Annotated in this window: 58 protein-coding genes and 1 CRISPR repeat array (1 of these 59 running past the window's edge); of the genes, 21 read left to right on the plus strand and 37 right to left on the minus strand. The window is 35.3% G+C overall.

Going from position 1 to position 57671, the window contains the following annotated elements; all coding sequences use genetic code 11:
• Window positions 1-16 precede the first annotated feature (16 nt).
• A CRISPR array of direct repeats spans window positions 17-3724; the repeat unit is 30 nt; unit sequence CTTGAACCGATACATGTAATGTATTGAAAC.
• A 295-nt stretch (window positions 3725-4019) separates the two neighbouring features.
• The 3 genes from A2530_RS00415 to A2530_RS00425 form a co-directional block, all read right to left on the minus strand.
• The gene (locus tag A2530_RS00415) at window positions 4020-4196 is read right to left on the minus strand and encodes a hypothetical protein (protein ID WP_294883865.1); all 177 of its coding nucleotides are present in this window, start codon (window positions 4194-4196) and stop codon (window positions 4020-4022) included.
• A gap of 55 nt (window positions 4197-4251) precedes the next feature.
• Complete coding sequence (locus A2530_RS00420; RefSeq protein WP_294883867.1) at window positions 4252-4461, minus strand: hypothetical protein; 210 nt, start codon at window positions 4459-4461, stop codon at window positions 4252-4254.
• A gap of 83 nt (window positions 4462-4544) precedes the next feature.
• Window positions 4545-4916, minus strand: a complete 372-nt coding sequence (locus A2530_RS00425) for a Fur family transcriptional regulator (protein WP_294883869.1) — start codon at window positions 4914-4916, stop codon at window positions 4545-4547.
• Window positions 4917-5019: 103 nt separating this feature from the next.
• On the opposite strand from A2530_RS00425, the gene A2530_RS00430 reads away from it, so the two are divergent.
• Genes A2530_RS00430 through A2530_RS00445 form a run of 4 tightly spaced genes read left to right on the plus strand, consistent with a single transcriptional unit; the run spans window position 5020 to window position 8795 of the window.
• The gene (locus A2530_RS00430; RefSeq protein ID WP_294883871.1) at window positions 5020-5874 is read left to right on the plus strand and encodes a zinc ABC transporter substrate-binding protein; all 855 of its coding nucleotides are present in this window, start codon (window positions 5020-5022) and stop codon (window positions 5872-5874) included.
• Window positions 5861-6613, plus strand: coding sequence for an ABC transporter ATP-binding protein (locus A2530_RS00435; protein WP_294883872.1), 753 nt, complete (start codon window positions 5861-5863; stop codon window positions 6611-6613). The genes A2530_RS00430 and A2530_RS00435 overlap by 14 nt, the downstream gene beginning before the upstream one ends.
• Window positions 6607-7407, plus strand: coding sequence for a metal ABC transporter permease (locus A2530_RS00440; protein WP_294883873.1), 801 nt, complete (start codon window positions 6607-6609; stop codon window positions 7405-7407). The genes A2530_RS00435 and A2530_RS00440 overlap by 7 nt, the downstream gene beginning before the upstream one ends.
• Entirely contained in the window at window positions 7404-8795 is a 1392-nt protein-coding gene (locus A2530_RS00445) for a DUF1007 family protein (RefSeq protein ID WP_294883875.1), read from the plus strand. Before A2530_RS00440 ends, A2530_RS00445 begins: the two co-directional genes overlap by 4 nt.
• 102 nt (window positions 8796-8897) lie before the next feature.
• On the opposite strand, the gene A2530_RS00450 is transcribed toward A2530_RS00445, so the two are convergent.
• Entirely contained in the window at window positions 8898-10898 is a 2001-nt protein-coding gene (locus tag A2530_RS00450; protein WP_294883876.1) for a TonB-dependent receptor, read from the minus strand.
• 204 nt (window positions 10899-11102) lie between these two features.
• The gene (locus tag A2530_RS00455) at window positions 11103-12101 is read right to left on the minus strand and encodes an agmatine deiminase family protein (RefSeq protein WP_294883878.1); all 999 of its coding nucleotides are present in this window, start codon (window positions 12099-12101) and stop codon (window positions 11103-11105) included.
• A gap of 16 nt (window positions 12102-12117) precedes the next feature.
• Between A2530_RS00455 and A2530_RS00460 the strand changes: the two genes are divergently transcribed.
• Entirely contained in the window at window positions 12118-13140 is a 1023-nt protein-coding gene (locus tag A2530_RS00460; RefSeq protein WP_294883879.1) for an alanine racemase, read from the plus strand.
• 4 nt (window positions 13141-13144) lie between these two features.
• Here A2530_RS00460 and A2530_RS00465 read toward each other — a convergent pair whose 3' ends face one another.
• The 6 genes from A2530_RS00465 to ribA all read right to left on the minus strand — a co-directional run bounded on the left by A2530_RS00465 (window position 13145) and on the right by ribA (window position 18447).
• A complete protein-coding gene (locus tag A2530_RS00465; RefSeq protein ID WP_294883880.1) occupies window positions 13145-14587 on the minus strand; it encodes a methyl-accepting chemotaxis protein in 1443 nt (480 codons plus the stop codon).
• 75 nt (window positions 14588-14662) lie between these two features.
• Window positions 14663-16627, minus strand: a complete 1965-nt coding sequence (locus tag A2530_RS00470) for an EAL domain-containing protein (protein ID WP_294883881.1) — start codon at window positions 16625-16627, stop codon at window positions 14663-14665.
• A gap of 59 nt (window positions 16628-16686) precedes the next feature.
• Window positions 16687-17079: a hypothetical protein gene (locus A2530_RS00475; protein ID WP_294883882.1), complete on the minus strand. Its 393-nt coding sequence runs from the start codon at window positions 17077-17079 to the stop codon at window positions 16687-16689.
• Complete coding sequence (locus tag A2530_RS00480; protein WP_294883883.1) at window positions 17076-17291, minus strand: PP0621 family protein; 216 nt, start codon at window positions 17289-17291, stop codon at window positions 17076-17078. The genes A2530_RS00475 and A2530_RS00480 overlap by 4 nt, the downstream gene beginning before the upstream one ends.
• Complete coding sequence (gene rsmG / locus A2530_RS00485) at window positions 17288-17869, minus strand: 16S rRNA (guanine(527)-N(7))-methyltransferase RsmG (RefSeq protein WP_294883884.1); 582 nt, start codon at window positions 17867-17869, stop codon at window positions 17288-17290. Before rsmG ends, A2530_RS00480 begins: the two co-directional genes overlap by 4 nt.
• Window positions 17870-17883: 14 nt before the next feature.
• Window positions 17884-18447, minus strand: a complete 564-nt coding sequence (ribA, locus tag A2530_RS00490) for a GTP cyclohydrolase II (protein ID WP_294883885.1) — start codon at window positions 18445-18447, stop codon at window positions 17884-17886.
• A 71-nt stretch (window positions 18448-18518) separates the two neighbouring features.
• Here ribA and hemB point away from each other — a divergent pair, with 71 nt between their 5' ends.
• The gene (hemB, locus tag A2530_RS00495; RefSeq protein WP_294883887.1) at window positions 18519-19490 is read left to right on the plus strand and encodes a porphobilinogen synthase; all 972 of its coding nucleotides are present in this window, start codon (window positions 18519-18521) and stop codon (window positions 19488-19490) included.
• Between the two features lie 54 nt (window positions 19491-19544).
• Complete coding sequence (argF, locus tag A2530_RS00500) at window positions 19545-20465, plus strand: ornithine carbamoyltransferase (RefSeq protein WP_294883888.1); 921 nt, start codon at window positions 19545-19547, stop codon at window positions 20463-20465.
• Between the two features lie 4 nt (window positions 20466-20469).
• On the opposite strand, the gene A2530_RS00505 is transcribed toward argF, so the two are convergent.
• The 9 genes from A2530_RS00505 to trpS all read right to left on the minus strand — a co-directional run bounded on the left by A2530_RS00505 (window position 20470) and on the right by trpS (window position 26442).
• The gene (locus tag A2530_RS00505) at window positions 20470-20907 is read right to left on the minus strand and encodes a hemerythrin domain-containing protein (RefSeq protein WP_294883889.1); all 438 of its coding nucleotides are present in this window, start codon (window positions 20905-20907) and stop codon (window positions 20470-20472) included.
• 66 nt (window positions 20908-20973) lie between these two features.
• Window positions 20974-21189, minus strand: a complete 216-nt coding sequence (locus A2530_RS00510; protein WP_294883891.1) for a hypothetical protein — start codon at window positions 21187-21189, stop codon at window positions 20974-20976.
• Between the two features lie 89 nt (window positions 21190-21278).
• Window positions 21279-21638 (minus strand): DUF86 domain-containing protein, encoded by a 360-nt coding sequence (locus tag A2530_RS00515; protein ID WP_294883892.1) that lies wholly within the window; start codon window positions 21636-21638, stop codon window positions 21279-21281.
• Window positions 21631-21927: a nucleotidyltransferase domain-containing protein gene (locus A2530_RS00520; protein WP_294883894.1), complete on the minus strand. Its 297-nt coding sequence runs from the start codon at window positions 21925-21927 to the stop codon at window positions 21631-21633. The genes A2530_RS00515 and A2530_RS00520 overlap by 8 nt, the downstream gene beginning before the upstream one ends.
• Window positions 21928-22319: 392 nt before the next feature.
• Window positions 22320-23207: a hypothetical protein gene (locus tag A2530_RS00525; RefSeq protein WP_294883896.1), complete on the minus strand. Its 888-nt coding sequence runs from the start codon at window positions 23205-23207 to the stop codon at window positions 22320-22322.
• A gap of 287 nt (window positions 23208-23494) precedes the next feature.
• A complete protein-coding gene (locus A2530_RS00530) occupies window positions 23495-23728 on the minus strand; it encodes a hypothetical protein (RefSeq protein WP_294883898.1) in 234 nt (77 codons plus the stop codon).
• Window positions 23729-23821: 93 nt separating this feature from the next.
• Window positions 23822-24625, minus strand: coding sequence for a DUF6602 domain-containing protein (locus A2530_RS00535; RefSeq protein WP_294883900.1), 804 nt, complete (start codon window positions 24623-24625; stop codon window positions 23822-23824).
• 134 nt (window positions 24626-24759) lie between these two features.
• Window positions 24760-25098, minus strand: coding sequence for a hypothetical protein (locus tag A2530_RS00540; RefSeq protein ID WP_294883901.1), 339 nt, complete (start codon window positions 25096-25098; stop codon window positions 24760-24762).
• A 384-nt stretch (window positions 25099-25482) separates the two neighbouring features.
• Window positions 25483-26442, minus strand: a complete 960-nt coding sequence (gene trpS, locus A2530_RS00545) for a tryptophan--tRNA ligase (protein ID WP_294883903.1) — start codon at window positions 26440-26442, stop codon at window positions 25483-25485.
• Between the two features lie 115 nt (window positions 26443-26557).
• Between trpS and raiA (A2530_RS00550) the strand changes: the two genes are divergently transcribed.
• Together raiA (A2530_RS00550) and hemJ are read left to right on the plus strand one after the other, a co-directional pair.
• A complete protein-coding gene (gene raiA / locus A2530_RS00550; RefSeq protein WP_294883904.1) occupies window positions 26558-26887 on the plus strand; it encodes a ribosome-associated translation inhibitor RaiA in 330 nt (109 codons plus the stop codon).
• Between the two features lies 1 nt (window position 26888).
• Window positions 26889-27311 (plus strand): protoporphyrinogen oxidase HemJ, encoded by a 423-nt coding sequence (gene hemJ, locus A2530_RS00555; RefSeq protein WP_294883905.1) that lies wholly within the window; start codon window positions 26889-26891, stop codon window positions 27309-27311.
• A gap of 31 nt (window positions 27312-27342) precedes the next feature.
• Here the strand turns inward: hemJ and der are convergent, their stop codons facing one another.
• The 3 genes from der to A2530_RS00570 form a co-directional block, all read right to left on the minus strand.
• A complete protein-coding gene (gene der / locus A2530_RS00560) occupies window positions 27343-28839 on the minus strand; it encodes a ribosome biogenesis GTPase Der (RefSeq protein WP_294883906.1) in 1497 nt (498 codons plus the stop codon).
• Window positions 28840-29032: 193 nt separating this feature from the next.
• Window positions 29033-29611, minus strand: a complete 579-nt coding sequence (locus A2530_RS00565; RefSeq protein WP_294883907.1) for an LPP20 family lipoprotein — start codon at window positions 29609-29611, stop codon at window positions 29033-29035.
• A 63-nt stretch (window positions 29612-29674) separates the two neighbouring features.
• Entirely contained in the window at window positions 29675-30364 is a 690-nt protein-coding gene (locus A2530_RS00570; protein WP_294883908.1) for a hypothetical protein, read from the minus strand.
• Between the two features lie 117 nt (window positions 30365-30481).
• Here A2530_RS00570 and A2530_RS00575 point away from each other — a divergent pair, with 117 nt between their 5' ends.
• The gene (locus tag A2530_RS00575; RefSeq protein ID WP_294883910.1) at window positions 30482-30928 is read left to right on the plus strand and encodes a phosphoribosyltransferase; all 447 of its coding nucleotides are present in this window, start codon (window positions 30482-30484) and stop codon (window positions 30926-30928) included.
• Window positions 30929-30939: 11 nt separating this feature from the next.
• Here A2530_RS00575 and A2530_RS00580 read toward each other — a convergent pair whose 3' ends face one another.
• The 4 genes from A2530_RS00580 to A2530_RS00595 form a co-directional block, all read right to left on the minus strand.
• Window positions 30940-31308, minus strand: coding sequence for a cytochrome C (locus A2530_RS00580; protein WP_294883911.1), 369 nt, complete (start codon window positions 31306-31308; stop codon window positions 30940-30942).
• Window positions 31309-31312: 4 nt separating this feature from the next.
• Window positions 31313-32065 (minus strand): TerB family tellurite resistance protein, encoded by a 753-nt coding sequence (locus tag A2530_RS00585; RefSeq protein WP_294883912.1) that lies wholly within the window; start codon window positions 32063-32065, stop codon window positions 31313-31315.
• 61 nt (window positions 32066-32126) lie between these two features.
• On the minus strand, window positions 32127-32912 hold the full coding sequence (locus A2530_RS00590; RefSeq protein WP_294884125.1) for a DUF3108 domain-containing protein: 786 nt from the start codon (window positions 32910-32912) through the stop codon (window positions 32127-32129).
• A 22-nt stretch (window positions 32913-32934) separates the two neighbouring features.
• A complete protein-coding gene (locus tag A2530_RS00595) occupies window positions 32935-33975 on the minus strand; it encodes a hypothetical protein (RefSeq protein ID WP_294883914.1) in 1041 nt (346 codons plus the stop codon).
• A gap of 70 nt (window positions 33976-34045) precedes the next feature.
• Between A2530_RS00595 and A2530_RS00600 the strand changes: the two genes are divergently transcribed.
• The 4 genes from A2530_RS00600 to nusB all read left to right on the plus strand — a co-directional run bounded on the left by A2530_RS00600 (window position 34046) and on the right by nusB (window position 36770).
• A complete protein-coding gene (locus tag A2530_RS00600; protein ID WP_294883915.1) occupies window positions 34046-34933 on the plus strand; it encodes a DMT family transporter in 888 nt (295 codons plus the stop codon).
• A 62-nt stretch (window positions 34934-34995) separates the two neighbouring features.
• A complete protein-coding gene (gene kdsA / locus A2530_RS00605; protein WP_294883917.1) occupies window positions 34996-35787 on the plus strand; it encodes a 3-deoxy-8-phosphooctulonate synthase in 792 nt (263 codons plus the stop codon).
• Between the two features lie 120 nt (window positions 35788-35907).
• The gene (gene ribH, locus A2530_RS00610; RefSeq protein WP_294883919.1) at window positions 35908-36372 is read left to right on the plus strand and encodes a 6,7-dimethyl-8-ribityllumazine synthase; all 465 of its coding nucleotides are present in this window, start codon (window positions 35908-35910) and stop codon (window positions 36370-36372) included.
• Window positions 36372-36770, plus strand: coding sequence for a transcription antitermination factor NusB (nusB, locus tag A2530_RS00615; RefSeq protein WP_294883921.1), 399 nt, complete (start codon window positions 36372-36374; stop codon window positions 36768-36770). Before ribH ends, nusB begins: the two co-directional genes overlap by 1 nt.
• Window positions 36771-36832: 62 nt before the next feature.
• Here the strand turns inward: nusB and A2530_RS00620 are convergent, their stop codons facing one another.
• Window positions 36833-37186 (minus strand): hypothetical protein, encoded by a 354-nt coding sequence (locus tag A2530_RS00620; RefSeq protein ID WP_294883923.1) that lies wholly within the window; start codon window positions 37184-37186, stop codon window positions 36833-36835.
• Between the two features lie 175 nt (window positions 37187-37361).
• Between A2530_RS00620 and A2530_RS00625 the strand changes: the two genes are divergently transcribed.
• The 5 genes from A2530_RS00625 to recG all read left to right on the plus strand — a co-directional run bounded on the left by A2530_RS00625 (window position 37362) and on the right by recG (window position 42270).
• Window positions 37362-37622, plus strand: coding sequence for an AbrB/MazE/SpoVT family DNA-binding domain-containing protein (locus A2530_RS00625; RefSeq protein ID WP_294883924.1), 261 nt, complete (start codon window positions 37362-37364; stop codon window positions 37620-37622).
• The gene (locus A2530_RS00630) at window positions 37616-37939 is read left to right on the plus strand and encodes a type II toxin-antitoxin system PemK/MazF family toxin (RefSeq protein ID WP_294883926.1); all 324 of its coding nucleotides are present in this window, start codon (window positions 37616-37618) and stop codon (window positions 37937-37939) included. Before A2530_RS00625 ends, A2530_RS00630 begins: the two co-directional genes overlap by 7 nt.
• A gap of 73 nt (window positions 37940-38012) precedes the next feature.
• On the plus strand, window positions 38013-39062 hold the full coding sequence (locus A2530_RS00635; protein WP_294883928.1) for a dehypoxanthine futalosine cyclase: 1050 nt from the start codon (window positions 38013-38015) through the stop codon (window positions 39060-39062).
• A gap of 45 nt (window positions 39063-39107) precedes the next feature.
• Window positions 39108-40349: a pitrilysin family protein gene (locus tag A2530_RS00640; protein WP_294884127.1), complete on the plus strand. Its 1242-nt coding sequence runs from the start codon at window positions 39108-39110 to the stop codon at window positions 40347-40349.
• A 121-nt stretch (window positions 40350-40470) separates the two neighbouring features.
• On the plus strand, window positions 40471-42270 hold the full coding sequence (gene recG / locus A2530_RS00645) for an ATP-dependent DNA helicase RecG (protein WP_294883930.1): 1800 nt from the start codon (window positions 40471-40473) through the stop codon (window positions 42268-42270).
• 17 nt (window positions 42271-42287) lie between these two features.
• Here recG and raiA (A2530_RS00650) read toward each other — a convergent pair whose 3' ends face one another.
• The 6 genes from raiA (A2530_RS00650) to fliW all read right to left on the minus strand — a co-directional run bounded on the left by raiA (A2530_RS00650) (window position 42288) and on the right by fliW (window position 50088).
• Window positions 42288-42830, minus strand: coding sequence for a ribosome-associated translation inhibitor RaiA (gene raiA / locus A2530_RS00650; protein ID WP_294883932.1), 543 nt, complete (start codon window positions 42828-42830; stop codon window positions 42288-42290).
• A 64-nt stretch (window positions 42831-42894) separates the two neighbouring features.
• Window positions 42895-43347 carry a hypothetical protein gene (locus A2530_RS00655; protein ID WP_294883934.1) on the minus strand — a complete coding sequence of 151 codons (453 nt, stop codon included), beginning with the start codon at window positions 43345-43347 and terminating at the stop codon, window positions 42895-42897.
• Window positions 43323-44180: a type II secretion system protein gene (locus A2530_RS00660; protein WP_294883935.1), complete on the minus strand. Its 858-nt coding sequence runs from the start codon at window positions 44178-44180 to the stop codon at window positions 43323-43325. Before A2530_RS00660 ends, A2530_RS00655 begins: the two co-directional genes overlap by 25 nt.
• Window positions 44180-44803, minus strand: a complete 624-nt coding sequence (locus A2530_RS00665; protein WP_294883937.1) for a prepilin-type N-terminal cleavage/methylation domain-containing protein — start codon at window positions 44801-44803, stop codon at window positions 44180-44182. Before A2530_RS00665 ends, A2530_RS00660 begins: the two co-directional genes overlap by 1 nt.
• Window positions 44797-49626, minus strand: coding sequence for a putative Ig domain-containing protein (locus A2530_RS00670; RefSeq protein WP_294883938.1), 4830 nt, complete (start codon window positions 49624-49626; stop codon window positions 44797-44799). Before A2530_RS00670 ends, A2530_RS00665 begins: the two co-directional genes overlap by 7 nt.
• A gap of 81 nt (window positions 49627-49707) precedes the next feature.
• Complete coding sequence (fliW, locus tag A2530_RS00675) at window positions 49708-50088, minus strand: flagellar assembly protein FliW (RefSeq protein ID WP_294883939.1); 381 nt, start codon at window positions 50086-50088, stop codon at window positions 49708-49710.
• 121 nt (window positions 50089-50209) lie between these two features.
• On the opposite strand from fliW, the gene bamD reads away from it, so the two are divergent.
• Together bamD and lon are read left to right on the plus strand one after the other, a co-directional pair.
• Window positions 50210-50968 carry an outer membrane protein assembly factor BamD gene (gene bamD, locus A2530_RS00680; protein WP_294883940.1) on the plus strand — a complete coding sequence of 253 codons (759 nt, stop codon included), beginning with the start codon at window positions 50210-50212 and terminating at the stop codon, window positions 50966-50968.
• On the plus strand, window positions 50955-53366 hold the full coding sequence (gene lon, locus A2530_RS00685; protein ID WP_294883941.1) for an endopeptidase La: 2412 nt from the start codon (window positions 50955-50957) through the stop codon (window positions 53364-53366). Before bamD ends, lon begins: the two co-directional genes overlap by 14 nt.
• 6 nt (window positions 53367-53372) lie before the next feature.
• On the opposite strand, the gene A2530_RS00690 is transcribed toward lon, so the two are convergent.
• The 3 genes in view from A2530_RS00690 to A2530_RS00700 are tightly spaced (at most 12 nt apart) and all read right to left on the minus strand, a layout consistent with a single transcriptional unit that may run on beyond the window.
• Window positions 53373-53747: a response regulator gene (locus tag A2530_RS00690; protein ID WP_294883943.1), complete on the minus strand. Its 375-nt coding sequence runs from the start codon at window positions 53745-53747 to the stop codon at window positions 53373-53375.
• A 12-nt stretch (window positions 53748-53759) separates the two neighbouring features.
• Window positions 53760-56876 carry an ATP-binding protein gene (locus tag A2530_RS00695; protein WP_294883944.1) on the minus strand — a complete coding sequence of 1039 codons (3117 nt, stop codon included), beginning with the start codon at window positions 56874-56876 and terminating at the stop codon, window positions 53760-53762.
• On the minus strand, window positions 56876-57671 hold the 3' portion of the coding sequence (locus A2530_RS00700) for a hypothetical protein (protein ID WP_294883945.1). Its footprint extends 509 nt past the window's final position; only the last 796 of its 1305 coding nucleotides appear in the window; its start codon lies beyond the right edge, outside the window; it ends in the stop codon at window positions 56876-56878. The genes A2530_RS00695 and A2530_RS00700 overlap by 1 nt, the downstream gene beginning before the upstream one ends.

A 57671-nucleotide genomic window follows, 5' to 3' on the forward strand; every position in this document is an offset into this window, starting at 1 on the left:
CGACAAATCAGCTCTGCTTGAACCGATACATGTAATGTATTGAAACAACAATTTAGCAAGCACCCCATCTTTTTGAATATTTCTTGAACCGATACATGTAATGTATTGAAACCATCTTCTTTGATAGAGTCTGAAACATTTATATCTTCTTGAACCGATACATGTAATGTATTGAAACTCTATAGGCTTTAGAGTGTCTTTTATTCCAAAAAACTTGAACCGATACATGTAATGTATTGAAACAACAAAACCAATAAACAGACCCCGCCACAAATGAACCTTGAACCGATACATGTAATGTATTGAAACCTGAGGAGTGACAATGCAAGTAATTAAACACGGTTTTCTTGAACCGATACATGTAATGTATTGAAACGGGGGTTGTTAATGGCTATCCCTCTGGCTGCTATTGCTTGAACCGATACATGTAATGTATTGAAACACTGCTAGGAAGCATACTGATGAAAATAACTTTGACCCTTGAACCGATACATGTAATGTATTGAAACTTAGCTCAAACGAGCTTTTGAGATACAAAAAAAGCCTTGAACCGATACATGTAATGTATTGAAACTAATTAGAATTAGGGTCACGGAAACCATTAGCAGGAACTTGAACCGATACATGTAATGTATTGAAACTTGCGTTAACGTCCATTCTTGAAATTTCTTCATCCTTGAACCGATACATGTAATGTATTGAAACATTGTTAATTTTGTGAGAGGGGGAAAAAGTAGCGTACTTGAACCGATACATGTAATGTATTGAAACTGTATTACTTTATATCCTCTATAAGCCGCAAAGCCACTTGAACCGATACATGTAATGTATTGAAACATTCCAATTAAACTAAAAAAAACTTGCATCACATCCTTGAACCGATACATGTAATGTATTGAAACAGATTTATCAATCCAGCAAATGTATGATATTGCTTTCTTGAACCGATACATGTAATGTATTGAAACTCAGGTATATGCAAAATATATCAATGATGGTAAGTTTCTTGAACCGATACATGTAATGTATTGAAACGACCTTAATCGGGGGCTTTGCCCCCCTTAATGGTCTGCTTGAACCGATACATGTAATGTATTGAAACAAACAGAGGGATTAGTTACCCCTCTGACTACTATCTTGAACCGATACATGTAATGTATTGAAACCGCGTAGGATAAGAAAGATACTCAGTTAAGTCGCCCTTGAACCGATACATGTAATGTATTGAAACGCATGAATAAAATCTTTATATACTCCGATACGATTCTTGAACCGATACATGTAATGTATTGAAACTAAAACTGTTTTTGGGCAGATTTTTACGCTTAAGGTTCTTGAACCGATACATGTAATGTATTGAAACCATCATCTCTTAGCTCTTTAGATTTTAGCTTATTAGACTTGAACCGATACATGTAATGTATTGAAACCTGCTTTATTTCAAGCCCAGCAGCAACAGCATAATACCTTGAACCGATACATGTAATGTATTGAAACTTGGAGAGTTTGTAGATAAAGGTAATCCGAAGATAGCTTGAACCGATACATGTAATGTATTGAAACCAGAATCAAACACAGAACTAGGCAAAAAGTATGAGCTTGAACCGATACATGTAATGTATTGAAACCATAATCTCCAAACTCCTCTTTTAAGCTCATTTCAGCTTGAACCGATACATGTAATGTATTGAAACTTTTAAATCCTCTTCAAAACTTCGGGTAAGGTCAACTTGAACCGATACATGTAATGTATTGAAACGGAAGTGTTGATTAAAAGCCCTTAGTTGCTGAAGCTTGAACCGATACATGTAATGTATTGAAACCAAAAATTTAAAGTGTTTACAGATGTGGATGGGAATCTTGAACCGATACATGTAATGTATTGAAACAGGTTCCCTACGAGTTTTGCAGTGACATTCGCTACTTGAACCGATACATGTAATGTATTGAAACTTGTAAAAGAATTATAGATGAATGTGAAGACCTTAAACTTGAACCGATACATGTAATGTATTGAAACTATTCTCTTAGAGATTTAACAAAAAGCTATAACAACTTGAACCGATACATGTAATGTATTGAAACCTGGGTGGTGGTAAACTCTATGTAGAGGACGTGTTCTTGAACCGATACATGTAATGTATTGAAACCATATAGTAATGATAGCACTACACTTAGCAGCACTCTTGAACCGATACATGTAATGTATTGAAACTGACAACTACGGTAACTATATACATACAAACAGTTCTATCTTGAACCGATACATGTAATGTATTGAAACTCGACAACAGACCTAAGTTGCTGGTTATTACTATTCTTGAACCGATACATGTAATGTATTGAAACGAGGGGGTTCGTCAGCAAGAACAAGAGGAAGTAAACTTGAACCGATACATGTAATGTATTGAAACCAAGTTACAAGCATATACTCATCCTCTTGTATGCCTTGAACCGATACATGTAATGTATTGAAACCAGTGCAGAACATCATAGAGATAAATAAAAGGACAAACTTGAACCGATACATGTAATGTATTGAAACTGAAATAAGTGTCTATGATACGAGAGCCACCAAGCTTGAACCGATACATGTAATGTATTGAAACCCTAACACAGAACAAATAGCAGCGTTTAAAGAGTTCTTGAACCGATACATGTAATGTATTGAAACTCTGCGACCGCCTACGTTAGTAAATGCTTGAATTGCTTGAACCGATACATGTAATGTATTGAAACCTTCTCGCTCTCTAGTTCCTCAGTGGGTCTATCAAACTTGAACCGATACATGTAATGTATTGAAACCGCTGATGATGATTATTCAAAAGTTAAAAATGTAATCTTGAACCGATACATGTAATGTATTGAAACATATGATTTTTCAAAGCAACAAATAACACAAGCTTCTCGAACCGATACATGTAATGTATTGAAACAAACTACTTCTAGTTTTTTGAGAAATCGCAAATACTCGAACCGATACATGTAATGTATTGAAACCCGTTGATAAGGTCATCTATTCGTTCCATCTCTTTACTCGAACCGATACATGTAATGTATTGAAACATAGTTGCATTGTAAAGAACCGCTGCATCTTTTTGTCTCGAACCGATACATGTAATGTATTGAAACAGTTAAAAAAGATGGATATGGCTATGCTCTTGACATACTTGAACCGATACATGTAATGTATTGAAACACATAAGGTGCAATTTCTACAAGCTCATCCGATAGCTTGAACCGATACATGTAATGTATTGAAACTAGGAAACAAAACCATACTTATGGCATTTGACATAGCTTGAACCGATACATGTAATGTATTGAAACCATGTTATATTTGCGTTAAAAGTCTTGTTTCCATCTTGAACCGATACATGTAATGTATTGAAACCAGAAACACTCTTTAGCGAGGAACGCATAATCATTATCTTGAACCGATACATGTAATGTATTGAAACCCCGCTCTAACTTTGGCTTGATATGCAGGGGATTGTTCTTGAACCGATACATGTAATGTATTGAAACTTTACTAAAAGTATTTCATCTAAATTAGGTACTATCTTGAACCGATACATGTAATGTATTGAAACCGGTAAACACAAGACCGAAATATCAATTAGTACAACCTTGAACCGATACATGTAATGTATTGAAACAATCTTTTTTTAAAGAGAGTGTTTAATGTTTCATTCTTGAACCGATACATGTAATGTATTGAAACTTAGTTACCAGTTCCCCTATATTCACTTTTACAAGTAGTATTATGTTTTTATTAGAGTATCGCTTATGTAATTCCCAAAAAATATTTTTTTGTTCTTTGCTTAATATCGTTTGCCGTCTGTTAAAGCCGTTAATAGCTAAAGTTGCGGAATTTGATATCGGAGAGTATTACCAGAGTTGTTTTGAGAACCGTAACCACTGTTAAAATTGCTGTAATGGTTTGGTTGTGCAAGATGCGAACTGCAACCACAAAATACAAATAATATAAAAAGTGGTGTGTAGTATTTCATTTGTTTTTAGAGTATTTCGAGAACGATTTTATCCGTAGTAGTCATAAACTCTTTATTTGCTGTTTTTCTAGTTTTCATTTCTTCTTTTGTCAATGGTCTTGCATTGCGAATAAAAAGAAAATACACTATTGAAGAAAAACCTGCAAAACAACCCGCTAAAAATAAGATAAGTTCAAAGTTCATAATAAAGCCTTTTTTAAATATATAAAATATTGTAACGAAATCAATATAAAAAACTCTATATTCCTTGAACCCATACATGTAATGTATTAAAATATGAGATTCCACGAAGTAAAACTATTTCCCTCGTTCCTGCCACAGTTTCTAAAAGGTAATATCTTCGCCCATATTTGATGCGGTTTATTTCGCTGATAAGCAAGTCAGGCTTTGCATCCACAAATATCGTACTCAGAGCAAGATATACACAGTCACTCTGGATTTCCGCCATCTAGCTAAAAAAGTTGTCCTCAACGCCAACTACCGTATTTTTTATGATGTAATTCTGTCATTCAAGCTTAAATGTTTGCTTTTTCATGACTCTTTATTGCAGAGTTTGCAGATGCCTTTATAAATCGTATCGACGATGGTATATCCGTTTAATTTTTTAGAACGGACTTCATCCAAACACTCTATGTTGTTGCATACATTACATATAAAGTGAGAGTGTGCAGAACTTTGGATTTCATAGTATCTTTTTTTATCATTGGATTCAAAACCTCTTACTATGGATTCTTTCTCAAACATCAATACATTCCTATAAAATGTAGCCTTATCCATGTTGATTTTATCTTTTATATCTTCAAAAGAGAGAGGTCTCTTCTTAAGGTTAAATATTTCTAAAAGCTCTTTTCTTGCAGCCGTCAATTTAAGATTTTTTTCTTCAATGATATTTTTTATTTGCATGACGCAATGATAACATTTTCTCTCTTTACAAAATCTTAGATTTATGCGACTAAGTTGCAATTAAGTACGCTAAAAGTAAAATACCGCCTTTAAAGGATTTCATGTGAAAAAAAGACTATTTTTACTACTTCTACTATTTAGTTCTGCGGCTTTTGCCAAACCTGCCGTTATAGTAAGCATCCTTCCGCAAAAAACATTCGTACAAAAGATTGCAAAAGATATGGTCGATTTGACGCTGATGGTTGAACCTGGAAATTCTCCGCACTCTTATGAACCGAAATCTTCACAAATGATAGCAATTTCAAAAGCAGATATATACTTTAGCATCGGCGTTGAGTTTGAGGGCGTATGGCTGCCAAAGTTCAAATCACAAAATGAGAAATTACACTTTGTAGATATTGGTCAAAATGTTACAAAGCTTGAGACAGAAGAGGAGACTCACAACCATGCGGGAGAACATGAACATAAACATGAAGGAGCGGATCCTCATATATGGACCTCTCCGAAAAATGTAGAGATTATGGCAGAGACTATCTATAAAACCCTTGCAGAACTTGACCCAAAAAACAAAACTGCCTATAAAACAAATCTGGATTTATTTCTTCAAGAGATAAAGGGTACGGATGCAAAGATAAAAGAGATACTAAAAGGTCTGAGTCCAAAAAGCAAATTTATGGTCTTTCATCCTTCATGGGGTTACTTTGCAAAAGAGTACAATCTCACGCAGATTGCAGTTGAAGTGGGCGGTAAAGAGCCTAAACCAAAAGAGATGATTCACATCATAAACGAAGCGAAAGAGGAGAGTGTAAGAGTAATCTTTACACAACCCGAATTTTCAGACAAAAGTGCTAAAATCATCGCAAAAGAGGTCGGCATAGAGGTAAAAAAAGTCTCTCCGCTTAATCCTGAGTGGTCACAAAATCTAATAGAACTGGCAAAATCCATTGCACAAAAATAAAACAAGAGCCGTTATCGAGGTAAAAAACCTCTCTTTTGCCTACGATAAAGATTTAGTCCTAGAAGATATAAACCTTGAGATATTTGAAAAAGATTTCATGGTTCTTATAGGCCCAAACGGGGGCGGTAAAAGTACGCTTGTCAAACTAATACTCGGCATCAACCCCTTACAAAAAGGAAGCATCGCTATTTTAGACAAATCGATTAGCAAAAGCATCTCGCAAATCGGCTACGTTCCGCAAAACACAAATATAAATCTTAATTTTCCCATCAAAGCCGTAGAGGTCGTTATGATGGGAAAAAACTCCCGCAGAAACTCTCTTTTTGGATATAAAAAAGAGGAAGTGCATTATGCTATGCAACTTTTAGAAAAGGTTGGCATACAGGAGTTTGCAAACACTAAGATAGGCTTGCTCTCAGGCGGTCAACGTCAAAGAGTGATGATAGCAAGAGCACTCTATATAGACCCGAAAATTCTGCTGCTCGATGAGCCGACTTCAAGCATAGATACAGACGGGCAAAAACAGATATATGAACTTTTAAAAGAGCTTAACAAAGAGATAACCGTGATTGTTATCAGCCATGACATCTCCATTCTTTTGGAGTACGCTTCAAAAGTCGCTCACATAAACAAAAAACTCTCGTTTCATGACTTAGGTTCTATAAAAAACATCGAAACAAAGAGTGAGCATATCTGCGAAGTTGAACTTCTTCAAATGTTAGGAAAATGCAAATGTTAGAAGCCCTCTCTTATGAATTTATGCAAAACGCTCTTATTGCAGGAGTACTTGTTAGTCTTATCTCCGGAATTATAGGCTCTTTAATTGTTGCAAACAGAATGGTTTTTTTAGCCGGAGGCATTGCTCATGCGGCATACGGCGGTATCGGCATAGCTATATTTACGGGCATACCGATTTTTTTAGGCACATCCCTTTTCGCCGTTGCGGCAGCCCTTTTTATGGCATTTATCACTATCAATCAAAGAGAAAATATTGATGTTTTTATAGGTCTTACCTGGGCGGTAGGGATGGCAATAGGGATTATCCTTGTGGATTTGACGCCGGGATACAATGTCGATTTATTAAGTTATCTCTTTGGTTCTATTTTAGCAGTAAACAGAGATGATTTATACTTTATGGGGTTACTTTTTGTCGTAATACTTTTTGTCATTACATTTTGGTACCGCGATATTTTAGCCGTCTCTTACGATAGCGAGTATGCGGCACTCAGCGGCATAAATGTAAAGTTCTTCTATACACTGATTCTTGTTCTCTCCGCTTTGACCGTTGTGATAGCCATAAAAGTTGTAGGACTTATCTTAGTAATCGCACTCTTAAGTATTCCTGTATATATCGCTCAAAAGCTTTCATCATCACTCTATAGCATGATGCTTATCTCAGGTGTTATTGCCTCTGTTTTTACACTCATAGGTCTTTGGTTCTCTTATAGCTTTAACATAACTTCTGGCGCTTCTATTATCTTGGTATCGGCGTTATCACTTATGCTTTTTATGCTTTTTGCAAAATTGAGATGAAAAAACTTTTCCTTCTTCTTTTTTTTACTTCATATCTCTTTGGATGTGCTACATGTCAGCTTATGATTCCGATGGCAGAGGTAAAAATCGATATAACAGCCGAAAATAAAAAAGTGACTAATATCCGCATGGAGTGGGGATTTTCCGATTTGTACACAAGCGAAATAGTGACGCAGTATGATAAAAATAAAAATACTTTACTAGATAAAGATGAGCTTGAAGTGATTTTAAAAGCAAAACTTGATTATCTTCTGCCAAAAAAAATGCTCACACAGATAAAATATGCCAAACATAATCAAGATGCCATTGAGATTACTCCAAAATATCAAAACTTTACTCTAGTGATGCAAAATAAGCGTCTTGTATTTTTCTATGATACAACTATCAATCTGGATATTGACGACAAAGCAATGCTCTCTTTTGTATTTGAAGATGATGAATCCTACTTTGGTTTTGTGGTAACAAAACTAAGTATTGCAAAAAGCGGGCTTTACCATACAAAAAACCTCTATCTCTTCAGCGCTTCCCTGCTTTTTAGCCATACTCCTTTAAAAGAAGAAGAGTCAATTCAGCCAAAAGAGAAGCCCATTTCCAAAGAGAAAACAGAGATAAAAGAGACATCTTTTGAAGAAAATATACTACAAGAGAGTATCTCAAAGATAAAATCTCTTTTTACCTCTATAAAAGATGAAAAAAATCCCCTTACCTACATTGCACTGCTCTTTTTTGCCTATACTTACGGTCTTATTCATGCGCTTGGTCCGGGACATGGCAAAACAATCGTGGCAAGCTACTTTTTATCAAACGACAAATCCTACTCAAAAGCGCTCTTTATATCTTTAGCAATCGGTATCGTGCATACATTTTCCGCTTTTTTGCTTACACTATTCATATACTTTATAGTAGATACTTTTTTAGCACAGTTTATGGACAACGCCGTTTTTTATACCACAAAAATCTCAGCGCTTATCATCATTGCCATAGCTTTATATCTTATCTCTAAAAAATTTCAAGCATATAAACAGAGCAAAAAAGTATCCGCTTACAAATTCAGTTCCACTCCTCATGTACAGACATGCGTATGCCCTTCATGCAAAGTAGATAAAAATACGACGGACATGGCACTTATCATCTCTGCGGGGATTATTCCGTGTCCGGGAACTGTTACTATTTTTATCTTTTCACTCTCTTTGGGTCTCTACTACGCCGGATTTTTATCTGCACTTGTTATGAGTCTTGGTATGAGTACTATCATCTTTTTCTCGGCTCTCTTAAGCGTAGCAATCCGCAGAAAAACAGCGCAAAGTTCCTCGCGCCTCAAAAAGTATTTGGAATATGCAAGTCTTACACTTATACTTTTGCTTGGTATCCTTCTGCTATTTGCGTAAATTTTATAAGTGTTGCACTTTAAATTTGAATTGGCGTGAATAATTCTCTATGGTTTATCTCCACATGTAAAGTACATGTAGAAATAAAAGGTGTGTGGAGTGTTAGAATTTTACCGTAAGGTTCGTGTAGATATATCTTCCCGGTTCGTTCATAAGCATAACATCAGATGCACCGCCGACGGTGATAAGGGTTAAGTCAACATAGCTGTTGTTCATAGCATAAGTTTGGTCAAACATATTGTTTACGCCCAGAGTAAAGTCAACGTTTTTGTTAACTGCATGTTTTGCTTTTAGGTTGAAAATTGCCCATCCGCCGAGTTCTTGCTCGCCGTTATCCGAGTCTATATTGTTCCAGTTATCGGAAGCTTGCATCTCAAATGTAGCTACGCTTTTGTTTGCATACTCGTAGTTTAATGCTACGTTTGCTCTAAGAGGTGCCATATCTGCCAAATCTCTATCTGTTTGTCCAGCAAGAGCCTCATCTTTTTTACCAACTTTATAAGATAACCCTGCATCAACGATAATATCATCGCTTGCGTAGTAAGAAGCGCTTAATTCTGCTCCGTAAACTTTAGCATCAATATTTTGAAATGCATTAACTGCAACATCTTTTTTAAGATAGATATAATCTTTTAAGATTGAGTAAAATGTTTTGACTTTAAACTTCATCGTATCATTGCTTGTCTCATACCCTAAGTCGATTTCTCTGTTTTTTGTTTGCTCTAAATTAGTCGTACCCAAAAGAGTGCCGTTTGAACTGTAAAAATATAGCTCTCTTGCATCAGGAACGCGCGAAGCTTGTCCAAAACCTAAAAATGCTCTTGAACTATTATCGATATTGTATGAAGTTACGATATTTGCATTTAAGGCACTGTAGCTGTTTGACGCCAATGCGCCGCCGTTTTCTATATCCGTCGAGTCATATCTAGCACCCGCAGTTACATCAAATGAACCGAAAGTTTTTTCTAGTTTTGTAAATATTGCCGCATTTTTAGTCGTAGAATCATTAATGCTTTTTGATTGAGCAAGAGGAATTTTAGTTGTAGTATTGTAATAGTTTCCGTCCCAATTTCTCTGGCTTGCATCAAGTCCTACTAAAAGTTTATAGCTATCTAAATCAAAACTGTTTTTTAGTTTAACCCCGTCCATGCTTGTCGTTAGATGACTAGTGTTGTTCATCGATGCCATGTTTGAAGACATTCTGTATGTCGTAGCCATAGGATGGTCAACGTCAGAGTGGTAGTATTGCAAGTTTATATTTTTATAAACATCGTTAATATCTTTAATATCATACTCTACGCTGTATATATTAGAATCGTCATACAGAGCGTCCATTTTAGAGTTTCCGTAAAGTACATCATCGCTTCTGTTACCCGTATAGCTTAGGCGAAGCTCTTGATTGTCTGCAACATCAATATATATTTTAGACATAATGCTTCTTTTAGTATAAGCATCCATATCATGGAACTCTGATTTAAATTTAGTTCCTGCCGCCGATGGATTTATAAGTGCGTAGTTGTCGATTTGGTCTGCGATTGTGTTGCCGTCGCCGTCTTTATACTGTCCGCTTGATTCACGAGACGCACTTACTAGTGCGCGAACAGTGTCTGTTCCGCCACTTAGTGTTGCGCCGATTTTTTTATAACCCCAGCTTCCCACGCCGAAATTTGCTTCACCGTGTACATCTTCTGTAGGTTTTTTAGTTGTGATTTTTAGTCCGCCGCTCATTGTCCCAAATGTTTCAACATCGTAAGGACCTTCGATTACTTCTACTTCATCGATTTGGTTTGCCAAGATGTGAGAAACAGGCGGATCCATTCTGTTTGGACATGCGCCGCAAACTTTTGTTCCGTCAACTTCTACGGAAATGTTGTCTCTTTTTTGTCCGCGGATATAGATGTCGTTTGCAATCCCGCTTCTGCGATTCATATCTATGCTAGGAACGCTTGAGCTTAACGCTTGTGCCAAATCTGCAGAAATTTGGGCATTTTGACTAACTTCTGTTATTTTAGTTGACTGAACGTTTATCTTTGGCAGCTCAATCTCATTTGCTTGTATAACCGTTACAACAGCTAATGATAATGGAATAATTTTTCTATACATCTTATAACTATCCTTAATTTTTAAAATTAAAAAATTATATAAGCTTAGTGTTACAATAGTGTTAAGAAAAAATAATTATGATAAAATTTCGGTATGAGTAAAATAGAGAAAATAAAAAAAATAGTTTTGATAATTTTTGGTTTAAGCCTCTCGGCTTATTTGATGTATAGCGGGTTTGCTATTTTAAACCAAGAGGAGCAATCATCAAACAGTGATGTTAACTCCAGCGGCAAAGTTCATAGTAACGCAGTGAAGTGAACCGTGCTGTTTTATCAGACTAAAGCAGTTTATGCCGACTATATCTCTTGAGGGAAAAGTTTTTCTAAAAATCTCTAGTGCTTCTTCATCCTCTTTAACTCCGTAAGTAGGAACTAAAACCGCGCCGTTTACAAATAAAAAGTTGGCATAAGTTGCAGGAAGTCTCTCATCTTCAAAGTAACATGCACTGCTCATAGGAAGAGCGATAAGTTTAAAATCATGCTCCCTTGATAGAGCTTCAAGCTCCTCTTCCATAAGTTTAAGTTCATGAAAGTGTTCATCTTTTTCATCGTCGCATTTTACGTACATGATACTTTTTTCATCTATAAATCTAGCCAGAGTATCTACATGTGAATCAGTATCATCGCCCGCAAGATAGCCGTGATTTAGGTATAAGATTTTGCTCATTCCAAACTCGTCTTGAAGCTTTTTCGTCATTTGCTCTTTATCAAGAGAGGCATTTCTGTTTTTGTTCAGCATACACTCCGAAGTTGTTAAAATCGTATCAACACCGTTACTCTCAACTCCTCCGCCTTCTAAAATCAAATCTACATGTAAAAGCTCTTTGTCATAGCATTTTTTGATGGCATTACTCATGGCATTGTCTTTTGAAGCTTCAAATTTTCCACCCCAGCCCGTAAATATAAAATCAAGCAGTTTGATATTTTTTTCATCTTCAATACAAAGAACAGAACAATCCCTCGCCCAAGTGTCGTTTGTCTCATACTCTACAAAGTAAAGATTTTCATTTTTGCTAAATCTGCTTTTTACTTTTTCTACATTGTCACAAACTACAAGACACTTCTGGTATTTGATAATTGCATTGATAATATTTACAAAAGTATCCTGTGCTTCATCCAAATAATCAACCCAATCACTCTTTTCATGAGGGAAAATAATTTGGGTAAAACTTTGTTCCTCAAACTCTGCAATCAATCTTTTCATCTGGTATAATTCCCCCATGGCTTATATAACTTTAAATAAAAATAATTTTTTTAATAATCTCGACATTATTGCAAATCGTACCAAAAGCGTAGATAAAATCGCACTAGTTTTAAAAGATAATGCATACGGACACGGTCTTTTGGAGATGGCAACTTTGGCAAAAGAGTACGGCGTGAAAAAAGCGGTTGTGCGTACATGTAAAGAGGCACAAAAAGTAGAGAGCTTTTTTGAGTATATTTTAGTTTTGGCGGATAACACTACATGTGAAAATGAAAAAATCAGATATACGATAAATGATATAAAAAGCATTAAAGAGTTCCCAAAAGGTACAAAAGTAGAGCTGAAAGTAGATACGGGAATGCACCGTAACGGTATAGCTATGGATGAGCTTGAAGCGGCATTTTTAAAAATAAAAGAGGCAGAGCTTTTGCTAGAGGCCGTTTTTACTCATCATAGAAGCGCAGACGAATTTACAAGCGAGTGGTTTTGGCAGAGGGAAAATTTTAAAAAAGTAAAAGAAAAATCACGCGTACTTGCAAAAGAGTTTGGTTTTAGCGAACTTAGATTTCACTCCTCAAATTCTGCGGCGCTTTTTAGATGGACTAATTTTGATGAAGATATGGCAAGAGTAGGAATTGCGGCTTATGGTTGTATGAAACTTCCAAATGCACTACATGTAGAAAAGTTCAAACCTGTTTTATCTCTATGGGCAAATAGAATTTCCTCAAGAGAAGTTAAGCAAGGTCATAGAGTAGGGTATGGCGGCGACTTTGAAGCTAAAGAGGAGTGCGTTTGCGTTATAAGTAATTACAATTTTGGTTACGGAGACGGTTTTTTAAGAGCTTGTGCAAACGGTTATAAAACCCCGCACGGTATAGAGTTATCAGGCAGAATCTCTATGGACAACAGCTCTTTTGTAAGCGACAAAGATGAAATCTTAGTTTTTAATGATGCAAGAGAGGCTGCTTCATACGCCAAAACAATAAGCTATGAAGTGCTAACGTCTCTAAAGGCAGATTTGAATAGAGAGATAGTTTAACTCTCTATCTTTTTTTCTTTGTAGGGTCAAGCTCTTCGACTATGCTGTCAAGAACCTTGAAGAGTTTTGAACTCTCCTCTTCCATAGCCTCAAAATTTTGAATAATATCTTTCTCATTTTTTGGATCCATAGCAGTCGAATTTTCAACATATTTTATATTTTTTAGAGCATTGTCATGTACTTTTGAGTGCGGTTCATCGATAAATTTATAGTTATTCGTATGACCGTAAGTATCTTTGCCGGTACCAAGATACCACTTGCCGAGACGGCAGCTTTTGTGGTCTGAAAAAGCAGATACGCTTTTTTCCCCGACAACGGAAGCATAAGCATTTGATTTAAAGAGAATATGGTCAATTTTAACAAGTACCATAAATAGTGAATCTCGTATGTAAGCCGCATAATCGGCAGAGTTTTTGGCATTTGTATGAAAATTTTCAAGCGTATTTGCAAATACGTTGATTGTTTGAGATGCGTCTTGAGCAATATTTGACATATCTTGAGAACTGCCCTCTATCTCTTGTGTCTCTTGTTGAAGAGAAGATATAGTTATAGATATCTCTTGTGTAGCTTTTTGAGTTCTCTCTGCAAGTTTACGTACTTCATCCGCAACAACGGCAAATCCGCGTCCGTGCTCTCCCGCACGAGCCGCTTCAATAGCTGCATTTAGTGCTAAAAGATTTGTCTGTTCTGCAATATCTTTTATAAGGTCTGCTATAACGGAAATCTCATTTGAGCGTTCTGTTAATCCGCCTATACTTTGATGAGTCATATCTATTTTTTCTATAAGTTCATGAAATTGGTTCATAACATCATTCATAGAATTTATACTGTTGCTAGCTTCAGTTGCTGTACTTTGTGATAAATTTGAGATAGTATCTATCTCTTTAGAGTTGCTAAGCAGGTTGTCTTGAATAACTTTCAAGCTGTGAGCAATTCCACCGCCTAAGTCATGAAGTTTTTGAGTAAAGTTACCGCGAATCTGAAGTTTATAGCCTCTCTCAATGTCTTTAACCGATCTGTTTATAGCCTCGGCTGCTGATGTTAAAGTAGGATTTAAATTGTCCGTTTTAGCATAGTAAGAAGTGTTTATATCTGCCGCCTCATCAATGGCTTTCGTAGTCTCTTGCATGTAGTATCTTGCTTGAAAAAGTAGAGAGTTGAACTCTTCTCCTAGTTTTTTAATTTCACCTAGACCGATAACAGGAGCGAGACCGTCCATATCTCCTGCGGATGCTTTGGTTATCGTAACGGTAACCTCTTCGATAGATTGTTTTACAATCATTAATTGTGAACGCAGATACAACGCAAGTCCTATATGAACGGCTATCATAGCGATAACAATAAATGAAGAACCAAATAGAAAAATTTCTATAAAAAAGCCTACAACAAAAAGTATAATTTGCAATAAGTTTGAGAGAGCAACATTTTGTAGGGTAGAAGTATTCATAAAGTATCCCTTAAAATAAAATTGTATTGTGATAATACAATAAGGAAATCATAAAGTCAATCAATTAACTTTATTTTATTGGTAATTTACAAGCTCTTTTTCTGGTCTGCCTATATAATAACCTTGAACAAAATCAACTCCCATTTTTTCCAGTAAATCTAAGGCATCTTTGTCTTCAACATATTCGGCAATTGTCCTTAGCCCTAAATTTGAAGCAAAATTGATAATTGTTTTTACAACTACTCTTGAGTTTTCATCCGTAGTGACAAACTTGACTAAAGATGAATCGATTTTTAGAAAATCAACATTTAATTCTAAAATATGCGAAAAATTCGAATAACCGCTTCCAAAATCATCTATGGCTATTTTACAACCGTATTTTTTTACATCTTTTATAAAGCTTTTAATCTCTTCGTAGTTTTCTATTTTATCGCCTTCTAAAATCTCAAAAACCACTCTTTGGGACTGGTTAAACTCTTGAAGTTTATTTGCTATAAACTTTACAGTATCAGGGTTTTGTATATCAGCGATTGAAATGTTAATTGAAAATTCAAAATTTTTATCTTTGAAAAATTCAAACGATTTTCTAATCATAGCTCTTGTTATTTCAGGATAGAGTTTAGATTTTACGGAAATATCCAAAAAAGCAAAAGGAGCTATTACTCTTCCATCGTCAGTAACTATTCTTGCAAGTGATTCGTACTTCTCTATTTTTTTTGTTCTAGTATTGTAAATAGGTTGATAATATGGCGTTATCCAGTCATGTAAAATAGCATCTTTTAGAAGTAGCAGAGCGTCGATGTTTTTTGTAATTTTCTCTTTTGCATCAAACGAACTGTGATAAACAACAATATTTTTTGAGTGTTTTTTAGCAATTTGCAAAGCAGAGTTTGCTTTGATTAAAAGAGGTATTTTGTTTGAAGCTATACCGCAGCTAAATGATACAAAGATAGATTGATTTGCTATCTCAAACTTAGCTTCGCTAATCTTGTCGATAAGATTTTTGATAGTTTTGTAAAATGTATCTTCAGATATTTCTGAGGTTGTAAAAATTGCAAATTCATCATTTGGAAATTTATAAACATAGTTTCCGCCACTGCAAAATTCTTCTACCTGTTTTGATATCTCTATCAAAAGCTCATCCCCAACTTCGTAACCGTAAAGGTCGTTTATATCTTTAAAAGAGTCTATATTAATAAGTGCCAAGTGAGAAAATTTGGAGTTTTTATTTTGTTCGATATCATCTATAAGTTTCAATCTGTTTGGCAGACCTGTCAATCTCTCGTAAAAAAACGAATCTTTTAACTCTTTTGTTTTTGCTTTTATCTTCTCTTCAAGAGAGATGTTTAATGCTTTAGACTCTCTTGTGAGATATGAAACTCCAAGAAAGAGCAGAAGAAAAATAAACAAATCATAAAATATAGATTTGATGAAGTTTTTAAAAAAGTAGCTATTTAAATTTTTTGTCGGAATTTGTATGCTGATTATTCCACGAACTTCGCCTAGTTTATAACCATAGGCTTCGTTGTATCTGCTTTGTATAAAAGATGGAGCATCATTTTTATCGCCATGACATTTGAGACATATCGGTTCTACTCTCAGAACACTTCCAAATTGATACAATTTGCTATTTTCATCACTAAAATATCTCTCCTCTTCTAAGTTCTTTTTAAAAAACTCTATAGCTTTCATCTCATCGGCATTTGCTTGATTTTTACTGTTTCTTGCACGGTCGGATACTGTTCTTACGGTAATATTTAGCGGATTGTTTTTTGAAAAATTGTCTGAAATTATATGTGAACTAAAAGCAGGAAGTGCGGAGAGCGTTTTCTCACTTATATTTAACGTGCCGTCTAAAAAAAGTTTTTGATAATAGACTCTGTTTTCAATAGCGTAACTATTTAAAACTTCAGCCTCTTTTTTAGCAAAATCGGCTTCTCTATTTTTTATCTCAAAATATGTATATGTTACTTTAATAGTTGCAACAAGTAAAAAAATGACAGGTATCAACTTCAATATCTTGCTGTTTAATTTGTACATGTAACTAACTGCTTTAAAGTTTATTTAGCCAATTGTAACTAAAAATCTCTCAATTGTTACTAAGAACTTATTTTTATGACGGCATTTGAGAAAATCACACCGTCAACTCCTAAAAGAGCCAACTCTTCAATCTCATCCTCTTCTTCTATACGGATTAATATTTTTGCATCAAAAAGATAAGTTTCGGCAATGTTTTGAGCAGTTTTTGCAAGCTCTTTTTCTACGATTATAAAAGATGCGCCGAGTGATGAAGCGTATAAAATTTCGGTTATGTTTTTTACATGTAGAGCTGTTTGTATAGAGTTTAAAACGGCATGATTTATTATGTCTAAATTATTTTCGCAAAATTCTATATATAAGGTAGAAGAGGGCGGCGTGTGAACTATAGAGTCAATGCTTGATATGTGGTAGAAATTTTTACTTTTTAAAAATCTGTGTCCAAAAAATATCATTTTACTTTCTCTAGACACTCTTTTGAGCAGTAGTATTTACTTCCGCTTAGTATAGCATCGTCTAATTCGCAGTAAACTTTACATGTAGCGCATTCAACCATTTCACTGCTTTGTTCTTCATTTTTAGAGATTTTGTCCGATGGTTTTTTCTTTATAAATATAAAATAAACAACAGCAATAACACCGATAACAAGTAGTAGTTTTAATATCATATATTTTCTCCGATAAGTAAATAGTGCCTGTTTTTAGCCTGTATTATTCTATGTTTTATATTAGAAGGAACTTCATCGTAAACTCTTTCTCCTTTATAAAAAAGAAGTTTTGAGTTCTCATCGCGAAAGTTTTTACTTAGCTCAAGAAGCATATCTGTATCTGTTACTGCTCTTGATGTGACGATATCAAAAATTTCGCTATCCATCTCTTCAACGCGTTTTTTAACAACAGTGACATTTTTAAGCCCCAAATCCGCTTTTATAAACTGCAAAAAACTTGCTCGTTTTTGTAGCGGTTCGACAAGAGTAACTTTTACATCAGGAAGACCCATCGCAAGAATAAGACCGGGAAATCCTGCCCCCGTTCCTATGTCTAAAAGTTTTTCGCACTTTGGCAAAAAGCTGATAGGAAAAGCGGCATCGTATATAAATTCATCAATAGTTTTTTCATCTTTTGCACCTGTGAGGTTGTGGATTTTATTCCATTTAAATAGATGCTCTTTATACTTTGCGATATTTTCAAAAAAATTATCAGGCAAATCTATATTATGCTGAGTAAATGCGGTTTTTAAATTCACCGATATCCTTTATATTAAAGCAGATGTCCCATTTCATCTTTTTTTACATTCAAATAGGCTTCATTATGCGGGTTTGATTTCATAATGATAGGAATTCTCTCGACAATCTCTATGTCGCTAAGCGAGTCTATCTTTTTTGGATTGTTTGTAAGAAGCTTTATTTTATGTATGTTAAAATGATGAAGTATAAACGTTACCATCTCATAGGTTCGCTCATCCGCCGCAAACCCTAGCTGATGGTTCGCTTCTATCGTATTTAAGCCTTTATCTTGCAGGGCATAAGCGTTTATCTTATTTAAAAGACCGATATTTCGCCCCTCTTGTCTTAGATAGATAACCATACCGTTAGTTTTAGAAGCCAGCGTAAGTGCGTGTTCTAGCTGATCTCTGCAATCGCACTTTAGACTGCCTATAGCATCTCCCGTCAAACACTCCGAGTGAACTCTTACAATGGGGATTTCATCTAGTTTTTCTTTGAAAATCACAAGATGCTCTTTGTTTCCCTCTTTGAAAGCTTTTACTTTAAAATCACCGAATCTTGACGGCAAATTTGCTATTTCTGAAATTTTTATGTTCAATTAACGTACCCTAATTTTAACTTTAAAACGGTAAAATATTTTTTCAAAATTATAGCTAAAAAGGTTTAATAATGTTTCAAAGATTTCGTAGAACTCGTCTAAATAGTCATCTTCGCACACTTGTAAGAGAGACAAGTGTAAGTGTAAATGATTTTATTTACCCGCTTTTTGTCCGTTCTGGAGAAGGTATTAAAACAGAAGTGGCTTCAATGCCGGGTGTTTTTCAGATGAGTATCGATGAAGTTTTAAAAGAGTGCGAAGAGCTTAAAAAACTGGGGCTTTACGCAATTATACTTTTTGGAATCCCTGATGTAAAAGATTCCATCGGTTCAGACTCTTTGTGTGAACATGGGATAATCGCAAAAGCTATTCGCGCCGTAAAAGAGGCTCATCCCGATATGTTTGTTGTTACGGATCTATGTTTTTGCGAATATACCGATCACGGACACTGCGGTATTATCGATGAAAAATTAGAAACCGTAAACAACGATGCAACGCTAAAAATATCCGCACAACAAGCTATCGTACATGCAAAAGCAGGTGCCGATATGATAGCACCTTCGGGTATGATGGACGGAATTATACAAACGTTAAGAGAAGCTCTTGATAGCGCAGGGTATGTAAATCTTCCGATTATGAGCTATTCGACAAAATTTGCTTCAGGCTATTACGGACCGTTTCGCGACGTTGCAGAGTCAACACCTAGTTTCGGCGACCGCGCAACTTACCAAATGGACCCTGCAAACAGAAGAGAGGCAATAGCCGAGAGTAAATCCGATGAGCTTCAGGGTGCGGATATACTGATGGTAAAACCTGCTCTTGCTTACCTTGATATAATAAGAGATATAAAAGACAATACTTCTCTTCCTATGGCTGTTTATAACGTAAGCGGCGAGTATGCGATGCTAAAATTTGCAGGGATGAACAACTTAATCGATTATAATAGAGTAGTTATGGAAACTATGGTTAGTTTTAAAAGAGCGGGTGCTGATATAATCATCTCTTATCATGCAAAAGAAGTTGCAAAGATGTTACAAAAGTAATTTTAAAGGAAATTACTATAAACTTACGGCTTATTTAAAAATTTGGGGAATACTTTGAGACATTTTTTAACACTAAAAGACTTTACTAAAGAAGAGATTTTAGAGATAATCGATATCGGGCTTGATATTAAAAAAAATCTTGCATCAAAAGTATATAAAAAAGAGTTAGAAAATCAGACTCTTGGAATGATATTTGAAAAAAGCTCTACAAGAACAAGAGTCAGTTTTGAAGTAGGAATGTTTCAGCTTGGCGGTCATGCTCTATTTTTATCAAACAGAGATATTCATTTGGGTCGCGGAGAGCCTGTAAAAGATACTGCTCGCGTCATTTCAAGTATGTGCGACATGGTCATGATAAGAACTTTTGAGCACTCTATGGTAGAAGAGTTTGCACGCTACTCAAAAGTACCTGTTATAAACGGGCTGACGGATTCGTATCATCCAGTACAGCTTTTGGCGGATTATATGACTTTGGTTGAGTATGGAGTTGATAAAAATATTGTTGCCGCTTATGTGGGTGACGGAAACAATATGACTCACTCTTGGCTCATGCTTGCCGCAAAACTAGGGTTTGAGCTAAGAATTGCTACTCCAAAAGGGTATGAAGTAAATCCTGATATTTTAAGTCAAGCGCTACATATTGCCAAAGATAGCGGTGCGATTATAAAAACTATGAACGACCCGATGGAAGCGGTAAAAGGTGCGACTGTTGTAACAACAGACACTTGGACGTCTATGGGGCAAGAAGAAGAAAAAGAGCAGCGCATAAAAATATTTAAAGGTTTTATGGTTGATGATAAAATGATGTCGTTGGCGGCAAAAGATGCTCATTTTCTTCACTGCCTTCCTGCTTATAGAGGCTTGGAAGTAAGCGAAGAAGTTTTTGAAAAACACTCTGAAATAGTTTTTAATGAAGCAGAAAATAGACTTCATGCCCAAAAAGGACTTATGGTCTGGCTGGATAGACAAAGATAGTCTGTTAATAGACTACGCTTCTCATTCTTGATATGAGATGCTCGGCATCATCTTCTAGGTGCTGCTGTGCCAAAGTGTAGAGTATCTGCTCCTCTTTCATATTGTGCTGCTGCATAAGTATCATCAGTGTCTCGGAAGCCGAGAAAAATCTGTCTTTGTCCTTTTGTTCAAGAGCGTTTCTCATTTTAGATAAAAGCTCTCTCATCTGCTCATGCTCCATCTCCATAAGTTTTGCGGGATTATTTTTTATATCGCTTACTTGAGCCAACGCCTGAAACAGCACTATCTCTTCCATACTGAAATGATTGTTCAAATCATCGTAAAACTTCTCAAACTTTAAAAGTACTTCATCATTGTTGTTTGCAACGGCATCTTCCATCTGGGCAAACGTTTCGTCGCACTCTCTGTGGTCGTTTGTCAAGAACTCTTTTATATTTGACATGTAAGCTATCCTGATTAAGTTTTAGCGAATGATAGCTTTTTTAGGGTTTTTGGCGATTGATGGGAGTCAATACTGCTTTTTGTAAGTTTTTAGTTTTTTTACATCTTTAAGTCTTATTGCAGATGAGAAATTTAAATGCTCATTAATGTCTTCACCGTTATCAAACTTTTTATCAAACTCTTTGGCTGTTATCTTTTTCATATTTTTTTCTGTATCTACGAAATCAATACCATGTTTTTCTTTATGGATTTGGTTTTTGTTTTCATCATATTCAAATTTCATGCAACCTCATTTTATGTATAAAATTATACTTTCATTGTAAAGAATGAAATATAGCGACTGACTTCACTTATAGATTTATCTATTCAGTGCTAAGACTTTTTATCCAGTTTATTTATCATATCATTGATAGCTTTTTCAAATTCATCAAAATCCTCTCCCAAAGTATCCCATAAAACCTTGTCATCTACTCCAAAATAGTGATGAGTTAAAACATCTCTCATTTTAGCTATTTCACTCCATGGAATTTCAGGGTATTCATCTGTAAGTTCTTTTGGAATATTTTTTACTGCTTCTCCGATATTTTCAAAAGCTTTTGCAACGGCATAAACCTTTTCAAGATTTTCTGTAAACTCTTCATAGGTAACATTTTCAACAAACTTTTTAATATTTTTGCATTCATTTTTTATGTCTTCAATATAAAGCTTATAATCTCTATTGCTTTTAAACATAGCTGATATCCTTTTGAATATAGCTTTTTATTTGTGGTTTTAATGTCTCATCTCTGACCAAATCAATTTTTTTATGAAAAAAATCTTCAAGTTGTTTCGTTAATTTAAGATATTTAAACATTGATAATTTTTTATCTTTTTCAATTTTATATAAAATGTCTATATCACTATTATCATTTGCTTCATCTCTGGCAAAGGAACCGAACAGACCGATAAATTGTATTCCGAATTGATTATGATAATATTCTTGATTTGATTTTAAATAGTTTAATATATTTTGTTTATTCATTGTTATATCTCCTCATCTTCATCAATTTGCTCAGTCAGCTCTATAAAATTTTCAAAGATATTTAAATCTTCAAGGCTTTTTAATATTGCTTCTTTTATTGTCATATCTTCTCTTTAAGTTTTCATAAATTATATCAGATTTAGTTTCAGTAAATACTTTAGTGATATTTTTTTAAGATAATGGCAGTGCTGAGCGAAACTCAGAGATAAGTATAAGAAAGCGTAGCTTTCGTTGGACTTATCGGAAGAGTGAAGAGAGTGTTCGCTCCAGCGACTTGTTATCCGAAGCCGAAGGCGAGGGTAACAAGAACTCGCTCAGCACTTTTGTTATGTTATCTTGTTCTATATGTCCTTAAAACTTCAACTGCAATCAATAATAATTTAAGTAATACACTATTGAAACTCGGGGAGTATCCCATCGCTATTTTTTCCAAAATACTTGGATACAACAGAAGGTCTAATTTTATTCCACACATCAGCAATGATATCTATATATTTCTTTGAATCTTTACTCTCAGCATCAAAAAATAAATTCATAAACACTGAAACCCCCTCTAAATCATTATACTTTTCTTCATAATATATTAATGATACAAGAAGGGAATACTTAATCGCTTTTTCATAATCTTGAAAAGTCTTGCCTTCTTCGAAGTGTTTTTTCATATTAGGATTTTTAAATATTTCTATTAATTGAAAATATAAAAATCTCATTCTTACTGTTGGATTAGGATGAGTACCAGAGACTTTTCCATCATGATATTTATTCTGTTTTCCATGAAAATAAAAAAATAAATAATTTAATCCTGCAGATAAGTTCCAGAGAGTTGAACATTTGATAATAGCATCTTTTTTAAGGAATTCAATAATTAAATATGTGGCTTCATAATCTGCAGATAATTCACATGCATGTTTTATAGAAGCATCATGAGAAGAAATTTGTTGATTATTATTATCACTACTTTTTTGACTTTCATACCACTCTGAAATATTGTTTTCTTTCTTTGTGTCTGAAAATTCGGAATATATAGCTCCATGACATTGTAAAAGGTGTGCTTGTTCATGTAAGTATACCCAAGAAAGTGAATTTTCAAAATAAGGAATATATGATTCTGCAGGTGCTAACTCATTTGGAATGAAATGACTTTCATTCTCTTGTTCATCACAAAAAACCTTTTTATAAAAATCGAGTCCATTATTGTGCCATTCATTACTAAAACCAATAGCATTCTGAATAATATCAATGGTTACACCATAAGATATATTAATTACATCACATGTCATATTCTTTGATGAAACATATGCAATAAAGTCCTTATCTCGGTACCAATAGAATATGAGTTTTTTATCTGTGATATAAATATCATCAGAAGCAAATTCTTTAATTTTGTCAATTACTCTTTCCCCAAAACTTACTGCATCAGGTATTAATCTATCAGATATTTCAATAGCGATAATATACTCCTAATATTTGTTATATGAATTTAATTCACTTGTAACATAACGGTTGAGGAGAGCAATAGTTTTCCCGTTAGGGTAAACTATTGGCTCCTGCGTTTTGTTATACTTTACTAGTTTTCGCCTCTAACAAAGTCTATGATTGTTGTTAAACTATCAAATTGTCCTTCCCTTTTTGTGGACATATTTGTTGCTACAATAAAGTTTTCTATTGCTTTATAATCTACAGTGTTTAATTCATTTGTATTAAAACTGACCAATAAATCATTAGCTTCTGTTACTTCTTGAGCTGTAATTTCATTTTGATTAATGATTTCAATTAATCTTTTATATTTTTCATTTTGCATATTTGAACCTTTTGTGTATAACGTTAATCTTGAGGAATAGTTTCACCGTAGGGGGAACTATTCCTCTCCAAGTACTTGTTAGTCTTGGAGGTTCTAAATAAAATTATGAACTTCTGTTTCTGATAATTTTGCATAATACATTCTGTAGCGCTCTTTTGTATTATGGATTGGGAACCAAGCATCAGAAGCATTTTGAGTAAAACTTGTTGATAAATATGCCACCAAATTACTTATGAAATATGCATGAGATAATTTTTTAATTTCGTAGGAATGCCATATGGGATCGTGACCTAGATTAGCTAAGGGATGACCACTTTCCCAAAATCTAATAAACATGTTTTCGCCAATTGATACACAATTTATAATACTATTAATATCATTATTGGCTATTTCTTGAAGTATTTGCAGAACTTCTTCTTCTCTAATACTACCTTTATTATAAACAAAGAGTCCTGCCCAACACTTTTGTCTATCCCCTGAATTTTCACGAATACCTTTTACTTCTTTACTTAGTTTTGCTAATACGGATTTTATGCTTTCACCATTTGACAGTTTTGTTTTTACTTCAACAATGGCATTAGCACATTCTGGTGTCACAAAATGAAGTTCGCCACTTTTATATAAAGTTGGGTTGAATTTCGAAGTAATTAGAATATCTATTTGACCTGAATTTTTTTCTCCATTATTAGTTGAGCTTGGATAGCAAACAAAACCAGTGCCAACTCTATATATTTCTGGTAAAAAATCATTCATTACTTTTCTTAGAATACTTTCTTTATGTTCCCCATCTGTAAGCCAATGAGATTTTCCTATTAAGTTTCTAACTCTTTTTTCTGAAGTTTTAAGTTCTTCACCAATTGACTTATGATAAGCAAGAAAATCTTGTTGTATTGGCATGTTTTACCTTTATATTTTGTTGACTAACGGCAGTGCTGAGCGAAACTCAGAGATAAGTATAAGAAAGCGTAGCTTTCGTTAGACTTATCGGAAGAGTGAAGAGAGTGTTGGCTCCACTGATTTGTTATACCCTGTTAAACGATCTTTTTAATTAGGAAATGGTAAGTGGCAACGATCTCAGCATCTAGCTCACGTTCCATGCCTTTGATTGTAAAATCGCTAATTTTTCCGATAGTTTTGCCTGCTCCAAGAGAAGAACCATCACGAACGGTGTCTCCTTTGACATTCAATATAGCTTTTCCAGCACCTTTTGATGAGCCATCGCGGATAATGCCATCCTTTACATTTCCCAAGGCACTTCCTGCTCCCTTGGATGATCCATTTCGAATGATTCCATCTTTGATATTTCCAAGTGCTTGACCAGCACCAAGTGAATTCCCGTCTCTAATCACGCCATCTTTGAAGTTTGCCATTTCTGTCTCCTGTTTTTTTGATTGGATTGAAGGTATAACTATTTATTCATACACATTATATACATAGTAACTTAAAAAAATAAAAATAACTTACATGTTAAATGTGTGTTAATTATTAAAATTTAGTAAAAAATATGACTATTTACAATATTTCTTTATATTACGAAAAAAAATACATATTATTCTTAAAGATATAGTGTGTGTTAAATGTCATATAGAGAAATAACATACAAAAATGTTTGTTAATTGTTAAAAAAACTACATAACAAACACGATGTAGCTTAAACAAAGAAAATAACATGTAAGTAAAAAATGACTTTTGGAGTTATAGAAAATCAATAATATTGGGGAGCAAGGATTTATCCTTGCCGATGATAAAAGAGGTTAGTAACTTATTCCTGTAACGCTTCTAATTTTTTCGATTGTCGGAAGTGCAATTTCCCTAGCCTTAGAAGCTCCCGCTTTTAAGATATCTCTCACTTCGTCTTGATGTGCTTCGAAGTACTCTCTTTTTTCTCTAAACTCTCTAAAGTACTCCCACATCACTTCGCCGAGGTAGATTTTAAAATGCCCGTGACCTTCGCCGCCTCTTTTGTATCTATCTTGAAGTGCTATTAAGTTGTCGCCTTCTAAAAAGAGTTTTGCCATATTGTAAACATTACATGTCTCGTACTCTTTTGGCTCTTCTAGCGCTACATTTTCGGTTACAATCTTTTTGATTGTTTTCATTTGAGCTTTCTCTTCGCCGAAGATATTTACTATATTTCCGTAGCTTTTAGACATTTTTTGCCCGTCAATTCCCGGAACTGTTTGAACTTCTTCTTGAACACGAAATTCTGGGATAGTCAAGATGTCACCGTATTGGTTGTTAAACTTTATAGCTATGTCTCTTGCTATTTCTACATGTTGAATCTGGTCTTTTCCTACGGGAACTACTTCGGAGTTAAAGAGTAAAATATCTGCCGCCATTAAAACAGGATAAGAAAAAAGTGAATGATTTGCCGCAATGCCTTTAGCCGTTTTATCTTTGTAGCTGTGAGCGCGCTCAAGCAGACCCATCGGTGTAAATGAAGATAAAATCCAGTATAGCTCAAGCACCTCTTTAACATCCGACTGAACCCAGAAAACAGATTTGTCAGGGTCGATACCGAGTGCTAAAAAGTCCGTTGCACACTGCATAGTTAGTTTTGACAAATCTTTGCCGCCGCTTGTCATTGCGTGATAGTTGGCAATAAAAGCAAACGTCTGACTGTCTGCTTGAGCATCTACCATCTGCTTTATAGAACCGAAATAGTTTCCTATATGTAAATCTCCAGATGGCTGAATTCCTGTCAAAACTCTCATAAATATACTCCAAAAATTATAGTTAATTAACTTTCGTATTATACATTTTTTAGCTTTATTTCGCTATTATTGGGCTACATATAGTAAATAAAACTATTAAAATAAAGGATAAAAAATGAATGTACAAATTCATGCAAAAGATGTTACTCTTCACGCAAATACAAGATCTCATATAGAGGTGGCTATTGAAGCGTTTAAAAAATATTCACTTGACATTACTACTGTAAACGTGAATCTTAAAAAAGAGAAAAATGGTGTTTCGGTAGAGTTTGATATTCATATTGCACATGCACAACCTGTTGTTATAAATCAAGGTGATGAAGATTTAGATACGGCAATTGATTTGGCAATTGACAGAGCGACAAAAGCACTTCGCCGTTTACATGACAAAGTGATTTCTCATCAAGGCGCTTCAATAAAAGATATGGAAACAGCAGAAGTATAACATGTACAACTGGATTGTATGGTTTCACATAATCTCTCTTGTTTCGTGGTTTGCGGCACTTTTTTATATGCCGCGACTCTTTGTTTATCATGCTGAAAATGCGGATAATGAGGGGTTTGTCAAAGTAGTAAAAATAATGGAGATGAAGATTTATAAGTATATAGGTCTTCCTGCCATGTGGGCAACTGTTCTAAGTGGTAGCTATCTTGCATATGAAATTGGTTTTAGCGGTAACGGCTGGTTACATGTTAAAATATTTTTTGTAGTTATTTTGATGGCTTATTTTTTTTCACTCGGGTATTTTAGAGAGAAATTTTTAAAAGATGAGTGCAACAAAAGCGGAAAGTTTTTTAGAGCTTATAACGAAGTTCCGACAATTTTACTGCTTATAATAGTAGCTATGGTTATTATAAAACCGTTTTAACAGTTTAAATATAAAAGGAGTTTTTCTCCTTTTACTTCTCTCCGCGTTTTTTAGCTTTAAATAAAACAGGCGTTCCGCTAAAATTGAAAGATTCTCTTAGTTTATTTGTCAAATATCTTCTGTACGTAAAGTGAAGACCTCTTGGTTTATTCATAACAATAGCGATTTTCGGCGGTCTTGTCTCATACTGTGTTGCGTAGTATATTCTTATAACTTGACCACGCATACTAGGCAGTTGATGGCGTCTAAGAGCTTTTTCCAACACCTCGTTAAGCTCAGAAGTTTTTATACGTTGAGAGTAGTTTTCGTTTATCTCTAAAATCATATCGTGAAGCTTGTCAACTCTTTTGTGAGATTTTGCAGATAGCGTGATAATCGGTGCATAAGCCAAAAACTTAAATCTGTCTCTTACGTTTTGTATGATTTTGTCGTAGTCTTCTCTGTTTGCGATATCCCATTTATTTAAAACTATAATACATGCAAGGCGGTTACTGTCAACAAGTCCTGCAATTTTTTCGTCAAGGTCTAAAAGAGGTTCGCTTGCATCAAGTACGACAAGTGCCATATTTGAATTTTCAAGCATCTCTTTTGTTCTCATGAGAGCAAATTTCTCAATCCCCACAATTTTGCCGCGACGTCTAAGACCTGCAGTATCTACAAAAGTAAGCTGTTTGCCTTTGTACTCTATACTCTCATCAATCGGGTCTATCGTAGTTCCTGCAACAGAGCTTACAACAGAGCGTTCTTCACCTAAAAGAGCGTTTAGAAGTGAGCTTTTGCCTACATTTGTACGACCGATAATAGAGATTTTTATGTGGTTAACATCTTCTTCGTTAAACTCTTTTATTCTGTCATTTTGGGCAAATATTGAGTCATCTTCAAAATCTTCTTCATTTACATCCGTATAAAAGAAACCGTCGTCATCGTCTTCATCTTCGTCTTCTGCATTCTCATCTTCATCAAAGAAATCATATTCACTGCCGTCTTCTTCAATGATATTTACATCATCTTCTTCGTCGTTTTCTTCTTTTATGATATCTGAATCAGGAATTTTTTCATACATCCAGTCAAGAAGAGGAACTATACTTCTGTTATGTGCAACCGATATACCGAAAATTGCATCAGTTCCAAATTCATAGTAATCCCAAAGATTATCTTTCATCTTGTCATTATCAATTTTATTTACGACAAGAGCTACGTCTTTTCCCAAAGTTTGAAGTTCATAAAAAAGTTTTTTATCCTCATCTTCGGGAATAGTTCTTCCATCAACCATATAAAGGATAATGTCTGCTTTATGCGCCGCTTCAAGAGACTTCTCTTTTATGCGGTCAAAAAGCTCACACCCTTTGTCTAGTCCGCCGGTATCTAAAAGCAGGGCTTCTTTGTTTATGATAACAACATGACGTCTTTTTACATCCCTTGTTGTTCCTGCTTGCTCGGACGTAATAGCGTCTCTTTTTTTGACGAGTCTGTTAAAAAGCGAACTTTTTCCGACATTCGGACGACCTATTATGGCGATTTTTTTCATAGCTGCTACCTTAGTTTAAGTGAAGAAAAGTTGTAGTTTATTTGGAATTATAGCGAAATAAGAGAGGATTAGAAATTGTTTGTAAAAAGTTCTCTTTTTATGTCTTTGCATTGCCGCGCTTCGCTCACAATGAGAGTCATTGCGAGGAACTTGTGACGAAGCAATCTATGATTAATGATAGTTTTATTAAATACTATTCTGCAGCAAAATCTTTTTCCATGCTCTCAAGTGCATTTTTAGCTTTAAACTGTTGCCACAATGCTCTGTCGTTTTGATAGCTTGTTTTAATATTATCTTGAATTTGTACGTTTGCAGATTTTTTTGAAACCGCAACAAGCAGATATAGCGCACCAGATGGAGATGACCATGTATCTATTGCTTTTGAATCTGCTAAATCTACTTTTGCCAACTGTTTTGTTACCGCTTCGACAGACTGATCTACGGTCTCTCCTGAACCGACACCCGTAGTACCGCTGTAGATAGTTATCTTATCTTGAATTTGAGATTTTATCTGCCCTGCCAAATCTGAACGACCGTTAGCAAGTGCTACTCTTCTCATGTGTGCCATTCCTGCCGCACTTTTTTGGGCGATTCCAACACCTGCATAATTATCCGCCACTTCTGCAATACAAGTCCATCTAGGAGCAGATACGCCCTCTTGTTTACACTCGAACTCTCGCCCTTCATCTTTTAGCTCAACATCTTTGCCGCAGCCTGATATTGAAATTAAAAGCAAGCCCGCTAATGCGGTCGATAAGACGGTTTTAATCATAGGTAATCTCCTTATTTTTATAAAGCCATTTTAGCACTATTAATCTTAAATAGCATTGACTAATTAAAGCTGTTTTTTAGGTGCATTATAACTTAACTCTATCTTCTTTTTTGCAATAGGAGAACCATAAGCACTAAAGAAAAAAGAGCTTAAGCACTTACTTTTTTGCCTGTTTTTAGGGCATCTCTTAAGAAAGCTGTTTACTTGTTTTTCCGAGATTATATGATGGTTTGAAAATTTTATATTTAGTTTGTCAATTTTGTTCTTACCTTGAATATTGTGGATAAAATGGATAGTCTCATCCTCGTCAACTTCTACAACTATGCCAATATGAGTAATATTAAATGAGCCGGTTTTTCGTTTTGTTTTTTGAAGAGTGTCTGCAAAGAAGACTATATCGCCTATTTGTGGGAGATCGTTATCTACTAGTTTATCTTCATCTTTCATAATATTAAAAATCGCTTTTGAGCGTCTTGCATTATCAAAATATTTATATAACATGTCAGATTTATAGAAAGATTCATTAGTATCGCTATTTACCAAATCAACAAACCCTGAACAATCTTTGCCATCATCTTTACCCAGATACTTCATAGCACTCTCTACAATCGCTTTGCGAATAGAAAACTCTTTATCCTCCGGCGGTTTTACCTCTTCTGTGAGCTGAGATTCCGGAACTACGATTGACTCTTTTTGTGAACATCCCGTTAGAAAAAGCAGAATAAGAGTAAATGTTAATACTATATTTTTCATTCTTTAGAAAACTTTTTTTTAAAATTCTTAATCAATCGGTAATTATAGTGCTTTGCGTCTTAAATTTTTGCTAATGCATCATAGGCTTTTTTAGAGTTTTTTTGTACAATGCATTTTATGAAATATTACAGTTATGAAAATTTTAAAAACGATACTAACATCTTGATAAAAAAAGTGAAGGATTCACACTTTGAAGCAATTGTCGCAATAGCAAGAGGGGGATTAACGCTTTCACATGCTATGGCCGAGGGGTTAAACATACGTCAGGTGCAAAGCATTAGAACGGAACTTTATGACAAAAGCTTAAAGAGAGAAAATATCACTATATTCGGCAATTGCGAATTTAAAGATGTAAAAAAAGTTCTTGTAGTCGATGATATATCAGACAGCGGCGATACATTAAAAGCAGTTATGGAGCATCTAGGTAGCGAATTTAAAGATATTGAGTTTGTATCGTGTACTCTTTTTTATAAAAAAACATCCATCTATGAACCACATTTTTGGGTAAATGAAGCAGATGATTGGATAGACTTTTTTTGGGAGAGAGATTTTTTACTTAAGTAGAGACACTAAAATTAGTGGCTCCAGTATCTTCCGCCTCTTTTTGCAAAATCCGTTTCATATATGTATGCGGATATCTCTCTTAATGTATCTTCATCAAACCCAAGGTGCGGCATTAGCTCATATTTTTTAATCCATTTATCCATCAAAGAGGTCTCTCTTTTTGGATTTGCAACCCACTTTGACATGTAGTTTACAAAATCTTCTTTATTGCTAAAGGCATCTTTATATACTTTTCTTAACTCAACCATTGACGGAGCAGATACGCTCTTTGTCTCTTTATGACATGTAATACAGTTTCCATTAAAGAGTAAAGAGCCTGTATCATCTGCAAAAGATAGTGAAAAAGCACAGAGTGACGATAATAAAAAAACTAATTTCATGCGGTTACTTTCTATGAGCTTTTATCATCTCATACGCTTGATTTATCTCCTGCGTTTTTGCGGTTGCTTCTTGCATATAGGCATCATCTTTGCCTTGAGATTTTATAATGTCCGGATGGTACTCTCTTATTAATTTTCGATAAGCTTTTTTTACCACGTCCATATCGTCACTCTCATTTACGCCTAAAAGTTTGTATGCATCGCTTACGTTTGCTTTTGGTCTTATGTTGTGAATCATCTTCTCAAACTGATCAAAAATAGCATGATAAGCATTCGGGTCAAACTCAAACGCCTCGGCAATCGATGCCAATATCTCCTCTTCGGCTTTGCTTACTTCCCCGTCAACAAAAGCAAGTTGAATCAAAAAGCCCATAAACTGATGCTGTTTTGCTCTGTCCCTTTTAATCGAAGAGCCAAGTGCATGAGCAACTTCTTGCAGATTATCGGTTCTGTCTTTCTCTTCGTTGAAAATCTCTTTTAATATATCTTTTGTTTTTTGCGGCTGTGGAAAAACTGCCGAGATATCATCAAACATTATGCCTATAAGTTCAGCTTCAAGAGCATCAACTTTTCCGTCAGCCTTTGCTACTTTTGCAACAAGTGCTATAAAAAGTCCCAAATCACTCTTTTGCAGAGACTCTTTTGTAATTGTAAAATTTTTAAATGCTTCCTGCGAATAAGCCGTATATTTTGAATAACTCTTAAAAATCCAGTAAAAAAAACCGCCTAATACGGCAAGTAATATTATATTTCCCATAACTCTCCTTTATCAATAGTATAATTATAAGAAATAAAAGCTAATAAAGAGATATAAAATTTTAGTTGCTTGAGATTTTATGATAAACTCTTTTAGCGGTAATTTTCCCGACCCAAAAAATCTCATCCATCAAAGCCTCTTTTAAAAGACCGTCACTGTCAAACGCTATAAGCACGTCAACTATGCTGTCATCTTTATCTAGCGGTTCTACATGTAGATTGTATATATTTGCAATGTTGCCTGAAAAGTTTAACTTCGCAGACTCCCTTTCTTTATCTTCCAGATAGGAGAGGATGATACTATTTTTTTCATCATGTGCACCAAAGGCTATAAGACGGTAGCTTTTTTTCTCTTTGTTGCAGTTTGCTTTAGTGTTAAGGTACGAACTTAATACGTCATTATCTTTATAAATGTCAAGTAAAGTCTCTTTTTTTGAACTCTCTTTTACCTCTTTTGATATAAGCTCAAAGTTAGCGGGATTGAACTGCATTTTATTTACTAATTTTGTTTTTTCTTCTATAAGCGTAATCTCTTTTTTGTCGTGATTGAAATAGTAGGTGTCACTCGTTGTTTTTTTGGTCGTCTCTTTTATTTTTATGAACAACTCTGGACGGTATATACCGTTAATAATTTTACCTTTGCTTATATATGTTTCAACTCTGTGTCTTAAAAGTACGGCAGCAGTGCCAATTGTATATGCATCAAGTTTTATCTCGTAATTATCGCCGCTCTCTTTTAGCGTTACGTCACTGTATCCTACATTTCCAAAAAGAGTAACATATACATCGTAGCGGGTAGAAAAATCTTGCGCAAAAACAGAACTTAATGATAAGAATAAAATGAACATGTATTTCACGACAAGAATCTTTTTAAATATTTCCAAAATAAAAATCTACATAAAATCGAACAATTTGGTTTGGTTTATAATCATGCTCTCTATGAAAACTAACTCCCGGTTGAATCTCATAGGTAATCCATTTGCGAAAAATATTTTGTCTCCACGATACAAAAGTAGAGTAGTCGCTTATGCCGCCAAACTGTCGCGGTGCTGCGTCACATGTATATTTTGAATTTCCCCAAAACTGTTGTGTAAAACTAAAACCTTTTTTGCTTGATGGCGTTAAGTAGTAGGAGAATGCAAGTGCATAGTCAAAACCGGCTATGCTTGATTGTGTTTTTCGATGCAGAGTTGTTCTAAAGAGAGAAAGCTCCTCTAATGTTCTGTCAAAGTATATATTTGTCTCTTCGCTAAAATCGCTTTTTGTAGAGTATTTAAATTGCTGTGTAGGCTGAATAAGCCATTTTTGTATTTTAAAATCTTTACTATATCTTGCACTTGCAAAGGTAGATAAACCGCTAAAACCTATTGAATATTTTGATTTTATATCATTTGGAGTCGGTGCAAAGTAGTTAACACCGATTTCAAGTGATTTTTGATTATCTTTTGAAGTAGTACTGTTTTGACGATAATCTTCTTTAACGTCGTCTATAAAGAGTTTAAAACTCTCTTTTGTTCTGCTAAGAGGAACTTGTGCTCTTACCTTATGGATAAAGCTTGTTGAATTCTTTGACTCAAAAGCTGCGCCTATGCTTACTCGAAGATAACTTTTTTCAGTTTCACTTGTATATTTGTCATTTTTAAAAAACTCATCAACGGAGTTTTTATCTTGAAAAAAATCATTAACCGCTTTTTGTTCCATATCTTCGCAATATTTTTCATTGTCTGCACTGCCGATACTCCTGCTTATGCCGCGGTCAATGCTATCAAAGAGGTTTATAACTTTGTTTGAGAGAACCTTTTGTTTTTCGTCGATGTACTCTTGGAATGTTTGAGTCGTGCGACTTGACTCTGCAAATAAATCAAATGCAAAAAATGTGTACAGTAAAAGAGCTATGATAGGTAACTTCACGACATCTCCCTCGCTTTAGTAATTAATTATACACTATTTTAATTAAATATAGCTCGCTATACTTCTAATTATGAATCAAATTAAAGAATTAAATAACGGCGTTAAATATATGCTTTTTGCATCATTTTTATTTGCAATTATGGGCGCATTTGCAAAACTGGCTTCAGAGCATATGAGTTCACTCGAAGTTGTCTTTTTTAGAAATGTTTTTGGCGTTGTATTAATAGGTTATACGGTATATAAAACTCCTATGACAAGCAAGGGCGGTAAACCTCTTTTACTTTTTTTCAGAGGACTTATGGGCTTTTTAGCACTTCTTGCATATTTTTACAACATTGCCCATATTCCTCTTGGCGATGCAGTGACATACTCAAAAACAGCACCGATTTTTACTGCTATCTTTGCTTGGGCTTTTTTAAAAGAGAAACTGAGTGCAGCTGCATGGATAGCCGTTTTTATCGGATTCGTAGGTATTTTATTTATTGCCCAGCCCACGGGTGTAGGATTTAGCAAGTATGATATTTTAGGGATTTTTAGCGGAGTTGGAGCCGCACTTGCCTACACTTCAGTTAGAGAGCTTAGAAACTATTATGACACAAGAGCGATAGTTCTATCTTTTACATTGGTAGGAACAATAGGCCCAGTTATTTTATTTATATTGTCAAAATATTTTTACATGTCAGAGTTTGATTTTATGATGGGTGAATTTATTATGCCCAGCGGAGTTGTTTGGGTTTACGTCATAGGGCTTGGAGTTTTGGGAACACTCTCTCAGTACTACATGACAAAAGCGTACGGCGAGACAAAAGCAGGAATTGTGGGAGCGGTTAGTTACACAAACATTGTTTTTGCAATTTTAGTAGGCTTAATACTAGGTGATTCTCTGCCGACTTTTATAACTACATGTGGAATTATTTTAGTCGTAATCGCAGGCATAGTAGTAGCAAAACAGAAGTAGAATAACTTTTGTTTAAACCCATTATGATATAATCATTTTTCTATTTTTTAAAAGGTAAACATATGACACTACTCGCCGGTCCTTGCGTTATAGAGAGTGAAGAAAATATATTTAAAATAGCTAAATCTTTGGAAATTTATCAAAATGACCCGTCGATTGATTTCTATTTTAAATCTAGTTTTGACAAAGCAAACAGAACATCTTTGGATAGTTTTCGCGGGCTCGGGCTTGAAGAGGGACTTAGAATTTTAGAAAAAGTCAAAAAAGATTTTGGCTATAAAGTCGTAACTGACGTTCACGAATCACATCAAGTTAAGCAAGTCGCCGAAGTTGTGGATATGCTTCAAATACCTGCGTTTTTATGTCGTCAAACAGATTTGCTTGTTGCCTGTGCTATGACCGACAAAGAGGTAAACATCAAAAAAGGGCAGTTTATAAACCCTCCCGATATGCGTTACTCAGTAGCAAAAGTGCTTAAAACTCGCGGATGTGATGAGGTTAGCTATGAAGCTTCCAAAAAACACGGAGTTTTTTTATGTGAAAGAGGCTCATCTTTCGGGTATGGAAATATCGTCGTGGACATGCGCTCACTTGTTATCATGAGAGAGTTTGCACCGACTATTTTTGATGCTACTCATTCCGTTCAAGCTCCGGGTGCGCTTGGCGGAAAAACGGGTGGAGACAGAACAATGGTGCCTTATCTGGCAAAGGCTGCGGCGGCTGTTGGAGTGGACGGTTTCTTCTTTGAGACTCACTTTGACCCGAGCATCGCGCTAAGTGACGGCCCAAATATGATAAAGTTAGATGAGTTGGATACTTTAATAAAAAGAATTAAGAGAATTAGAGAAATCTAATTCTCTCTTTAGTGACCACAGCGGTCTTAGCGAAGTAAAAGGGACTTGTTCCTTTTACGGACAAATAATAGGGAAAAGGTTCCCTTGAATTTTATGAAATAAAATATAAGGAAAAAAAAGATGAATTTAATTGAGGGCAAATTAAAAGTAGTAAACGGCAAAAAAGTTGCTATCGTAAGCACAAGATGGAACCATTTTATCGTGGATAGACTTGTAGAGGGTGCAAAAGATGCGTTTGCAAGACATGGCGGAGATGATGCTGATTTAACTCATGTTTTAGCACCGGGTGCATTTGAGCTACCGATGGTAATTGACCAGCTTTTAAATAGCGGAAAGTATGATGCAGTGTGTGCTTTGGGTGCAGTAATAAGAGGTTCTACTCCGCACTTTGACTATGTTTCTGCTGAAGCTACAAAAGGGATTGCGACTGTTAGTTTAAAACATAAAAAACCTGTCTCTTTTGGACTTTTAACAACTGATACTATCGAGCAGGCAATCGAGAGAGCAGGTACAAAAGCTGGAAATAAAGGCTTTGAAGCGATGACTGTCGTAATCGAACTTTTAGACCTTTATGAGAACATGTAATGGCGACTAGACATCAAGCCAGAATGGCGGTAGTAAGTTTACTTTATGCATTTGATTTGGGTAACGGAAATTTAGCAGAGCATACTGATGAGATTTTAGAAGAGAAAAAGATTCGCAACAAACAAAGAGATTTTGCACTTACTCTTTACGAGGGTGTTATGAATAACATCACTCCTGTTGATGAAGCTATTGTAAAACATTTAAAAGATTGGGATTTTGAGCGTCTTGGAAGTATAGAGAGAGCGACTTTGAGACTTGCGACTTATGAGATACTTTACGGCGAACTTGACTCGGCAGTAGTTATAAATGAAGCAGTTGAAATCACAAAAGCGTTCGGAACAGAACAGTCGCCTAAGTTTATAAACGGTGTGCTTGACGCAATCTCAAAAGATAAGTAAAAAGTTGCTTTTTCATTTTATTTTCTGCAAGATTTAGAAAAAGAGTGAAACTAACTATCTGTTTAGTTAGTTACAAAAAAAATATACTGTTTTTGCTCATGGTTTTCTCCAAATCCTATAACGGGCATAAGCGGATGTTCATTTGAGATTTTTATCACCACTTCATACATCATAGCTTGTATTTCTAAGGAGTTTACACATTCTAACAAGCTTTGTGTAGTAGCATTTTCATCTAAAAACCCTAGCTGTAACTCTTTGGTATCATGGTCTATATGCAGAGATGTAATAACTTTTTCACCTGCATTTTGAAAGTTTTTGGAATCGTCCTCTTTTAAAAGCATAGCTAAGAGCGTATACTCTTTAGAGTTTTGTATATTTTCCCGCATATCATCTATCATGTCTATAATATATTTCATTTATACCCTTTAAAAACGGCAATTTATCAAAAATACAATTATATTTAAAAACTATACTTTAAATATTTAAACTGCATTTTAAGATTTTAGATAAATTCTTTAAAGTGTAATGATTGATTTGACATTAAAAAGTTATTACATTATAATTACACAATATGCTAAAAGGGAGTATGTTATGACTATGCTTACAAAAATCGGCAATTCACAAGGTGTGCGAATTCCAAAAGCTTTTATAGCTCAAGCTCATCTTGATGATGCACAAATAGAGTTTGAAGTTTTAGAAAATGGACTTTTGCTAAAACCTGTCAAAAAATCTGCTAGGGTTGATTGGGAAGAGAATATCAAAGAAGTTTTACAAAAAAACAAAAACAAAAAAGATGACGGCATGATAGATGAGTTCTTAAACGATAGTGACTTGGAAGATTTTCAATGGTAGAAAAGATAGCTAGATACGATATATATTTAGTATCGCTTAACCCTACCATTGGCAGTGAAATTCAAAAAACAAGACCTTGTATTATAATATCTCCCGATGAGATGAATATCTTAAATACCGTAATAGTAGCCCCAATGACTAGCAAAGGTTTTGATTTTGTGTTTCGTCCAAAAATAAAATTTGAAGACAAAATAGGCTTAGTCGTACTTGACCAAATAAGAGCTGTAGATAAGTCAAGGCTTATCAAAAAAATTGGAACGGTAGATAAAAAAACATCAAAACAAATATCTGTTACTCTTGTAGAAATGTTTAAATAGCAATCTTGCAGTTTATTTGTTTGTTGTAAAAAAAAGGGTAAAATCCAATCACTAAAAAATAAAACGGCAGGAAATGAAAAGATTAACAAAACAAGAAGCACTGGATTTAATAAAAAATGCTGATTTAAAAGAGCTTGGTCGTATGGCAAGTGCGCGTAAAAAAGAGCTTCATCCCGAAGGTGTTACGACTTTTGTCGTCGATAGAAATATCAACTACACAAATATATGCTGGGTTGATTGTAAATTTTGCGCATTTTACAGACATGAAAAAGATGCGGATGCTTATGTTTTAACCTTTGAGGAGATAGACGCAAAGATAGACGAACTGCTAGAAATTGGCGGAACGCAGATACTTTTTCAAGGCGGAGTTCATCCAAAACTAAAGATTGAGTGGTATGAAGATTTGGTTGAGCATATTCATACGAAATACCCTACGATTACTATTCACGGCTTCTCATCTATTGAGATAGATTTTATCGCCAAAGTTTCCCATATTAGCGTAGAAGAGACTCTTGAGAGATTACATGTAAAAGGACTTGCTTCAATTCCAGGAGCAGGAGCAGAGATTCTCAGCGATAAAGTTCGTGACATCATAGCGCCTAAAAAAATTGACAGCGAAGTTTGGGTAGATATTCATAGAAAAGCTCATAAACTAGGCATCATGTCCACGGCAACAATGATGTACGGAACTATTGAGAGCGATGAAGATATAGTAGAGCATTTTGACATGATAAGAAACTTACAAGATGAAACGCACGGCTTTAGGGCTTTTATCATGTGGAGTTTTCAAAGTGAAAATACGGAGCTTTTACGTCAGATACCTGATATGGAAAAACCGTCTTCAAACCGTTATTTAAGACTTTTGGCGGTTGCCAGACTTTACCTTGACAATGTGCCAAATATCCAAAGTTCTTGGGTAACGCAAGGTCCGTATATCGGTCAGATGGCTTTGATGTTTGGAGCAAACGATTTGGGTTCTACTATGATGGAAGAAAATGTAGTAAGCTCTGCCGGTGCCGCATATAAAATGGCAAAAGAGGAGATGGTAAGTCTCATAAGAGATGTTGGCGAGATACCTGCCGTGAGGAATACGGCGTATGAAATTTTAGAGAAATTTGCATAGATGAAGAAAATAGTTTTAATATTACTAGTACTAGGAAATATAATGATGGCAGCAACGATAGATAAGATAGAGGTAAACGGGGTAAGTGTTCCCGTTATTTTTGAACAAGATAAAAGATTACCTCTTGTAACCATGCAGTTTGTTTTTAAAAATGCTGGAAGCATAGCGGATACGACAAAAGCAGGTTTGGCGAAATTTAGTGCAAAAGTTATGAGTGAAGGAACAAAAAAGCTAGGTTCAGGCGCATTTGCAGAAGCTCTTGAGAGCAGAGCTATTCATATATCCTCATCAACGGGCAAAGAGACGTTTGTTATGGAAGCAGGGTGTTTAAAAGAGGAGTTTGACAACGCTCTTAAATATTTTGACTTGCTTTTAAAAGACCCAAACCTTACTCAAGATGTTATAGATAAAATAAAAACTAATACTCTAGGCTCACTTGCACGCAAAGAGAATGATTTTGACTATATCGCTTCAAATGAACTAAAAGCGCTTCTTTTTGAAGGGAGTGTTCTTGCAAGTCCATCTTTGGGAACTCAGGAGAGCGTAAAAAGCATCACTCTTGAAGATGTAAATAAATTTATAGCAGAAAATTTAGTTGCTTCTAAACTCATAGTAGTTGTCGGCGGAGACGTAGAGCGAGAGAAGATAAAAGCTAAAATCGCAGAGGTAATAAAATCTATGCCATTGGGCAAAGACGGCGAAGTAAAAAAATATGAGGTTACTAAAGAGCCTAAAGAAAAAATAATCAAAAAAGAGACCGAGCAGGCTTATATATATTTCGGGTCGCCTTATAACGTAACTGAAAATTCGCAGGATTATTATAAAGCCAGAGTTGCTACTTTTATCTTAGGCACGGGCGGTTTTGGTTCAAGACTTATGGAAGAGATAAGAGTTAAAAAAGGTCTTGCCTATTCTGCTTATGCAAGAATGGATATTACAAAATCAAGCAACTACATGAACGGTTATCTGCAAACAAAACTTGAGTCTCTTGAAGATGCAAAAAAGACCGTAAAAGATGTTGTAGCGCAGTTTGTAAAAGATGGTGTTACAAAAGATGAGCTTGAACAGACTAAAAAGTTTTTGCTAGGAAGCGAACCTCTAAGAGTTGAGACTATGAGTCAAAGACTCAACCGTACATTTATGGAGTATTATAGAGGTAAGGAACTCGGAGACTCTTTAAAAGAGCTTGAGCTTATCAAAAATCTAAAACTAAAAGATTTAAACGAGTTTATAAAATCTCATAAAGAGATTTTAGATTTGAGCTTTGCTATAGTTACAAAGCAGTAGCTTCTTTAGAAAACGCTAGTTTCTTTAGAAAATAAAACTTATTTAAAATAAATATTGCAAAATGCAATTTTTTTACATGTAGTTCATAATAATAGATAGTATTTGATACTAAGGAGTTAAAATGAACATAACAAAAGAGCAAGAAGCTAAATTTAAAAAGCTCGGTATTGGCACTTACTGTGAACTTGCTCTTTTTGTTCCTGCGTCTTATGAAGACTTGCGGCTTCATAACAAACTTAAAATACATGAAATGCAACTGATTGACGCTACGGTAGAATCGGTTTACAAAGCTCCCAATTCTATTCAAGTCACTTTATACGTTCATAATTTTTCTCATACTATTACAGGTGTTATCTTTCGTCCAAAACCCTACATGATGCATCAGTTTAAAGTAGGCGAGAGAGACTATTACTATGGAATGGTTGAGTGCAAAATAGGGCATTGCAGTATGAACATGCCAAAAAAAGTGACAAATGTCGGTGCAATAACCCCAAGATATAACTCGGCATTAAGAACTGATAGTATGTCTGCTCTTATTAAAAGCGCTCTGACAAAAGAGAATTTAGAAGCAGAAGGGTTAAAAGAGGAGATTATAGAAGAGCTTTTAAAACTCCATTTTATAGATAAAAATCCGCCGAATCTAAAAGAGCTAGATATAAAAACGCTAAATGCTTTAAAATATACAGAACTATTATCTTATATGAAACAACTCTCTGCCAAAAGAAGATATTTTAAGGCTTTAAGTTCTACATGTAGTGATTATAAAGAGTGGGCTTTGAGTCTGCCGTTTAAACTTACAAATGAGCAGATAATGACAATCGAAGATATAAAAGCGGATTTTTCAAAAGATGTCGCGACTAAACGTATGATTGTTGGAGATGTCGGAAGCGGTAAAACTATGGTAATCCTAGCCTCATGTGTTATGATGCTTCCGAATCGCTCTGTTTTAATGGCTCCTACGACCATACTTGCAAATCAGCTTTATGAAGAAGCATGTAAATTTCTTCCACATGTAAAAACAGTGTTGGTAACAAACAAAAGTAAAAAAATGGATTTGGATGAGTTTGATTTTATCATAGGTACTCACGCTCTGCTTTATAGAGAACTCCCATGTGCTTCACTTGTTATGGTTGACGAACAGCACCGTTTTGGTACGGCGCAGAGAAATATGTTGGAAAAACTTGTAAGCAGCGGCGATGCAAAGCCGCATTATCTGCAGTTTTCAGCCACTCCAATTCCGAGAACTCAGGCAATGATAGAGACTGCTCACATTGATGTTTCTCTTATAACTTCAACACCTTTTAAAAAAGATATAACTAGCAGAGTTATACATAAAGAGGATTTTAAAAATCTGCTTTTACATGTAGAGAGTGAAATAGCCAAAGGCAATCAGATACTTCTAGTTTATCCTTTAGTTCTTCAGAGCGAGTTTTTAGAGTATCAGAGTATTGATGAAGCAAGAGGGTTTTGGGAGAAAAGGTTTAGCAATGTTTATGTTACTCACGGAAAAGATAGGGAGAAAGAGGAAGTTTTACTTGAGTTTAGCAAAAGAGGAAATATTTTAATAGCCACAACAGTAGTTGAAGTAGGTATCTCTTTGCCGCGCCTTAGTACTGTAATTGTTGTCGGAGCAGAGCGGCTTGGACTTTCAACTCTTCATCAGCTTCGCGGTAGAGTAAGCAGAACAGGATTAAAAGGCTACTGCTTTTTATATACAAATCAAAACTCATCAGAGCGTCTTGATATGTTTACAAAGACAATAAGCGGTTTTGATATTGCAAATCTTGATTTGAAGTTTAGAAAAAGCGGTGATTTGCTAAAAGGCTCGAACCAAAGCGGAAGCCAGTTTAAGTGGATTGATTTGGCGGAAGACGTGGAGATAGTTAAAAGTGTCAAGAGTGATTTAAGTAAAAGGAGATAGCTCCTTTTACAAAACTATTAATATAGTCCGAATTTTCCGTCGTTTCTTTTGTAAAGAACGCGTGTTTTGCCGTCATTATCTAGAAAAATCTCAAATAATTTTTTGTTCTCTTTGATATCTTGAAGAACATCTTCAACTTCACGCGGTTTGTACAGTTCAAGTTCAACCGGTACTATTTCATCTTCCAATGCTTCGCTTGCTTCATGTAGGTTTATATTAGCACTTGCTTCGTTTTTAGCCTCATTCATTCCCTCTTTATGATGTCCGTTCTCCTTATCATGCATACGGCGCATCGCTTTTTGCGCTCTTGCAATAGCTAAATCAATAGCAGCATAAAGGTCTTGGTCATTTTGTTTAATAATAATAGAATTTTTGTGAGCTAAGTTGATAACAAATTCAACGACAGAGTGCTCTTTTCCTTTTTTTGTTTGAGTGTCCGCAATTACGTTTACGGAGATAATGTCCATATTGTACTTGCTTAGTGTTTCAATCGATGAGTTCATGTGAGCTTTTATAGGCTCCGTTAGTTCTACATGTCTTCCCGTTAATGAAATATTCATAATAAATCCTTTAGTCTCTAAATATGAAATATTATATCATTAAATGCTTTAGAAGTTTTGGAATTTATAGTTTTTGAATGGTTCTTCTAAAGTAGCGTATAGGCTCTGAAGCAAGAGTCGTATCATTTACACTTATTGTTATATCCATCAAAACAGAACCGTTTTGTTCGGGAGTATTTATGTTAAAGTAGTTTGTGCATCCGCCTACTGCTCCCGTGTAGATATAGCGCATGGTTACATTAGCATCATAAATTCCGTCAAATGTAGTGTTGAAATTATCGCTACATCCGTTTTGTGCAATATCTAAAAGAGCCAATTCCGCTGCACTTTTTGAGTATAAGACGGCTTGTTCGTAAAGGTACAAGTCGGTAGTTCTTTTGCCTGTTTGTGTTGTAAGTGCCAGAGATAGAGCCATAATGGTAGAGATTACCAAAATTACGAGTATTGCCATTATCATAGCAAAACCGTCTCTTTTTTTAAGTGGATTTGTTTTCAAAATATCGTCTTTTCTTTGCATAATGAATAATCATTAACAAGAGCTGTTTTTGTGCATATTTGAATTTTAACTATTGAGCCTATACCTATAAATTGAAATGTACTGACATCTTCCATAATTACTGTACTTTTTCCATTTGTGTAACTTTCGCCATTCCATGGCTGATAGTCATAATAGAGTATCAAATTGCCATTAGCGAGTTCAACGGCATAAGCACTCCATGCAAGTTGGTAATACTCATATATATCGACACCGCTAAAATCTACTCCTCCGATTCCTGATATAAATTCATCAACTGCACCTGCATTTATAGGGTGCATTACGCTTGTGTTATGGTCTGCTAGTGCAACGCCGTTCCAGCCGTAGTTGTTTATGTCGCTGTCTGAACCTACAAAATAGATAGCGGCATCACTTATGCTGCTTCCTCCGTCTGAAAGAGCATCTATTAAAGCATCTAGTGCTGTCGTATCTGTCCCAGGCGATTTTAGGGTAGCGGCACTTGATAAACCTAAATCAATAATTCCGCTCCATAACGGCATGGAGTCTCCGCGTAAGCCTTCGATATCGGTTCCTATCCACTCAAGTATAGTTGCAGTGCCTGCGGTATATCCTGAGAGCGCGCTAAAGGCGCCGCCGGTTTCTCTAGCTATTACCGAATCTTTAATTCTGTATTGAAGTCTTGATGCTATTGTCTCTACTGCTGCGGCACTTTGAGACTGAAGAGTGCTGTTTATATTTGAGAAGATAAAGCTGTTGTACGCTTGAGCCAAAAATTCGACGCCGAATTTAGCAAGAATACCCATAATAACTATAACAAAGATAAGTTCTATAAGAGTAAAAGCGGCTCTTCGCATTAAAATCTCCGCTTATAGTAATCTACTTCGCCAACATTTGCGCTGTATGTGCTTAGTACCGTTATAGGTGTTCCGTCATTTTTTGTTATGCTAACAGTTATTTTTTTGATATTATTGTCTGTTTCATTAGTAACGGTTACAGCGCTTTTGTAGTTATCTTTATAGCCGCTGCCGCTTCCTGTCGGATTTAAAAATATATCTGCAGCAGTATGAGCGGCATTATTTAGGTTTGGAAATAGTGATGAATTTGTGCCAGCAGCTACTGTTGAATTGCTTTCTAAACATCTTCTGTGATACGGTTGGTCAATATGTCCCGTCCTTAGTCTATATCTTGGATTTGAACTATTATTTTCACATGTAGCGCCTATATCTATTACTCTTGATAAGTGACTTACGTTACTGTCTTGCATAGAGTTTAAATCCCAGTAATAGGATGTTGCTCCCATAAGCTCTGCAGAAGCGGCAAAAATAGCCTCTTGCGCTAAGTTGCTATCAACTCCTTTTGATGTGATTTGAGTCATCATCGGCAGAGAGATAACGGCAATAGAAATAATAATGACGGCAAATATAAGCTCAATTAGAGTAAATGCGGATTTATAAAAAGAGCTTTTTGTGTTTACCACGTGCTTCTCCTGTTTGTTTTAACCGCGCCTACACTTTTTGTAGTCGTACTTGTTTCATGCTCTCCGCTCCAGTTTGATGAAGCATTTTCGAACTCTACGGAAAAACTGTTTCTTGTTGCGTTTATATCTGTTTCGTTATAAATCAACCAGCTAGAGGCATTATTTTCCATAGTTGTTTTGTAAGGATAGCCTTTTGATTGATTATAAGTCATAAGCGTTGAGTTATCCGGATGGTTTCCGCTTGTCACACCCGCAGTCGTAACTATAGATAGAGCATTTTTTTCGACAATTTTTCCTGCATCTCCAAAGTCTGACGTGTGGTTTTCATTTATAAACCATCTTAAATCATCTACTCTTTTTGAAGTAAGTCCGTTTGGAAGAAGAGTTTTATCACATGTATTGCCGCCGATGGTGTTAAAACAGAAAATTTCATAAAATATATTTGCCACTCCTGTGCTTCCCTGATATCTCTGTCTTGATGCATGGGTTCTGCCGTAGTAGTGTTTGATTTTCATTTTATTCGTAGTTATTACCGTTTGGTTTAAATCAAAAGAGCCTTCTGTTTTTTTTGTTCCTAAATCAACACTCATAGTGCAGTTCGCGGGAGTAGTGCAGTTAGCATCGTATGTGTCAAACGTAATCTCTTGCGGATTTAAAAAAGCCGTTGCATTTCTATCAAGATTTAAGTTTAGAGTCGTATTTAGCGCACCGCTGTTTGATTGGTTAAAATCGCTTGCAGTTAAAGTAATAGTTCCCGCGGTATTATTCATAGTTCCGTTTTGGTCATTCGCAGGTAAGTCGTTGTTATGATATCTGTATTTATAATCTGTCGCGCTTGAGATAGCAGATTTGTTTACGGTTAGATTTATAGGCTGTGCATAACAGTTATTTACAAAGTTGCTAAGCGTAGAATTGTCTTCGCCTTGAGCGCTTACGGTACCGTTTAGATGCAATGACATTCTCTCATCTTGCGATATGTTTGACATGTAGATAGAACTGTTTTCGTCAAAAACTGTATTATTGGTCAGACCGTAAGACGGTGTTATACTGCTTAAGTCGAATTTATATGGATGGTAGGTAATATCTTGGTCTTTATATGTACGTCCGCCTCCGTCACTCCCGTGATTTGTGCTGATAATACAACCGTATTTGCCGCTTATGGGAGTCGAGCTTGTAGAACCTGTTACACAGTCGTTACCTGATACAAATCCGCCGCTTGAAGTTGTGTCATGATGTGTCAAGTTTTGCCAGTCAACAGATGTCCACGAACTGTCTATAACTCTAAATCTGTACTCTCCGACTTCTGATTGGCTCCGTTCCTCATTTTGCATCTTTCCGTTTGCTACGTAAAAGGTAAAATTTTTATTAGAGGTATCGTTACAGCCTGTTTTTACCGATTGCGGATCCCATAGCATTGTTGTATTGTAATCATCGAAACCGTTAAAGTAGCGTGTATAACCGGGAACTAAAGTTGTACCGTCATGTCCTGTCGCATTTATGTCGAAGCGGTATTTGTATCCTCCAGCCAAATTCATTCTGCCGCTTGGAGAAGTCGTCGGAGTATATCCGTACTGGGTAGAGAGGTCTATTTTTGTCGTGTTTTTCGTATTTGAGGGGGCGCTGTTGATATCATAAGCAGGCAGTGTTTTGTCTATATCGAAGATACGAACGTCGTATGATTCAGGACGGATAGAGAAGTTGTCTCTTGAACATAATGCTCTGGCATACTTCTCTTTTATACATGTAAAGCAACTTGTCGAAGTAGAGTTTATACAGCTTGAAGCACACTGTGTATGTACACTGCTTTTATATAAACCGGAGACACTGCCTAATGTCTTGTTGTAGTTTGTAGTATTTGCACTCCAGTTTTGAATCAAAGTTCCGTTTTCATCACTAAAGTACCAAACACGAAAAGAAGCATTTTTAACAGCAAAGTTGTAATAATCGGCACTTTGCGACGTTATGTTTGCTTGATAAGAGGAGGGTGTAAATGTAATCGGTACAAAAATAGGTTCCGATACCGAAGAATCCGGATTTACGCATGATGCATTAATATCTCCAAAAGAATCGATATTTATTATCTCTACTAAAACTGTTGTGTTTAAATCAGAAACAGGAGCTTCATTATCTCCTGTTTCAGGAGTAGAGTCAAAAACAACTGTCGCATCAAATGGTTTACGAGAAATTTGAGTATATAGATTATTTTTTATGTTTCCGTTAGCTTGACCGCTTTGTACAACGTTAAACTGCCCCCATTCAGGCTGATATGAAGTCGTAGGAGGGCATAACGGAACGTTCTGGCTTCCTAGAACATAGTCGGGATACTCTATTTTTGTTCCGCCTGCGGTAATATAATACTTAAGCGATAGACCAAGAGGTTCATCTATACTCTCTAAAGAGTTTGAGTTTTGCAGTTGAAGTTTGTACTTTGTATATACATAATCCCCCGCATCTAAAGAACCGTTCCCTTTTCTTATATCATGTCCATTGGTACAACCGCTGTTTGATACTGAATTGTCGCCATATTTATTATAATCGCAAAGCGGTGAAGAGAAGCTTGGAGTTCCTCTGTCTATAAGTGTAGAGCCGTTTGTATTTGAGGTGTAAATATTGCCTATCTGAATAAATCGCGTGTCGTTAATGTCTGCTTTTATAGCTATTCCTTCAGCCGCAATGTCTGCTTCTATATTTTTTAAAAAAACTGTTATTTCAAGTTCTGAAGATGATATCGTAGAGTTAAGCCGTGCTATCGGGTAGGCATCTCTATCTATATCCAAGTAGTTGCCGTCTTGTTTTATAGAGTAGTCATAACACATCTGCGGAAGATATAGCTGTGTTGAAAAAACTATAAGCGAAGGGAAGTATGTATCCTGATCTGAGGTAAATCTAAATTTTGCTCCGGTTTCGTCGGTGCTAATAATATTTCTAGCGCCGCTAGTCGTTCCGGTATCGTATTTGTGGATATCTATTCCGTTATTGTTTATAAGATTCGGGCTTCTAGTTCCTAACACATCGACACGAGAATCAAAAGTGCCTAATGTTTGCAGAGACGTGTTATATGTAAGACCTGCCATTTTAATAACATCGCCGTTTTTTTCTAAATATTTGTCTCCTTCAGCCGTAAACACGTAAGTTTTTGAATCAACTTCACCGCTTTTTGGAGTTAAAAAACCGCTAACCGAAACATCTATATCTCCGCTTGAACTAGTTACTTGTTTATAGCCGTCAAATATAGTTATATTTCTGGCTTTTGGTTCATTTGGGTCTTTATAAATTACCACTAAAACCCATGCGCCGTATGCTCCCAGACCATCATCTGGATTTTGATTGTCCATCTCTCCCGTTGCCGTATAAAAACTGTCCGTATCGATATAGTATGTTCCGCTGCTATCTACTATACTTGAAGCATCTGCACTTGCCGAATAGACTCGGATATAATTTCTTGAATTTGTCGAGTCAAAATCTTTCATATCTGCGGTAAGTGAAGTAAATGCTCCACTACTTCCTTTTCTGATACCTATTGTTCCTGCTGCAGTTTTAGATGTGGAGTCCCATGAAACATTAGCGCTAGTTGCATATTTACGCCCTTGCCAATATATACGTGCATACTCTACGGTGGAATTTGCAGGAAGAGTCAGTGTAGAGTATGAGGACGGTGCTTTTTGTAAATTTGTATCGGTATTTGAGTTTGTGTTGGAAGGCTCTACGCATACCCCGTTACTCAGGATACAAAGTACCGTATTCCCGATAACTTTTACGTCTCCAAAAAGACTTGATTGTGTTCTTTGTGCAAAATCGCGTCCACCTGTAGTTTCAGTTAAAGGCGGAGCAACGGTTAATGTAAAACTGTCTGAGTTTGATGCGCCGTCATCATCGCTTGCGGTTACGCTAAACGTAATCGCAGATGCCGATGCCGTAGGTGTTCCAATTAATAAGCCCGTCGTAGTGTTAAATGTAAGCCAGCTAGGAAGAGTTCCTGTTAACGTATAGCCGTTATTTAAAATCGGGTCGCTATTTGTAAGCGTGACATAAGATGAGATATCAAGTGAAAAAACAACTCCCGCCGTTGCATTCTGATTTGGAATATCTCCCATTACCGGGGGTGTCTGCATTAATGAGACGACTAATGTAAAAGAGTCGCTATTTGAACTGCCGTCTTTATCGGTTGCTATTACACTATAATTGTATGTTCCTGCTTGACTCGGTGTCCCGCTTAGAACACCGCTGGATGTATTAAAAGATAAGCCTGAAGGGATAGAGCCTGAAAGCGTATATGATATGATTGAATCACCGTCTGTAAGAGTAACATAATTTGAGATGTTTAGGTTGTATGATATAGTGGTTATAGCAGTCTGGTTAGGAATATCTCCCATAGTAGGCGGAGTTCCTAAAGAAGCACCGGTTACTACTATATTGTCAATATAAATATCTTCACTATTGCTGTCAGTATTTGGTTTTATCGTTATTGTCGTTTGGGCATTTGAGTTTAGCGTGGCGGTAAATGTTTTTGTCTCGGTTGCGTTAATAGTGTCGTCAATAACTTTGTTTCCATCTACACTTATCTCTAAATCATCATCGTTTTCCCAATTGCTGATTTCTGTTGCTTCAAGTGTAAAGGTTACGCTTTGGTTTGCATATCCGGCAAAAGTGAAAGTTTTTGATGCCGTATCGTCTCTGTCAACTCGTAGTTTACCTGATTCTTGGGAGACATTATTTCCGCTCCAGCCGTCAGTATTGGAATTAAATGTGTCCGTGTCCAGTGTTACGGCAAGTAGGGCTGTTTGGAATATATAAAAAATTAGTACAAGGAGAAGAGATTTCATAAAAAATTCCTTGATATACTATAAAACTTATTTAAAAAACTACTGTTTTAAATATTTTGCTTTATTTTTTTATTATAATTTCTACTTTTTTAAAAAAGTAGAAATTTGTTCAGCAACACCGTAGTTCGCAGATTCAGTAAGAATTATTTGAGCGGCTTTGTTATTGTTGGTATTAAAAACTAAAGGTCCTATAAAATTTACTACCGAGTTTTCAATGGGTGTTTGAATCAGAACGATATTTAAGACAATAATATTTGATTTTTCATCAATTTCAAGCAGTTCCTGAGTTTTACTAGGAATCTCGAAATCATACTCTCTTAAAATAAAAGGGTCAATTAAAGTAAAAGAGATATGTTTATCGCTTAGAGATTGCATTTTCATAAAAATATCATCTATCTTCTCTAAAGTAACTTCTTTAACATCTTCAAAGCCTAAAATAGGCAGACAAATATCAAATTTCATAAAAATCCTTATCGTGCATTTTAGTAATTGTAGCACTATAATCATAAAATATACCTAGTTTAATGAGTGTTATATATCTTTTAGATAAAATATCAACCTATTTATTATTAGGAATATATCAATGAAATTAAAAATTTATACGCTATCTGGCTTGTTGTTACTTTTAATGCTTTTTACGGGTTGTTCAAAAGATGTCGATGAGTATAACAAACCGGCTCTTTATTGGTACTCTAAGATAGTGGAGAATGTCTCTAACGGAGATTTGGAAAAAGCAGACAACTACTATAGTTCTTTGCAAGGCGAACATATAGGTTCTCCGCTTCTTCCTGAAGCTACTATGATACTTGCTATTGCTCACATGTACCACGAAGAGTATCTTTTAAGTGAACATTTTTTGGATGAATATACAAAGAGGTATGCAACTCCAAACGAGAAAGAGGACGCTGAATTTTTAAAAATAAAAGCAAAGTATATGGCTCTGCCAAATCCAAGACGCGATCAGGCTTTGATAGGCGAAGCGATAAAAGAGGGAGAGGCGTTTAAACTAAACTATACAAATTCCGTATATTTGGAAATAGTAAATACTATGCTTACTCGTTTATATCTTGCAGAATATGCACTTAACGAGAGTATAGCGGATTTGTATGATAGACTTGATAAGCCAAAAAGTGCTAAATATTATAGATTGGTTAACCCTCAGCCTTGGATTAAATCAGAAGAGGTTGAACGGGCAACTGCTCCTTGGTACCGTGCATGGTTTGAAGGAGACGGAACATCGAGCTGGTATGATTTTATGATACCTGATACAAAAAGCGTTGTTTCAAGAAATTCCATTTCAGATGATGAAGAAATTTTAGGAGATAAAAATGAAACTAAGTGATTATAGTGAATTTCCTGCCGATATACCGATAATAGCCGAAGATGAACTATTTTTATACCCTTTTATGATAGCACCGCTTTTTTTAAGCGACGAGAGCAATATAAGAGCTGCTACAAAAGCCATAGAAGAGAGCTCTTTGGTGTTAGTATGCCCGACAAAACCATCTCATGAGGGAGAGAGAAAGTTTGAATCGCTATATGATGCAGGCGTAGTCGGTTCTATTATGAGAAAGGTTGCACTGCCGGATGGAAGAGTAAAAGTACTCTTTCAAGGATTGGCTCGTGCAAAAGTTTTAAACAGAGTTTCAGATAATCCTCTTATTGTACATGTAGATGTTATAAAAGCTACAAGCGTAAACTCACTCAAGATAGATGCCATACTTGAAATAGTTCGTGAAAAAGTGAGAACTCTTGCTAGTGTAAGCAACTATTTTCCTCCTGATTTGCTTAGAACAATTGAAGAAAATCATGACTACAACCGTATAATTGATTTGATTTGTTCTACCGTTAAATTGAAAAAAGAGCAGGCATATCATCTTTTTGTAGAAGCTGATACGGAAAAAAGATTTTTAGATTTAATAGAGTATCTAATAGATGAGATAGAAGCAAATAAGCTTCAAAAAGAGATTCGCTCAAAAGTTCACACTCATATTGAAAAAGTAAATAAAGAGTATTTTTTAAAAGAGCAGTTAAAGCAGATTCAAAAAGAGCTAGGAAGCGATACCTCAAGAGATGAAGAGCTAGAAGAGTACCGTAAAAAGCTTGAAGCGAAAAAAAGTAAGATGAGTGCTGAAGCATATAAAGAGATTCACAAGCAGATAGAGAGATTTTCTCGTATGCATCCTGATTCTTCCGATGCTTCAATGACACAGACATACCTTGACTGGGCTTTAGAGATTCCTTACGGTGATGAGAGCAAAAAAGAGCTCAAAATCAGCGAAGTAGAAAACCAGTTAAACAAAGACCACTTCTCGCTAGAAAAACCAAAAGAGAGAATAGTCGAGTTTTTTGCCGTTAAAGAGTTAATGGAATTACGTGGGGTAAAAGGCAATACAGGTGCAATAATCTGTTTTTCTGGACCTCCGGGTGTAGGTAAAACGTCACTTGCAAATTCTATTGCAGAGGCACTAAAACGTCCACTTATTAGAATAGCATTAGGCGGACTTGAAGACGTAAACGAGCTTCGCGGTCATAGAAGAACTTATGTCGGCGCAATGCCCGGACGAATAGTTCAAGGCATAATCGATGCTAAAAAGATGAATCCGGTAGTAGTTTTAGATGAGATTGACAAAGTTGCAAAAACAGGAAGAGGCGATCCTACTTCTGCACTTTTAGAGATACTAGACCCTGAACAAAATAAGGAGTTTAGAGACTATTATCTGAATTTTAATATCGATTTGTCTAAAGTTATCTTTATTGCAACTGCAAATGATGTAGGAAATATTCCTGCACCGCTTCGTGATAGAATGGAGTTTATTACTATCAGTTCATATACACCGCAGGAAAAATATGAGATAGCCTCACGTTATCTTCTTCCTCAAGAACTTAAAAAACACGGACTTAAAAAATCTGAAGTAACTATTTCAAAACAGGCGATGAAAGAGTTAATTCATAGCTATACGCGTGAAGCAGGTGTTAGAAATCTTCGCCGTCGTCTTGCAAATATGGCAAGAAAAGTTGCAAGAGAAATTTTAGAACATCCTGACGTGAATAAAGTTTCTCTTAGTCTGAAAAATCTAAAAAACTATTTCGACAAAACGGTATTTGAAATAGAAAAAACTACAAAAGTTCCGGTTGTAGGTGTTGTTAACGGTCTTGCATGGACGGCAGTCGGCGGAGACGTTTTAAAAATAGAGAGTATTCGCATCAAGGGCAAAGGTTCTATGCAGCTAACGGGTAGTCTAGGCGAGGTAATGAAGGAGTCTGCCGTAATTGCCTACAGCGTAGTAAAAACTCTTATCGATACTAAAAAATTAAAGATTGATGCCGCTAACATTCCTCTCTCGCCAAAAGAGAGAGAAGAAAAGACGGTTATCGATTCTAGCGAAGTTTATAAACGTTACGATTTGCATATACATGTACCTGATGGTGCAACCCCAAAAGATGGACCGAGTGCAGGTATAGCTATGGTTAGTGTTATAGCTTCTATTCTTAGCTCAAGAAAAATACGCTCCGAAATCGCAATGACGGGAGAGGTTTCTCTTAGCGGAGAAGTACTTCCAATAGGCGGACTTAGAGAAAAACTAATTGCGGCACATAAAGCTGATATGAGTAAAGTACTTATTCCTTTAAAAAATTATGATAGAGATTTGGAAGATATCCCAACAGAGGTTAGGGACTCATTGGAGATAATAGCAGTTAGCAGAATTGAAGAGGTATTAAATATAATTTTGGTTTAATACCTGTCAAACTAGACTTGATGTTATTTTTTGAGTAAGCTCACTGTTTCTTATAGGTTTTGTAATGAAGTCATCGGCACCGAGTTCTATGGCTTCTCTCTTTTTTGTCTCATCGGTTGTTAAAACTATGATGGGCATCTGTTTTATACTCTCATCACAGCGCACAACTTTTAAAACTTCCAAACCGTTCATAATGGGCATAATAATATCTAAGAGTATAAGATTTATATCCGGTCTTGATTTTATCAAGGCTATTGCTTCTGCACCGTTTTTCGCTTCTATAACTTCTTTAATATCAGGATTTTTTATAAGCATTGACCTGAGCAGTTTAAGATTAATTATATCATCGTCAACCGTTAAAATTATTAACTCTTTTAACATTATTTTTGTCCTTTAGGAATATTTTATAAACAAGGATAACAATAAATCTCTGTTTACCTCATTACCGATAATCTCATCTACATGTTCTATATGCTCTAAGGCATTTTTTTCTAAAGAGTCGTCAATAAGAATGATATGAGATTTAAGTTTGTTTAGAGTGCTTAACTTTCTAATGGTTGCAGATATTTCGGCTATATCCATATTGCTGTATTCTTTATCAAATAGCACTATTTTATAGGAGTTTTTTTCTATTAACTCTTGAAAATTTTCAAGTGAGGATGCGACTTCGTAAGTTAATCCGTTTATACTCTCAATAATTATGCCGTATAGTTTGGTTTCAAAAGCACTTTTTTTAGCTATTAAAATATCTGCTTTGTATTTTGGTACCGACTCTTGCTCTTCATTTTTATTTTGCTCTATTTTTATATCTTCAATAATATGCTCGTTTAAAAATTTGTTCAACAAGGAGACTATTTGTGAACGCACTAAAGGTTTTGTCGTATATTCATCAAGACCTGAACTTAAAAATCTCTCTCTGTCTCCGTTTAGAGCGTTAGCCGTTAATGCGATAATAGGAATATGAGGTTTATTATAATCCCTCTCCCACTCTAATATCTCGTTTGTAGCTTCTACACCGTCTAAAAACGGCATCTGTATATCCATAAAAATAACGTCAAAATTTCCATCTTTTCTTTTTTGAAATGCTTCAAGACCGTTGTTGGCTATAGTTACGCATAGTCCTAAATCTTCAAGCGTTCTTTTGATTAGCTTCTGATTTATGACATTGTCTTCTGCAATCAATACATTAGCCGAGAATTTTAATTTATCTAAATCAACACTTTTTTTAGGCTGTTTTTTAGGAGTATTTTGTGATATATTTAACATATTATAGTTTTCAAATGTCTGCCTTAATTTTGAGTAGTGTATCGGCTCATATAAAATTTTGAATATATTTAGATTTAATGCATCTATTTTTTTCATTAAGTTTGATTTTGTCAAAACAACAAGCTCTTGAGAAAGTTTTGCAAGTTCTACTAAAGCTTCCGAAGTTATGTAATCATAATCAACGAGTATAAGGTTGTAAGAAGTTGTTTTTTCAAAAGTTTCTATCTCTGCAACATCGATAAAAGTCTTATAGCCTATGCCGAAATAGTCCAAATACTCCGTTAAATATTTATCCTGTTTCTTACTTCTTACCGAGTCGTTAAGGATAAGTACGTTTAGATTACTAAAGTTTTCTTGAGAGTTTTTAGGGATGAGTTCTACCTCGTCAAACTCAAGAGTAAAGAAAAATGTACTCCCTTCACCTATTTTGCTTAATAGACTTAGTTTTCCGCCCATTAACTCTACAAAGCGGCTTGAGATTGTCAGTCCAAGACCTGTTCCGCCGTATTTGCGTGTTATTGAAGCATCGGCTTGATTAAATGCTTCAAATATTTTAGATTTTTGCTCATTAGTGATACCTATACCGCTGTCTTGAATTTCAAATTTAATTTTTATTTTACCTGTCTCGTTTGATACTGTTTTTCTTATATTGACATTTATAGAGCCGTAATTATTTGTAAACTTGACCGCATTTGATAGAAGATTTATAATAATCTCTTTAAGTTTTGTAGGGTCTCCAATTAGCAAAGACTCAAGAGAAGGGTCTATAAAACAGCCTAAATCTATATGTTTTTCACTAGCGCGAACGGCATAAACTTCAACAGCACTTTCAAATTCTAAAACAGGGTTAAAAGCTATCTGCTCAATTTCAAGTTTATTGCTCTCAATTTTTGAGAGGTCTAGTATGTTATTTATTATCTCAAGTAGGTTCTCAGAGCTTTTTTCTATAATATCTACAAACTCTATCTGCTCCTCTTCTAAGCCTGAATCTTTTAAAAGTTCTGTAAATCCTACAATTCCATTTAGCGGTGTACGAATCTCATGAGACATATTCGCTAAAAACATAGATTTTGCTTCACTTGCCTCTTGTGCAGAAATCTTATCTCTTTTTGTCTGTTCGATAATCTCTTCAAGAAGCTCATAAGCCATGTTTGTGCCTTCTGAAGTATTTAAGTCTATCTTTCTTTTTTGCGAGTCGTAATCCTCGGCAACTTTTTTTAATACATTTTCAAGATGTTTGATATTGTAGGCAATCTCATTTGAGAGCAAATAGCCAAGCAGAGCAAGAATAATAGCTATAAGCCAAACTAAAAAAGTTATGATAAAAATTTTCAAAGAGTTGTTTTGCACCTCTTTGGCTCTGCTGTTCATGGCATCTAATAGAAGGTTTTCCGCTTTTGAGATAGTGTTTATCTTTTCGCTTAGCATTGTAAACCAAACACCTGAAGTGATGTTGTACTCTCCGTTTGTAGCAGCCGTGATTATTGCAGTTCTCTCGCTATTTATATCTTTAAAGAGTTCTCTGCTCTCTTGCGTTTTAAATAGAATATCAAGATTGCCAATCAAATTCTTGTTTTGGATACCCTCATAATAGAGAGCATCCGCCTTTCCTATAAGAGAAATCCATGTATTTAAATCATTGTTTGTTAGTTGAGCTGAGCGTGAGATGATGTAGGAGAGATACCCTCTCTCGATTCCTGAAGCTTCTTTAGCATTGACCATTGAGATATAGAGTGAATAAAGCTCGTTTATCTCTTTGTCTATCTGATTGTCGCTGATATGTTCTAGTTGTTTGATTAATCTTTTTTGAACATTGGTATAGATACCTATAAACATTTTATTAAATTCAATTTTATTTTCATCTAAAAGAGGTCTTATTGAACGAATTTTAGCTAAAGAGTCACTAATTACCTCTATGTTTGATTCTCTGTTTGGGATTTTGCTCTCTTTAGCTTCTAGAATATATGTTGCTATCTTTTCATCAACAATTTTTCTCTGCTCTTTGATAGAAGTTAAAATATTTTGCGTTTTATTGCCCATATACATAGCACTCATGCCGCGTTCTCTGGCGATATTTCCGACTATTTCATTGAGGTTTGCATTTTGGTTTAATCTGTTTTGCAGCAGTTGGGCGGCTTGATATGCCATAAAAGAGTTGTAAACATAGTAGCTTGTGACCGTAAAAAGAACGATAATAGGCAAAAGACTAATTAATCTTAATCTGTTTTTTAGCCCAAACTGCATTAATTGTTCTCTATATTTGAGAGTATGTTTAGTTTTGAGATAATATCTTCGCCTATGTTGCTAAGACCTATCGTATCTTTTGCATTTATAATACTCTGTAAATCATTATCAAGTATGTGAACTCTCATATTTTCACTCATGCCTTTTAGCTTAGTTGCAATACTTTTACATGTAGTTAAATCATTCTCATCAATAAGTTTTGAAATGGAAGATGCTTGTTCCTTACTCTCTTTTAAATATTCATCAAAGAGTTGCTCAAAACTGCCTAAATCTAAACCGATTTCGTCTGCTACTACTTTTTTATCGTATAAAAAAGAGATATCGGAATCGTGCTCTTTTATAGATAAGACAAAATCATCATTATCGTTAACATCTTCTTTTGTATCTTTAACAATATCTTGAACCGTTTCTACGGTACTCTTGCCGGAGAGTTTATCTATAATTCTATATAATTTGTCAAGATTTGTTGCGATTTTTTCATAGTTATCAGATGAATTTATTGTTGTTAAAACGTCAAGAGCGTCTTCTATTCTTAAATTTGCGGCAACACCTTTGAGTTTATGTGACTGTATTTTAAGATTGTTTAAATTTCTTGCGTTGAGTGAGTCATAAAATCCGTTCCTAAAGTTATATGCCTGAGCTATAAAATCTTGAATAAACTCCTCAATCAAATCGATTGGCAATCCAAGTTCATGAGAGGCTACTTGAGGATTGTAAATATAATTTGCAAACTGTTCTTCGACTTTAGTATCGTCAATTTTTTTTACTTCATGAAGCGGTTCATTTTTAGACTCA

It is taken from the genome of Sulfurimonas sp. RIFOXYD2_FULL_34_21, from assembly GCF_001830805.1.
Taxonomy (GTDB): Bacteria; Campylobacterota; Campylobacteria; order Campylobacterales; family Sulfurimonadaceae; genus Sulfurimonas.

Excerpts from the sequence above, each read along its gene's own strand:
- A2530_RS00415 (WP_294883865.1), bottom strand. The coding sequence starts at position 4,196 with ATGAACTTTGAACTTATCTTATTTTTAGCGGGTTGTTTTGCAGGTTTT.
- A2530_RS00420 (WP_294883867.1), bottom strand. The coding sequence starts at position 4,461 with ATGGCGGAAATCCAGAGTGACTGTGTATATCTTGCTCTGAGTACGATA.
- A2530_RS00425 (WP_294883869.1), bottom strand. The coding sequence starts at position 4,916 with ATGCAAATAAAAAATATCATTGAAGAAAAAAATCTTAAATTGACGGCT.
- A2530_RS00440 (WP_294883873.1), top strand. The coding sequence starts at position 6,607 with ATGTTAGAAGCCCTCTCTTATGAATTTATGCAAAACGCTCTTATTGCA.
- A2530_RS00445 (WP_294883875.1), top strand. The coding sequence starts at position 7,404 with ATGAAAAAACTTTTCCTTCTTCTTTTTTTTACTTCATATCTCTTTGGA.
- A2530_RS00450 (WP_294883876.1), bottom strand. The coding sequence starts at position 10,898 with ATGTATAGAAAAATTATTCCATTATCATTAGCTGTTGTAACGGTTATA.
- A2530_RS00455 (WP_294883878.1), bottom strand. The coding sequence starts at position 12,101 with ATGAAAAGATTGATTGCAGAGTTTGAGGAACAAAGTTTTACCCAAATT.
- A2530_RS00460 (WP_294883879.1), top strand. The coding sequence starts at position 12,118 with ATGGCTTATATAACTTTAAATAAAAATAATTTTTTTAATAATCTCGAC.
- A2530_RS00465 (WP_294883880.1), bottom strand. The coding sequence starts at position 14,587 with ATGAATACTTCTACCCTACAAAATGTTGCTCTCTCAAACTTATTGCAA.
- A2530_RS00470 (WP_294883881.1), bottom strand. The coding sequence starts at position 16,627 with ATGTACAAATTAAACAGCAAGATATTGAAGTTGATACCTGTCATTTTT.
- A2530_RS00475 (WP_294883882.1), bottom strand. The coding sequence starts at position 17,079 with ATGATATTTTTTGGACACAGATTTTTAAAAAGTAAAAATTTCTACCAC.
- A2530_RS00480 (WP_294883883.1), bottom strand. The coding sequence starts at position 17,291 with ATGATATTAAAACTACTACTTGTTATCGGTGTTATTGCTGTTGTTTAT.
- hemB (WP_294883887.1), top strand. The coding sequence starts at position 18,519 with ATGTTTCAAAGATTTCGTAGAACTCGTCTAAATAGTCATCTTCGCACA.
- A2530_RS00505 (WP_294883889.1), bottom strand. The coding sequence starts at position 20,907 with ATGTCAAATATAAAAGAGTTCTTGACAAACGACCACAGAGAGTGCGAC.
- A2530_RS00510 (WP_294883891.1), bottom strand. The coding sequence starts at position 21,189 with ATGAAATTTGAATATGATGAAAACAAAAACCAAATCCATAAAGAAAAA.
- A2530_RS00515 (WP_294883892.1), bottom strand. The coding sequence starts at position 21,638 with ATGTTTAAAAGCAATAGAGATTATAAGCTTTATATTGAAGACATAAAA.
- A2530_RS00520 (WP_294883894.1), bottom strand. The coding sequence starts at position 21,927 with ATGAATAAACAAAATATATTAAACTATTTAAAATCAAATCAAGAATAT.
- A2530_RS00525 (WP_294883896.1), bottom strand. The coding sequence starts at position 23,207 with ATGACATGTGATGTAATTAATATATCTTATGGTGTAACCATTGATATT.
- A2530_RS00530 (WP_294883898.1), bottom strand. The coding sequence starts at position 23,728 with ATGCAAAATGAAAAATATAAAAGATTAATTGAAATCATTAATCAAAAT.
- A2530_RS00535 (WP_294883900.1), bottom strand. The coding sequence starts at position 24,625 with ATGCCAATACAACAAGATTTTCTTGCTTATCATAAGTCAATTGGTGAA.
- A2530_RS00540 (WP_294883901.1), bottom strand. The coding sequence starts at position 25,098 with ATGGCAAACTTCAAAGATGGCGTGATTAGAGACGGGAATTCACTTGGT.
- trpS (WP_294883903.1), bottom strand. The coding sequence starts at position 26,442 with ATGAGAGTTTTGACAGGAATTCAGCCATCTGGAGATTTACATATAGGA.
- raiA (WP_294883904.1), top strand. The coding sequence starts at position 26,558 with ATGAATGTACAAATTCATGCAAAAGATGTTACTCTTCACGCAAATACA.
- hemJ (WP_294883905.1), top strand. The coding sequence starts at position 26,889 with ATGTACAACTGGATTGTATGGTTTCACATAATCTCTCTTGTTTCGTGG.
- der (WP_294883906.1), bottom strand. The coding sequence starts at position 28,839 with ATGAAAAAAATCGCCATAATAGGTCGTCCGAATGTCGGAAAAAGTTCG.
- A2530_RS00565 (WP_294883907.1), bottom strand. The coding sequence starts at position 29,611 with ATGATTAAAACCGTCTTATCGACCGCATTAGCGGGCTTGCTTTTAATT.
- A2530_RS00570 (WP_294883908.1), bottom strand. The coding sequence starts at position 30,364 with ATGAAAAATATAGTATTAACATTTACTCTTATTCTGCTTTTTCTAACG.
- A2530_RS00575 (WP_294883910.1), top strand. The coding sequence starts at position 30,482 with ATGAAATATTACAGTTATGAAAATTTTAAAAACGATACTAACATCTTG.
- A2530_RS00580 (WP_294883911.1), bottom strand. The coding sequence starts at position 31,308 with ATGAAATTAGTTTTTTTATTATCGTCACTCTGTGCTTTTTCACTATCT.
- A2530_RS00585 (WP_294883912.1), bottom strand. The coding sequence starts at position 32,065 with ATGGGAAATATAATATTACTTGCCGTATTAGGCGGTTTTTTTTACTGG.
- A2530_RS00590 (WP_294884125.1), bottom strand. The coding sequence starts at position 32,912 with ATGTTCATTTTATTCTTATCATTAAGTTCTGTTTTTGCGCAAGATTTT.
- A2530_RS00600 (WP_294883915.1), top strand. The coding sequence starts at position 34,046 with ATGAATCAAATTAAAGAATTAAATAACGGCGTTAAATATATGCTTTTT.
- kdsA (WP_294883917.1), top strand. The coding sequence starts at position 34,996 with ATGACACTACTCGCCGGTCCTTGCGTTATAGAGAGTGAAGAAAATATA.
- ribH (WP_294883919.1), top strand. The coding sequence starts at position 35,908 with ATGAATTTAATTGAGGGCAAATTAAAAGTAGTAAACGGCAAAAAAGTT.
- nusB (WP_294883921.1), top strand. The coding sequence starts at position 36,372 with ATGGCGACTAGACATCAAGCCAGAATGGCGGTAGTAAGTTTACTTTAT.
- A2530_RS00620 (WP_294883923.1), bottom strand. The coding sequence starts at position 37,186 with ATGAAATATATTATAGACATGATAGATGATATGCGGGAAAATATACAA.
- A2530_RS00625 (WP_294883924.1), top strand. The coding sequence starts at position 37,362 with ATGACTATGCTTACAAAAATCGGCAATTCACAAGGTGTGCGAATTCCA.
- A2530_RS00630 (WP_294883926.1), top strand. The coding sequence starts at position 37,616 with ATGGTAGAAAAGATAGCTAGATACGATATATATTTAGTATCGCTTAAC.
- A2530_RS00635 (WP_294883928.1), top strand. The coding sequence starts at position 38,013 with ATGAAAAGATTAACAAAACAAGAAGCACTGGATTTAATAAAAAATGCT.
- A2530_RS00640 (WP_294884127.1), top strand. The coding sequence starts at position 39,108 with ATGGCAGCAACGATAGATAAGATAGAGGTAAACGGGGTAAGTGTTCCC.
- recG (WP_294883930.1), top strand. The coding sequence starts at position 40,471 with ATGAACATAACAAAAGAGCAAGAAGCTAAATTTAAAAAGCTCGGTATT.
- raiA (WP_294883932.1), bottom strand. The coding sequence starts at position 42,830 with ATGAATATTTCATTAACGGGAAGACATGTAGAACTAACGGAGCCTATA.
- A2530_RS00655 (WP_294883934.1), bottom strand. The coding sequence starts at position 43,347 with ATGCAAAGAAAAGACGATATTTTGAAAACAAATCCACTTAAAAAAAGA.
- A2530_RS00660 (WP_294883935.1), bottom strand. The coding sequence starts at position 44,180 with ATGCGAAGAGCCGCTTTTACTCTTATAGAACTTATCTTTGTTATAGTT.
- A2530_RS00670 (WP_294883938.1), bottom strand. The coding sequence starts at position 49,626 with ATGAAATCTCTTCTCCTTGTACTAATTTTTTATATATTCCAAACAGCC.
- fliW (WP_294883939.1), bottom strand. The coding sequence starts at position 50,088 with ATGAAATTTGATATTTGTCTGCCTATTTTAGGCTTTGAAGATGTTAAA.
- bamD (WP_294883940.1), top strand. The coding sequence starts at position 50,210 with ATGAAATTAAAAATTTATACGCTATCTGGCTTGTTGTTACTTTTAATG.
- lon (WP_294883941.1), top strand. The coding sequence starts at position 50,955 with ATGAAACTAAGTGATTATAGTGAATTTCCTGCCGATATACCGATAATA.
- A2530_RS00690 (WP_294883943.1), bottom strand. The coding sequence starts at position 53,747 with ATGTTAAAAGAGTTAATAATTTTAACGGTTGACGATGATATAATTAAT.
- A2530_RS00695 (WP_294883944.1), bottom strand. The coding sequence starts at position 56,876 with ATGCAGTTTGGGCTAAAAAACAGATTAAGATTAATTAGTCTTTTGCCT.